Below are 56,370 nucleotides of genomic sequence, written 5' to 3' on the forward strand. Positions count from 1 at the left end.
TCATCGAGCCCGATAGCCTGCCCAACCTTGTCACCAACTTGAACGACATGCGCTGCGCGTTGGCCAATTCCACCGGCATCTACGAGGCCGGCATCAAGTACGCGATCGACAAGCTGCACGCAATTCCCAATACCTACAATTATCTGGATATCGGCCATTCCGGCTGGTTGGGTTGGGATAGCAATCGCGGCCCGACCATTGCGCTGTACACGCGCGTGGTGCAGGGCACCGCCGCGGGCCTGTCCAGCGTCGATGGCTTTGTGACCAACACCGCCAATACCACGCCGTTGAACGAGCCCAATTTGCCCAACCCCGAGTTGAGCGTGAATGGCCAGCCGATCAAATCGGCCAAGTACTACGAATGGAATCCGTATTTTGACGAGACCGATTTCACCCAGGCGCTGTATAGCGGATTCGTCGGTGCGGGCTGGCCGGGCACGATCGGCTTCATCATCGATACCGGGCGTAATGGCTGGGGCGGGCCGAATCGCCCGACTGCGGCAGTCGGCAGCGACATCACGACCTATGTGAATACCGGGCGCATCGATCGCCGGCTCCATCGTGGCAATTGGTGCAATCAGAGCAACGCAGGGATCGGCATGCCGCCCGCTGCAGCGCCCGGTGCGCATCTGGATGCCTACGCATGGGTCAAGCCACCGGGTGAGTCGGATGGTTCCAGCACGCTGATTCCGAATAATGAAGGCAAGGGCTTCGACCGGATGTGCGACCCGACCTACACCACGGCCGACGGCGTGCTCAGTGGTGCGATGCCGGGCGCGCCGATTTCCGGCGCCTGGTTCCACAACCAGTTCGTTGCGCTGGTCAACAACGCCTATCCGGACATCGCGACCGCCAGCGCCGCATCTGTTGTACTGCCACCGCGCCAAGTACCGGCTGCAACCCGTGGGCTCACCGCTACGGTGGGAGACAGCAACGTCAAGCTGAGCTGGTCGGCCGTCAGCGGCGCAGCCAGCTACACCGTGCAGCGCCGCGCCGGCACCACGGGGGCATTGACGACGGTGAGCAGCAACCTCACCTCAACCACCTATGTAGACCGCGCGGTCGACAATGGTGCCGCGTACACGTACGTGGTGACGGCCAACAATACGGCAGGTGCGAGTGCACCGTCGGAGATGGTGATTGCGCGGCCGAACAACTAGCCGTCTTGCTCTTCTCAGTGCAGTGAGATGATCGCAACGCAGTCTGCGGTGATGGCGGTCGTGAACACGACGGCCGCCATCAGCGAGCCCCGCAGCCGTACACATCGTGTCATGCAGCTGTTTTCGCGCTTTGCCTGCATGGGCGTCGTGCGTCAGTACGAAATTGCGAACTTCGCTCTGATCGTCTGAGCCGGATTGCTGTGCTTCCCATCACCGGCATAGGCCGGTGGCTGCAGTTCGCCCGGTCGCAAGCCCGGGCACCCTCCCATTTGGCCGCATCGGCGGGAAGCGATGCGGCTTTTTTTATGCAGGCGCATTGCGCCGCAGTGACATGCGCGTTGCGATCTGTGCGCGCTTGCAGGGTTTTGCGTTGGAGCAGGGAGTAGGTTCGATCTTGCGAGCTCAACCGTAACTGGCTCGCGGCGCTACCTGTGTTTCTACCTGGTTTCATCCCCCCGCAAGGGCAATCCCACCTGAAGGATTCCGCTCATGAAACTGTTGTTTGCCATCAAGCATCGCCTTGCTTCCAACAAGAGCCTGAAGTCGCACGCTTGGTACATCTGGTACTGAACGTGCACCCGCCGCAGAGATGATGCGGCCCGGTGAACCGGCCCGCGCCGGCGATCTCCAGGTTGTCGGACGCGGGCTTTCTTTCGGAGTCATACGATGTCGCACTCGCTTGCCGGCGACATGCGCCGCACCGTGTTTGCACCACGGCTGCAGGCCTTGCTCGATGCGTACATCGGGCAAGACGTCTTTCGTCTGGAGCCCGACACGGTGGGCGTGGCGGGGCCGGTGCTGACGCATCGCCTGCTCGCTGCACGCCCGGCCTCGGAGACGGAACGACCAACCTTCAAGCCATTGCATGGGCGCTCCATTGCACGCGTCGATGCCTCTCGCCTGATGCAGGCGATTGGTCGCGATGTGCGCGAAGCTTTGAAAATGCCAGCGGTACAAGTCGATCTGTCGGGCAGTTGGCCGCATGTTGGCCACGTGTATCTGCGCGACCTGTTGCTTGGTGGAGATCCGTTGCGCTTGCGCGTGCTGATGGACCGCGTGCTCGAACTCAGACCCAAGTTGACCTGGGCGGTGATTGCCGCCGGCGCCGCGTTACCGTTGACGTTGGCACCCAATGCCTCCTCGTTGGCGCGGGTGACGGCGGCCGCAGGCAGTTATGACGAACGCCGCTACGCCCTGGGCCTGTACCGGCGTACCGCAGCTCCGGTGTGCTTTACCATTTCTACTTTGGTAGCCAATGCCATGTGGTTGGGATCGCCGTTCTCAGCGAGCGACAGCAACCGCAGTATCATTTACGAAGCGCTACGATTGTTGCCGCCATCCTGGAACATCCTGCGCAATGCATCACCGGGATATCCCGCCTTGGATCACCGCATCGGTGCGGCCGATGACGTGTTGGTGTTGCCGTTGCTCAGTCACCGCGATCCCGCGCTGTGGGACGCGCCCAATGTGTTTCGTCCGGCGCGTTGGGACGCGTTGGATCCAGACAATCACCCCGGCTATTTTCCGTTTGGTCATGCCTCGGAGCGCTGTTGGGGCAGGCACATGGTGATGCCGCTTGCCGAGCGCCTGCTGGAGCTGTTGCGCAGCCAGGGCCTGACAGCGGCAACCAGCCAACGCCGCGCCGATGTGCCATTGACTGGGCTTTTAGGTGTTGCGGACGTCACCCTGGTCAGGGCCTAAAACAACGCGATCGCATCGCCGATGCGCAGGGCGTTGTGCTGTTGGGTGATGTGCTCTCATCGCCCAACAGCGTAGTTGAGCCATTACCACATCACCCCACCGGCGCCGCCGTCGAACCGCGCTTCACCAGCGTGTACTTCATCACCTGATGCACGCCCTGCACTGGTGCACCTTTGCGTCGTTCGCGAATGGCGTCGGCCAGCAGCGAGACGGCGGCGCGGCCCATTGCGGTGACCGGTTGATGCACGGTGGTGAGTTCGGGCCAGATGGTGGTGGCCACCGGGGTGTCGTCGAAGCCGGCCACTGACACATCCTCGGGCACGCGCAGGCCCAGCCCGTGCGCGACCGCTACGGTGGCTGCTGCCATGTCGTCGTTGCTGCAGAAGATCGCCGTGGGCGGTGCGGGCTGTGCGAGCAACGCGCGCGCGGCGAGCAGGCCCGAATGATAGGTGAACAATCCGTCTGCGATCAGCGCCTCATCGATCTCCAGCCCCGCCGCCTGCAGGCTGTCGGCGTAGCCACTGGCACGCAGCGCGCTGGGTGTGTGTTTGGGGTCGCCCTTGATCAAGGCGATGCGGCGATGGCCAAGCGCGATCAGGTGATCGACGAGCGCGCGCGCGGCCTGGTAATCGTCGATGCGCACCGAGCTGATCTGCGCCATCGGTGCGCCACTGGCCACCGCAACCACCGGGATGCCGCGTGCATCGAGTTCGGCAATGGTCTGGCGTGAATCGCACAACGGCGGCGGCAGGATCACGCCATCCACGCCGGCGGCGAGCAGGCGTTCGGTGGCAGCACGCTGGCTGCGGATGGCGCCGCATTTCTCCACCAGCACCTGGCTGCCATTGAGACTGCTCTGTTCGAGCAGGCCGAGCATGAATTGATTGAGGTACGCCGCACTCGGGTTGCTGTACAGCACGCCGATGCGCAGCAATCCACTGGTGCGCAGCGAGCGGCCGGCCAGATTCGGCCGGTAGCCCAAGGCCTGCACGGAGGCCTCCACCCGCACCCGCATGTCTTCGCCCACATGCGGGTGGCGGTTGATGACGCGCGAGGCTGTCATCGGCGAGACGCCTGCGTGTTTGGCGACATCCAGCAGGGTTGCTGCCGTGGTCGCAGTGCGTTGCTGCTTGGCCGCCATCGTGTGTGCTCGTCCTGGAGTTGAAGCGCACCGCTGGCAGTGCGCCTCAGCTTACTCGTTCGGCGGCTGCACAGACTTTGCGCGGCTGCCGAAATCGCCATCGGCTTCGGCGGCCAGATACGCGAACACGGTGTAGGCGGCCACATTCTGCGCGAGCGCCTTCGGGTCGATCTTGTCCAGGGTGTCGTCTGCGGTGTGGTGCAGATCGAAGTAGTCGGTGCCGTCCTGCGCCAGCCACGCCCAGGCACCGCCCTTGGCGGAGATCGGCCCCACATCCGGGCCAGGGCCGCCCTTGCTGGGCTCATACGCGATGCCCAGCGGCTTCAGCACTTCGGCAATCTGCTGGGTGGCCGCGCGCGATTGTTCCGGCGCCGCCGAACCGGTGTTGAAGGCGTAGATGCGCCCGGCACCGAAGTCGCTTTCAGCGCCAATCTGATGCAGCGCCATGTCCTTGGCATCCTTGCCATGCGCAGCCGCATACGCCTTGCCGCCGTACAGGCCCTGCTCTTCGTTGGCGAAGGCCACCACGCGAATCGTGCGCTTGGGCGCTTGCTTGAGCTGGCCGATCAGATGGCCGGCGGCCATGGTGATCGCCACGCCTGCGCCGTCGTCAATGGCGCCGGTGCCCAGGTCCCACGAATCCAGATGCCCGCCGATCACCACCACTTCCTTCGGCTTGCTACGCCCGGTGATTTCGCCGATCACGTTGTACGAAGTGGATGTGCCATCCCAGCCGCAATCCAGCGCCAGCCGCACGCGGGTGCTACCCAGGGCTGCCAGGCGTGCCAACTGGTTGGCATCGGGCACCGACAATGCCGCTGCGGGTACCGGGGTGAGGCCTTCATCGAAACGGGTGATGCCGGTGTGCGGTACGCGATGCGAGTCGGTGCCGGCCGAGCGCATCACAAAGCCGATGGCGCCTTTGCGGATTGCTTCGGAAGGGCCCTTGCTGCGCACTGCGCCGCCGTTGCCGTAGTCCTTGCCGTCGCGCGCCTTAACCATCTGGTAATCGACAAAGGCAATCTTGCCGGCCAGGGAACCCGCCGGCGCCGCCTGCAATGCAGCCAGATTCTCGAAGCGCACGATCTCGCCTTGCACGGTGCCGCCCGGGCTACCGCCCAGCGCAGTGATATGCAAGGGCTGCGCATGTGCGCCGATGACGGCGGCCTGCTCGCTGCGGCGCTCCCACTTGGGGAAAGTGACCGGCTCGGTCCAGACCTTGTCAAAGCCCAAGGCCTTGAATTTCGCCTTGGCCCAGGCCACCGCGCGTGGATCCGCTTCACCGCCGGCAATGCGCGGGCCCACTTCGGTGGTCAACGATTCCACCACTGCAAAGCCGGTGCTGTCGGCCAGCGCCTGCTCGCGCAACTGCGCGGCGGTGCGCAACGCGCTATCGGGAATGCTGGTGGGCGCGGCAAGCGCCGCGGAGGTGGCAAGCAGGGCGGAGATGGCGACAGCGAGGCGACGCATGCAGGGCGGCTCCAACGACAAGGGGGACCCCGAGCTTATCAGCGCGAGGTCCCCCGTCTGCGTGCGAAAAGTCATCCTTGTGTGCGAAGTGCGTGCAAGGATGTGGCCGCTTGCTTACGGCACGGTTGGATTCTTGAGCGTGTCGTTCTTGAGCGAGTCGCGGATCTCGCGCAGCAGCAGCACTTCTTCGCTCGGTCCCTTGGGAGCATCCGGCTTGCGCTGGCTGAGGCGGTTGATCAGCTTGACCACCAGGAAGATCGCAAAGGCAATGATCACGAACTGCACGACGGTGTTGATGAAGCCACCGTAGCCGATCACCACGGCAGGAATTTCCTTGCCGGTGGCATCCACGCCCGCCGGTTTGAGCACCCACGCCAGCCGCGAAAAATCCACGTTGCCGATGGCCCAGCCGATCGGCGGCATGATGATCTTTTCCACCAGCGCGGTGACGATCTTGCCGAACGCCGCGCCGATGACCACACCGACCGCCAGGTCGATGACATTGCCACGCATCGCGAATTGCTTGAATTCGCTGACCATTCCCATAGTGCACTCCAGATGGGGACGCGGACCCACTGCCGCTGCAGCGATCGTAGCCCGGCCGATGTCAGCCCGCGATGATGCCGTGGCGTTCGGCCACGTTTTCCAGGCGCGCACTGAATTGATCGCCCGGCAACAACGGGCCGACGCCGGCCGGCGTGCCCATGAAGATCAGATCGCCCGCGCGCAATGCATAGAGCTTGGACAGCTCGTGCAGGATCTCCGGCACATTCCAGATCATCTGGTCCAGCAACGATTGCTGGCGCACTTCGCCGTTGACTTCCAGCGACAGGTTCAATGCATCCAGTGCACCCACTTCGCCGGCATGCACCAGCTCGCTGATCGGTGCGGAATGATCGAAGCCCTTGGCGATGTCCCAGGGCAGGCCCTTGGCCTTGGCCGCGGCCTGCAGATCACGACGGGTCAGGTCCAGGCCCACGCCGTAGCCATAGATCAGGGCCTCGGCCTGGTCCACAGGCAGTTCACCGGCGGGTGCATCGCTGCCCAAGGCCACCACCAGCTCCACCTCGTGGTGCAGCTCCTTGGTGCCGGGCGGGTAGGGGATGTGGTCGCCATGACCCACCACGATGGCGTCGGCCGGTTTCATGAAGAACGTGGGCTGGCCACGTTCGGCCTTGGACGCTGGCGCGGTGGCACCCATTTCGCGGGCGTGATCGGCAAAGTTGCGGCCGACGCAATAGATGCGGTGCACCGGAAAACTACCGCCACCCACCACCGGAATGCGCGGGACATCGGCAGCGGGAATCACATCGTGGGTCATGCACGCATCCTCAAAGACAGGACGCGTGAGTCTAGCTGCTTGGCGGTGCAGGCGAAAACAACGCGCGCCTCAGGCGCGCTGCAACGTGCGGCTCAGTGCGAGAGCGGCAGTGCCGGTTTGCGGACCACGTGGTACTCGGCGTCCACTACGCGGGCGTGCTGCGGCGCGCGGCGGTTGGACTTGCTCAACAATTTCCAGGCCACGCCACCGAGGATCATCGCAGCGCCCACGAACACGCTGAAGAAGATCAGCACGGCCAGGATAGCCAGGCCGGCGAGGCCAGCGGCAACGCGCACCAACGGGTGACGCGGCTTGCGCGGCGCAAACAGGTGGTGGAGGTTGCCGAATTGGAAGATGCGTGCGGGCATGGCGGTGGGCTGCCGGAGGAAACGAGGGGGCAGTATCGTTGCGGTTTCATGTCATTGAGTGAAAAGTTCGTTAAATCGAGTGCCGTTTTGTTAAACCCATCACATGGGTTGTGTTGAACCACGCGCTTCGCGTGTCGTTGGGTCTGCGCGCGGTTGTGTCTGCTAACTGCGATCGCTTGGCTGTAATCAGCTGGTTGCAACTGGTTGCAGCTGGTTGCAGAAGCTGCGGCGTGTAGTGGGGAAGTTGCCGTGCGGCCTGGCTGATAGTCAGACGCGTTGGTTGGTAGGTCTGCGCGATGGCGAAGCCGCGCGGAGCCGCAGTGACGCGGACGCCGCCGCCTTGAAATGGCGCAAGGGGCCAAGGCGCAGTGCCCAGGGAGCGGCATGGCACAATCAGGTCTGTTCGCAGCGATCGATCCCATGTCGTCACTACCGCCCACCGCGCCGATTCCGTTGGCGCAGATTCCCGATGCCGGATTTCTAGAAGTCGAAGCGCTGTGGGATGGCGGGCCGGAATCGGTGGTGTTGTATCGGGAGGGTGCACAGGTCCGCGCCTGGTTGAACGTGTGCCCGCACGCTGGCCGCCGGCTGGATTGGGCGCCCGGCCAGTTTCTCAAGACCAAGGAAGGCCAGCTGGTGTGCGCCGCGCACGGCGCGGCGTTCGAGCTGGATGCCGGCGAGTGCGTCAGCGGGCCGTGTCGCGGCCAATCGCTGGTGGCGGTGCCGGTGCGCATCGATGGCGAGCATGTGCTGCTGGGGTGAGGCGGCGTGGGCGTAGATGCGCTTCATGCGGCGTCGCGAGGGCAGTCGTCGCTATGCTGCAGACCGCACGCTTCAAGACTGTTGTACTGCAAGACTGCTGGACTGCTGGAGGTAGTGCGCGCAGTGCACCGGCATCCGCCACGCACTGCCAGTGCCAGTGCCAGTCACGACTATCCGCGTGTTGCGATGCCGCCGCCAGTCAGATGCTCACTGCAAAGAGTGCCCATCGATCGCAGCGCCACTGCAATGGATTACATGCATCGACCGCAGCGCAGCGCACGTATTCGAAAGTCGGCACGACGGCGCGCCATCAATCAGCAAAGAAGCAGCAACGCTTCGCGCTGCCGCAACAGCGCGCTCAGCGCACCGCCCACCAGAACATCAGGTTGATCATCGTCACCATCACCACGATGTAGATCAGTGACAGCGGAGCGCCCACGCGCCACAGTTCGCGCGGCTGGTAGTTGGCCGGGCCGGTCACCATCGAGATCACCGGGTTGGAGGCGGTCATCAGGTTGTTGGATGCCGACAACGCTACGATCAAGGCGAACGCCGTGGGGTTGCCGTTGGCCGCTAGCGCCAGGTTGACCGCGATCGGCACCATCACGATGGTCGCGCCGACATGGCTGATCACCAGCGAGAAAGCGGTCGTCAACAAGGCCAGGCTGATCTCCAGCGCCCACACCGGCATGCCTTCCGGCAGGCGGTCGATGGTGTGGCCGGCCACCCACGCCGCGGTGCCGCTGCTGTCCATCGCCCAGCCGAGCGGAATCAGCCCGGCCATCATGAAGATGGTCTTCCAGTTGATCGAGGCGTAGGCCTCGTCCATGCGCAGCACGCCGGTCACCAGCATGCAGGCCACGCCGGTCATCAAGGTCAGTGCCACCGGCAGCTTGGAAGTCAGCGCAATCAGGATGGTAAAGGCGAAGATCGCCATCGCGATCTTGAACTTGTGCGGGCGCTGTTCGCCCTTCGGGAAGTCGGTGACCGGCACGAAGTCGCGGCTTTCCGCGGCCTGCGCCAGGTCCTGCCAGATGCTGTGGAACACCAGCATGTCGCCGGCGCGCAGTGCCACGTTGCGCACGTCCTCGCGAATCACCTGCTTGTCGCGGTTGATCGCCAGCAGGCTGATGCCGCTTTGCTTGCGCAGCCGCAGCTCGGCGGCGTTCTTGCCGATCAGGCGCGAGTTGGGCGGAATCACCGCCTCGGAAATACCAGCCAGGCTTGGGTTGAACAGATCGCCCAGGTTGCGCAGGCGCGAGGACATGCGCAGGAAATGGTTCTGCGCAAAGTCGGTCACGTCCTGGCGCTTGCCCATCGCACCCAGCACGCTGCCGACCCAGATGCGCATGTCGGCCGGCGGGGCCAGGCGGGTGTCGTTGCCGGTCTTCAGCGCCAACAGCAGCGGCGCATCGTGAATGGCTTCGGCCTCGCCCAGCGTCATGCCCACCAATGGGCTTTCGGCAGTGACGGTGAGTTCGAACACATCGCCATCGATGCCGTAGGTCTTGGCGAAATAGCTCTCGGTGCGCGATGGCGTGACGCCCTCGTTGATCAGGCGCTCTTCCTCGATCAGCTTGCGGTCGCCGTAGAACCGGAAATACAGCAAGGCAGCCATCAGCAGTGCCAGACCGATCGGCAGCGGTGCAAACATGGTCAACGGCTCGATGCTGGCCATGCCCGAGGGCAGGTTGTTGTTGGCCGACACCAACAAATCGTTGAGCAGGATCAGCGGCGAATTACCCACCATGGTGAGCGCGCCGCCCATCACGATCGCCGCGGCGATCGGCAACAGCATGCGTTGCAAGGTGAGCCCGGTGCGTGCGGCCAGCCGCGAGGCGACCGGCAGGTAGAGCGCCATCACCGAGGGGTTTTGCATGAAGGACGAATTCAGGCCGGAGATCCCCAGCGTCATCATCATCAGCCGCTGCTCGCTGCCGTGCGAACGCCGCAGCAACCAGGTGGCCAGGCGGTTCAAGGCGCCGGTGCGCTCCAGCCCCGCGCCTAGGATGGTGGTGGCGATGATGCTCATCACCGCGTTACCGGAGAAGCCGCCAAACAGTTCCTCCGGCGCCACCAGCCCGGTGACGCCCAACACCACCAACACGATCAACGCCACCACGTCGGCGCGGATGCGCTCGAACAGGAACATCGCCATCGTAAAGCCGACCAGCCCGAGGACGAGCTTCATGTCGTTGGTCAGCGTTAGCGCGGTGTCCATGAGGTGCCGGGATTCGTGATTCGGGAATAGGGATTCGTGGACAAGCGGAGCGTCGGGCTGCGGCGATGCCGCTGTTACGAATCCCGAATCCCGACTCCCGAATCACGGTCATACAGCAAATCCCACACGCCGTGGCCCAGCTTCTGGCCGCGGGTCTCGAAGTGGGTTTGTGGGCGCCAGGCGGGGCGTGCGACGTGGCCGCGTGGGCCGGCGCGGTTCACCAGGCCCTCGGTGGCGTCGAGCACGTCCCACATCTGTTCGGCGTAGTCGGCCCAGTCGGTGGCTGCGTGCAAGCGGCCGCCTGCGCGCAGCTTGCGCACCAGCAGCTGCGCAAACGCCGGCTGCAAAAGGCGGCGCTTGTTGTGGCGCTTCTTGTGCCATGGGTCCGGGAAGTAAATGCGTACTTCGTCCAGCGCGCCATCGGCGATCTCGCGCTCGAGCACTTCCACTGCATCGTGGTGATACAGGCGCACATGCGTGGCGCCGTCATCGTCCAGCGCATTGAGCAGCCGCCCGACACCGGGGGCATGCACCTCGATGCCGATGTAGTCGCGCGCAGGGTCGTGCTGGGCTGCGAAGCGCAAGGCCGCACCATTGCCGAAACCGATCTCCAGCACCTTGGGTGCGGGGCGGCCGAACACGGCGTCCAGGTCACGCGGGGTGCCGGTGTAGTCCAGGCCGAAGCGCGGCCACAACTCGTCGAACGCGCGCTGCTGCGCCGGCGTAAAGCGGCCCTGGCGCAACACGAAGCTGCGCACCTGGCGGCGGCCCTCTTCGATGGTGAAGGGCTTGGGCGGCATCTTGGCGCCCTCGCTGGTGAAAGGATCAGTCATGAAAATCAGCCATCGGCAAACAACGCCCCTGTCCCGCCGGGAGAGGGGTGTGAGTAAAGGAAAAATGCAAGCCAAGCAGGCGTCGCGCGCCGCGGCCCGCGCCAGGCGCAGGCCGCGCATGCAAGGCCATCTCGGCGCGCCTGCTCATCCGATCACGCCATCGACCGGGCTCGACGCCGAGGCGTAGCGCTTGCGTGGAATCCGGCCGGCCAGGAATGCCTCGCGGCCGGCTTCGATCGCCTTGCGCATCGCGCTGGCCATCAGGATCGGGTCGCGGGCACCGGCAATGGCGGTGTTCATCAGCACGCCGTCGCAGCCCAGTTCCATCGCAATGGCGGCATCGGAGGCGGTGCCAACGCCGGCGTCGACGATGATCGGCACCTTGGCGTTTTCGATGATTTCCAGCAGGTTGTACTTGTTCTGGATGCCCAGGCCCGAGCCGATCGGCGCGGCCAGCGGCATCACCGCCACGCAGCCGATCTCTTCCAGCCGCTTGGCCAGGATCGGGTCATCGGAGGTGTACACCATGACCTCGAAGCCGTCGGCGACCAGTTGTTCGGCGGCCTTGAGCGTCTGCACCACGTCCGGATAGAGCGTGCGCTCGTCGCCCAGCACTTCCAGCTTGGTGAGGTTGTGGCCATCCAGCAGCTCGCGGGCCAGCCGGCAGGTGCGCACCGCGTCTTCGGCGGTGTAGCAGCCGGCGGTGTTGGGCAGCAGGGTGTAGCGGTCCGGCGGCAGCACGTCGAGCAGGCTGGGCGCGTTGGGGTCCTGGCCAATGTTCACCCGGCGAATGGCCACGGTGACGATCTGCGCGGCAGCGGCCTCGGTGGCCAGGCGGGTTTCGTCCAGGTCCTTGAACTTGCCGGTGCCGGTCAGCAGGCGCGAACGGTAGGGCTTGCCGGCGATCACCAGCGCATCGGAGGGGGCGGAAAGTGTCATGCGGCGATTATCACCGATCGGGCGTGGATGCGCCGGCCATCACCGCGATCAACCGCCGCCTAGTGCATGCACGATTTCCACCACGTCGCCCTCGCGCAGCGCATGGGTGGCGTGCAAACCGCGCGAAACGATTTCGCCATTGACCTCTACCGCAACGCGGCGCTGCGACAGACCTTCAAGTTCCAGCAGCGCGGACAACAACACGTTGTCGGGAAGCGTGCGTGGAGTGCCGTTGAGTTGAATGTTCATGTCATCATTGTTGCATCGCGTGCCGCCAGGGCGCGCGTTTTGCGTTATGCGGCAATGCAGCGTGAGCGTGGACGGCGAGGGTGAAACGATGTGCCATTCGCCGGCGTACGTATGCAGGCCGGTCCGGTTCCACTCTACCTTGAGCAGGCATTCCCATGGCTTCAACCCTTCGCCCGATCCGTTCCCTGATGGCCGTGGCCATCGCGCTGGCGGCCAGCCCGGCCATGGCCGACTCGGCCTTCGATCAGACCGTGTTCTTCGGTGACAGCCTCACCGACAGCGGCTACTACAACCCGCTGCTGCCAGCCGCCTCGCGCGCGGTCACCGGCAAGTTCACCACCAACCCGGGCTGGGTGTGGGCCGAGTACGTGGGCGACCACTTCGGCACCAATGCAGCGCCCAACGGCAATGGCCAGACCGGCGACAACTACGCTGCCGGCGGTGCGCGCATCCAGGCCAGTTCGGTCAGCGCGCTCGGCGCAGCGCCGTCGGTAACCAGCCAGATCAACACATATTTAGCGGCCAACGGCGGCCAGGCCAACCCGAATGCGCTGTACACCGTGTGGGGCGGCGCCAATGACCTGCTCGCTGCGGCCACCGCGCCTGCCCAGGCGCAGGCCATCATCGGCAGCGCCGTGACCGCCCAGGTGGGCGCGGTGGGCGCGCTGCAGGCCGCTGGCGCACGTTATGTAATGGTGCCGACAATTCCGGATGTGGGCATCACCCCGCGCTTCCGCGCTGGCGGTGCCGCCGCCATGGCGCAGGGCACGGCCGCTGCCACCGCCTACAACACCGCATTGTTCAACGGTCTGCAGGCGGCCGGCCTGCGGGTGATCCCGGTCGATACCTTCCACATCCTGCAGGAAGTGGTTGCCGACCCGGGCACTTACGGTTTCAGCAACGTCACCGGTACCGCCTGCAACCCGGCGCTCGCGCTGCCGGCCTGCAACCCCACCAGCCTGGTCGCCGCGAACGCGCCCAACACCTATGTGTTCGCCGACGGCATCCACCCCACCACGGCCACCCACCAGATCCTGGGCCAGTACGCCATCTCGCTGTTGGAAGCGCCGCGCCTGCAGCAGGTGCTGACGCGCTCCGCCCAGGCCGGCGGCCGCGCACGTGCCGACCAGGTGGCTTGGCACCTCGACGGCAAGCCCGAGGCCGATGGCCTGCGTTGGTGGGGGAGCGTGCGTGGCGACATTCAGCGCTACGACGATGCGGACCTGTACGACGGCATGGCGCCGGCCGGCCTGTTCGGCGTGGATTGGACCGCCGGTGACCTGGTGTTCGGCGGCTTTGCCGGCTTCGGCCGCATGGACGCCGACTTCGGCAACCGCAACGGCAGCTTCAAGCAGGACGACACCACCCTGGGCGGTTTCGTCGGCTGGTACACCGGCCCGGTCTGGGTCAACGCCCAGGTCAGCTACAGCTGGCTGAGCTACGACGTGGACCGCGAAGTGCAACTGGGGCCAGCCACCCGCGTGCACAGCGGCTCGCCGGACGGCAGTAACCTCACTGCTGCGGTCAATGCCGGCTATTCGCTGGGCGAAGGCAACGTCAAGTACGGCCCGGTGGTCGGCCTGACCTGGCAGAAGCTCAAGCTCGATGGTTACACCGAAAGCAACGCAAGCTCCACCGCGCTGGGCTATGCCGACCAGGACATCGACTCGCTGGTGGGCCGCATCGGCTTCCAGGTGCGCCTGGATGGCGCGCCGGTCAAGCCGTACCTGCAGGCCACCTACGACCACGAGTTCAAGGACGGCACCGAAGCCAGCGCCTGGCTGCAGTCGATGCCGGAAGTGGGCATGTACACCGTCCCGGGCCAGAACTTCGACCGCAACTACGCGACCGTTGTGCTGGGCGCCCGCACCGGCATCTGGGGCCTGCAGAGCAACATCGGCCTGAGCACCACCACCGCCCAGCGCAGCGCCCGCGACGCCACCGTGTTCGTGAACTTTAGCGGCAACTTCTGACCGTACCCGCTGCACCCCCAGCGTCAAGGCTGTCTACGACAAGGGCCGGGTAACCGGCCCTTGTCATGTGCGACACGCATTGCGCCCAAGGCCTGCCGGCGCATAAACTCTGCCCACGCCACGCGGGCGTAGCTCAATGGTAGAGCTGTAGCTTCCCAAGCTACTGACGTGGGTTCGATTCCCATCGCCCGCTCCATGCACCGCAACTGTTTTTCGGTGGCGAGTTGCTCCATAAGAGCACCCACGCTCAGCGATCCAGCAATCACTCCTCGACCGGCGAACAGGCTTGCTTATCAAGCCAGGTCTGCATGCGCCATGCGTCGTAAGGGAATGAAACGATGACGCACCACACCGCAACCGGCCCCAGCGTAGCGTCGTAGGAGCTTGGACCTCGCGTGCATGGCATCCAATCTGCCTCGATTCCCTGTTGGCCAAACCCACTAGCGATGATGGCTCGCTGGCTGGAGGCCACCCAAAGTGCCTGTCCGACAAAACACAGCGGTTGATTCGATAAATCGCATTGCATAGAGCATTCTCCAACGATGATCGCGGATCATTGCGCATCTAAAATTCGTAGGGGTGACATGCGGTTTATCACCGCAGCACCTTTCGATTAAGGAGTTTTTCTCTTGTTCATCGTTGTCACGCATGTGCCGGCCATGGAGCGCAGAGCCGCGAAGCTGGAATCCGCCGCTTTTTTATCCTTAATTACTGCGCGCTGGGACCGATTAATGACGTCGCGCGCCTAATTGCGGCCTAGCTTCGTTCGCCCTCAGTTGACCCTACGCACGAATTGAAGGGCGGTCAGACCATTGATATCCCTTGGGCGGCTAGCGCTGCCCTTGCGGCGTCTGTCGCATGCATTCCAAGCGCAGCACTATCGCGGTCGAGTCGCCGATCGCCATGTAGTGCTCGGCATGGTGATGGTGATATGTGCACGCTTTCCGCTGCGCTTGTCGGTTAATTGATTTAAGAGGGTGTCTGCGAAAAACGCGACGTATCAGATAGCTTGATGCTCGGCTTGAGGGTGTGCTCCATCCGCTCAACTGCGTGACATCTGCGATTCGAACGAAAAGCTCAAACACGCAATGCATGCCACCGCCTAACGTCGAGGCCGTCATGGCACAGTCGATCGCACTCGCGCGCAGCGGATCAATCACACGTCAGGCTCACGCACCCTGAGCGACGGTGGGCAGGTGGCACTGTTGCCCTGGGAGAAACGCATGAGCACCGACAACGACACCAATCGAGGCCCCTCCGATCCAAACCCGCCGGATGGCGTCAAGGCGCCGGGCAAGCCGCACGCCCCTGTGCAGGAAGGTCCGGCACAAGACAGCGAGATCGATGATGACGACAGCATCGAGGGCGACGACGTTTGAGCACGCCGTCCTATCAGACCGATGCCGGGCAGGTGTGTAGGACGCTACTGGCGCCATCGTTGGCGAAGCGGCCGCGCAGATCGCTTCGCAATTTCCTTCCCCGCCGTCAGGAAGCTCCTGATTGAGCGGGGTCGAGCGTACGCCCATAGTGGCAACATCCTTCGACACAAGCGCCATGGCCACCACGCACACCCAATTGGTTGGAGCACTCCTCAAAGGCATGCGGCGCGCCGAATATGCGCGTGCCGCGTCGGTCGCCTATGCCGCCGGTATGGCGGATCAGATGAACAGTGGCTTCGGCACCCTGGACGATGCCGGCAAGGTGCTGGAAATGTTTGGGCTGGATGCCGAGCAAATTCAAGAGCTTGGCTTGATCGGTGTGGAGGAGCTCGGGGAGACGGTGTTCCATGCCTGGTCGATCAATGCCGGCGAAGTGGAGCGCGTCAGGCAGTGGTTTTGCGCGCCACGGGTCGAATTCGTCGGCAAGCACTGCAGCGAGCTGATCCGTAACGGGCGCATCGGCCCGGTTTTGACCATGGCGCGCGAGCAGGCGCTGCTGCGGCCACGCTGAGCGGGCCTGCAACTGCCGTGCTGCAGCCGCTTTACGCTGGGCGGGCCTGCAACTGCCGTGCTGCAGCCGCTTTACGCTGGGCGGTGCAACGGCAATACTCGCTGACCTGTCCAAGAATTTTGCTTCGCCCATGCGCCAAGGTTCGCCCGCGTCACCCTCCGCCGCCGCCAAAGCCCAACTGCTGGAAGAGCTGCGCAAGCTCGAGCAGGAAGAGGCGCAATTGAAATACGCCCAGACCCTGGAAGCGTTCGACCAGGTGATCGAGACGCTGACCCAGTTCGGTGGCCGCTTCAACACCAAGCAAAAAGCCCAGATCGCTTCGCTGGCCACGACCGGCAAGGTCAAGGGCCCGTTGACGTCTAGCGGCGAGGTGGCCGCCAAGTACTGGCTGCCGCATTCGGGCGAGACCTGGTCCGGTCGTGGTCGCACGCCGCGCGCGTTCAAGGCGTGGGAGGGCACCAGCTCCTATAAGGAATGGAAGGCCAAGCACCCGGACAAGCGCTTTCCGTTGTATCCGGGCTGAGCTGCGGTCGATCGCTGCTACTTGTGGCACACACACAGAGATGGAAATCAAACGGCCGCGCGGGCGAGATCGACAGCCTCACGCTTGGTAGCGCGGCTGCGCGCTGGGGGAAAGGTCAACACAGTCTGGCGGCCTCCGGCGTGACCCTTTGTCGGAAGTGATTGCTGGGCTCGGCTACGCGATACCCGATGCCGTTTGCAAGCGCATCGCGATCACGGTCGAACATCATCCGCGTGCGCGTAGACAAGAGGCTTAGGTAAGCACGAGGCTGCAGACGGCATTGCACCCTGCATGGCAATCGCTGATAGGGTTCATCGCCTGCCTACACCAGCCGGACAGCGGCGCGTGCTGCGGCGTGTGGCGCAAGCTGGCCATGATCGGCGCTGGGCCGGCTTGGCTACGCAGCCAAATCGATAAGCCCCAATTGTGTCGGCTGCGCCCGCGCTGCAGGCTGCCAGATATCCGCATACAAACAAGTAGCCAAAAAAAAGCCCGCCTTCCATCCAATGAAAGGCGGGCTTGCTAACGCACGCTCAAGGCATCAGCCTACCTTGCACTCGAATACCGTGATGCTACGCGGCGGTGCCAGGAACTCGCTGGCACCGGCCGGCATGCTGTCCACTTCCAGCGCTTCGTCGGTGGAGAGCGCAAGCTTCCAGTGCACCGGTTCGTCGGAAGAGGGCAGGGTGAAGGTCACGCCCTCGTGGTAGGCATTGATCACGATCAGCAAGGTAGCGTCGTTGCCGCGTTCCTTGACGCCGGAGGTCTGCGCCTTGCCTTCCAGCAGCAGTCCCACCGAGCGCGCGCCGGCATCGGTCCAGTGCGCGTCGTCCATCTCGGTGCCGCCCGGATTGAGCCAGGTCAGATCACGCAGGCCAGCTTCTTCGTTGTACTGCCCGTTGAGGAAGCGGCCACGCGACAGGATCGGGTAACGTTTACGTAGCGCGGTCAGTGATTTGACGAAGTCGGTCAGGCGGCCGTCGGTGGGGTCGTTTTCCCAGTCGAGCCAGGTGATTTCATTGTCCTGGCAATAGGTGTTGTTGTTGCCGCCCTGCGACTGCGCCCGCTCGTCGCCGGCCAGCATCATCGGCGTGCCTTGCGAGAGCAGCAGCGTGGCGAGCAGGTTCTTCATCTGCCGCTCGCGAAGTTGCAGGATGTCGGCGTTGTCGGTCTCGCCTTCTTCGCCGTAGTTGCATGAGCCATCGTTGGAGGACCCGTCGCGGTTGTCCTCGCCGTTGTCGATGTTGTGCTTTTCGTTGTAGCTCACCAGATCGCGCAGGGTGAAACCGTCGTGCGCAGTGATGAAGTTCACCGATGCCCAGGGGCGGCGGCCGCGGCGGTCGAACAGGTCCGCAGAGCCGGTGAAGCGTGTTGCAAACTCTGCCAGCTTGCCGTCCTCGCCCTTCCAGAACTCGCGCGCGTTGTCGCGGAATTTGTCATTCCACTCCGACCAACCCGGCGGGAAATGCCCCACCTGATAGCCGCCCGGGCCGCAATCCCATGGTTCGGCAATGAGCTTGACTTCCGACAACAGCGGATCCTGGTTGCAGGCATCCAGGAAGCCACCGCGTTGATCGAAGCCGCTCGGCTCGCGGCCCAGGATCGTGGCCAGGTCGAAACGGAACCCGTCCACATGCATTTCGCCAGCCCAGTAGCGCAGCGAATCGTTGACGAACTGGATCACCCGCGAATTGCTCAGGTTGAGCGTATTGCCGGTGCCGGTGTCGTTGATGTAGTAGCGCTTGTCTTCGGCAAGACGGTAATAGCTGGCGTTGTCGATGCCCTTGAACGAGAGCGTCGGCCCAAGTTCGCTGCCTTCGGCGGTGTGGTTGTAGACCACGTCCAGAATCACTTCCAGGCCTTGCTTGTGCATCGCCTTGACCATGTCGCGGAACTCGTCGCGATGGCCGCTGGAAAGGTAGCGCGACTTCAACGCGAAGAAGCTGATGGTGTTGTAGCCCCAGTAGTTACGCAGGCCCTTGTCCAGCAAATGCTGATCGTCCAGATACGCATGCACGGGCAGCAATTCCACTGCCGTAATGCCCAGGTCCTTGATGTACTGCAGCACCGATGGCTGCGCCAGGCCGGCAAAGGTGCCGCGCACGGCTTCCGGCACCTGCGCGTTGCGCATGGTGTAGCCACGTACGTGGGTTTCGTAGATCACCGTCTCGTTCCACGGCTTGAGCAGGCGCGCATCGTCTTCCCAGTCGTAGGTGTCTTCAACCACCACGCACTTGGGCATGAACGGCGCGCTGTCGCGCTCGTCGAAGCTCAGGTCGCCATCAGGATGCCCGACCGTGTAGCCATACAACTCATCGGCCCACACCAGATCGCCATCGAGTTCACGCGCATATGGATCCAGCAACAGCTTGTTGTGGTTGAACCGGTGTCCCTCGGTGGGCGCATAGGGGCCGTGCACACGGTAGCCATAACGCTGGCCGGGCTTTACGTCGGGTAGATAGCCATGCCAGATCTCGTTGGTGTACTCGGGCAGGTCGACCCGGCTTTCGTTACCTTGTTCGTCGAACAGGCACAGCTCCACACGCGTGGCATGCGCGGAAAACAGCGCAAAGTTGGTGCCCTTGCCATCGAAGATGGCGCCGCGTGGGAACGGGCGGCCTTGGCGGATACGGGATGGGGTGGCATAAGCCGCGCTGGCGGGATGTCGCATTGGGCAGGATCTCGTGAACCGGCACGCCGGCATTTAGGGGGCTCAAGCATTGCTGGTGAGACTGTGCAAGACACGTCACGGCCGCAGTGGGGCCGCGTGAGGGTGGCTGCGTATATGTCGTTGGGTGATCAATCAACCACGCACGGTCAGCAACCGGCATCGTGATGCGTTGGTGGTTCGGCTCGATATCGCGCGTCATGTCGCGTCCGCTTGGTGCCACAACACGCGGCGTTGCCATCACCCTTTGCTTGAGCAGCGCGCCGGCGCCCTGCTAGCATCGATCCCGGTTGAGGCCGCGCGGTTTGCGTTGCCACTTCCTCGCTGAGTCGCTTTCGCTTCCCACTCCTTGGGGCCGTCGCATACCAGTCGGATCGACGCGTGCAGGGCGCATGGCAGCCTGGCAACGATCGGCTCATTGGCAGCGGAACGGGCTTGGGGCTTTCGTCGCCATCAGATCCCGACCATGACCAGGCCGCGCCGCGCGAATGCCGCGATGAAAATCGCCATCCTCTCCCGCAACAGCAAGCTGTATTCGACCCGCCGCCTGATCGAGGCCGGCCGCACACGCGGGCACACCGTGCGCATCCTCGACCCGCTGCGCTGCTACATGCGCATTGCCGCGGACGGCTTCAGCCTGCACTACAAGGGCAAGCCGATCACCGGGTTTGACGCGGTGATTCCGCGCGTTGGCGCATCGGTCACCCGGTACGGCACCGCGGTGCTGCGCCAGCTCGAATTCATGGGCACCTATACGCCCAACCCCTCCGACGCCATCCTGCGTTCGCGCGACAAATTGCGTGCGCACCAGCTGCTGGCGTCGCAAGGTATCGATATGCCGGTGACTGTCTTCGGCGACAACCCCGACGACACCCAGGACTTGCTGTCCATGCTCGGGCCCCCGCCGCATGTGGTGAAGTTGAATGAAGGCGCCCAGGGCGCCGGCGTCATCCTGACCGAGAAGGCCAGCGCGTCGCGCGGCGTGGTCGAGGCGCTGCGTGGGCTATACGCCAATTTCATCGTGCAGGAATTCATCGGTGAGGCTGAAGGCGCTGACCTGCGTTGCTTCGTGGTGGGCGACCGCGTAGTGGCGGCGATGCGGCGCCAGGCCGCCGACGGTGACTTCCGATCCAATCTGCATCTGGGTGGCACCGCCGCCATGGCCGAGGCCTCCCCGCAGGAGCAGGATGTCGCGGTGCGCTCGGCACGTGCGCTGGGCCTGGCGGTGGCCGGGGTCGACCTGATCCGCTCGCAGCGCGGGCCCTTGGTGCTGGAGGTCAACTCCACCCCAGGCCTAGAGGGGGTGGAGGGCGTCTGCGGCGTGGATGTGGCCGGCACCATCATCCAGCATCTGGAGCAGGCCGTCCGTTGATCGGGACGCCAGCTGTTTTAGCAGAAAGTTAACGAAACTCTAATCCTTGCCCCGCTAACGTCTGCCGACCGTAGCTCCGCTCTCGGCAGTGACGGTGATCGGGATGAACGTTTGGCCCAGGTGCCTAGCCGCACCTGGGCCTTTTTGTGACGGCTTGCCGGCCCTCAGGTTCAGGTCTACATTCAGCAACAACTGCAATGGATCAGCGGACAACACGCATGACGCAACAGGGGGCGAGACCAACATGGAGAGAGGCGTCTGCACTCGGCGGCACGATCTCCATTGCCCGCCAAGTTGCGCTTGGCCAGCGTGGGCATCTGCAACGCGTACTGCCAGCAGCCATCGTTGATCCCGCTGGCGTAGGTGTCCGGCAGTGGAGTCCGCGCTGCAACTTTCCAGCCCCATTGCCTGTCATAACAGACGCTGTGCGTGCTTCAGCACATGCAGGCTGTTCAATGCGGTATGACCGGCCAGCGGGCCTGATGCATGTGGGCCACCTGAACGCGTTAGGCTACCGGCCCAGGCGCATGACGAACGACGGCGGCCGAATGGCGCCGGATGCAGAATGCCAACCAGAAAACGATAAGGCGCGGCGGCAACGGCAGATCGCCAACCGCCGCGTCAGTGACTCAAAACAATCGAGGTTCCAGTGCGAATTCTAGTAATCGAAGACAACAGCGACATCGCCGCCAATCTGGGTGACTACCTGGAAGACCGTGGCCACACGGTGGACTTTGCCGCTGACGGCGTTACCGGCCTGCATCTAGCGGTGGTGCACGAGTTCGACGCCATCGTGCTCGACCTCAACCTGCCGGGCATGGACGGCATCGAGGTCTGCCGCAAGCTGCGCAACGAAGCGCGCAAGCAGACGCCGGTGCTGATGCTCACCGCACGCGACTCGCTGGACAACAAGCTGGCCGGTTTCGATTCCGGCGCCGACGACTACCTGATCAAGCCGTTCGCGTTGCAGGAAGTGGAAGTGCGGCTCAACGCACTGTCGCGTCGCGGCAAGGGCGTGCACACCCGCGTGCTGGAAACCGGCGACCTGGAATACAACCTGGACACGCTGGAAGTGCGCCGCCGCGGCAAGCTACTGCAACTCAACCCCACCGCGCTGAAGATCCTGCAGGCGTTGATGGAAGCGTCACCGGCCGTGGTTACGCGCCAGGAACTGGAAACCCGCGTCTGGGGCGAAGAACTGCCCGACTCGGATTCGTTGCGCGTGCACATCCATGGCCTGCGTGCCGTGGTGGACAAGCCGTTCGACGTGCCGATGATCCAGACCCGTCACGGCATCGGCTACCGCATCGCCTCGCCCGATGCCTGAGAGCTCCAGCGGAACGCGGCCCGCGCGCAGGCGTGGCCGCTACCGGCGGCGCCTGCGCAGCCGCATCATTCTCTCGTTCGTGTTGCTGGGCTTCTGCCTGACGACGCTGTTCGCCTTCGCCACCAACTGGGCACGCTCGCGCGTGGAAAACCAGCTGGTGGAGGACGTGATGAACCGCAATATCGACGCGTTCGCACAGCGGTTCTATTCCGACCCCCTGCGTAACCCCGACCTGCCAGTGCAGCAGATGCGCGGCCGCGTGGTGAAGAGCGACAAATTCGAAGCGCTGCGTCGCGAGCAGCCCGAGTGGTACCAGCTACGCGATGGCATTCACACCATCTCCGGCGTGGACGAAGGCGGCAACGCATATTCGTACAAGCTTGCGGTGCGCAAGACGCCCAGCGAGTGGTTTTTCCTCGCGTACGACATGACCCAGACGCTCAAGGGCGAGATCCAGCTCAAGCGCACCTTGACGTTGTCGGTGCTGGTTTTCAGCGGGCTGTCGTTGCTGATCGGCTGGTGGTCCGCGTCCAAGGTCATGCGCCCGGTGTCTGACCTGGCCGCGCGCCTACGCGCCTACCGCGGCGGCACCAGCGAACCGAAGCCGCTGGCCGCACATTTCCCCGATGACGAAGTGGGCCAGCTCGCCGAAGCGTTGGACGACTACTCCGCGCGCCTCACCGAGGTGGTCCAGCGCGACCGCGAATTCAACGCCGACGTCAGCCACGAACTGCGTACCCCGCTGGCGGTGATCCGTGGCGCTACCGAGCTGCTGCTGACCAAACCCAACCTGGATGAAAAGGTGCTGCAGCGGCTGCAACGCATCCAGCGTGCCGAACAGCAATGCAGCGATCTGATCGGCTCGCTGCTGCTGCTGTCGCGCAACGAGCGCGGGCAGGGCAGCAGCAACGTGGCCAAGGTGGCCGAGCAACTGATCGACTCACACCGCGCCCAGCTCGGCGGAAAACCGCTGGAACTGCTGCTGGAAGGCGTGCGCGACCTGGTCATCGACGCACCCGAATCCGCGCTCTCCGTCGCGCTCGGCAACCTGATCGGTAACGCCGTCAAATACACCCAGGATGGCCAAGTACGGGTACGCGTGCTGGCAGACGCGGTAGAAGTCATCGACTCCGGCCCCGGCTTGAGCGAAGAAGACGCCGCCAAGCTGTTCCAGCGCGGCTATCGGGGCACCCACGCCGGCCACTCGCAAGGCGGCGGCATCGGCCTGTCGATCGTCAGCCGCCTCTGCGACCTCTACGGCTGGCGTGTGAGCGTGCGGCCAGGGCAGGAGCGGGGCGTCATCGCAACACTGGCTTTCCATCGCTAACCAAGCCGCTTGGTAGAAGCGCACTCGTGCGCGAGGGCCTTACCCATCAATCCGCCGCGCGGCAGGGCTCCTGGCGATCACTGTGGCCAAGCAACTCTCAGCACTCCGCCCTCGTCACTACTAGCTCTTCCAGGCGAACAGTGACTTGTAGCTTGCAGCCAGCCACAAACTCCACCTACTCCAGCCACCGCCCGCGTAACCGCACGCTGGGAATCCGTTGGCTATGCGCCCGGCCGAGCTACGCTTCGTAGAACGCAGAGGTGACCGCAGCGCGCTAGCGTGCGTGCCCCGCAAGGCGAACGCTTCGAAAGATCATCGATGCCGAGCCTCGCGGACGGGGTCGAAGTCGACATTTACAGATCGATAATGGCGACAACATCAGCTGCACTAGGCTGCGTACCGATCACGGATGCAGCCTGCCCGTCAGGCGGGGCAGGCTGCTCGGCGTCTAGTTTGGTCCGCTTCAGCGTTTGAGATGAGTCACGCTCACGGCCTCAATCCCCGGATTCATAATCAGGCGATGACGCATATGAGCCGCGATGCCACTCAGTTCCGACTTTGAGAGGCGTGAAGCAAGGCCCGGTACGTCGCATCCAGCTCTTGCGCGTGCCGCGCTAAATCGGCCGTATCGCCCTCATTACTGACAACATCATCGGCCATTGCTAGTCGCTGTTCGCGAGAAGCTTGCGCGGCAATCATCTGATCAGCCAAGACTGATGAAGTGCCGTCCCGCTGTATTAGGCGAGCGTGTTGAAGTGACACTGGAGCATCGATGACGAGGATGCGATCCAGCCAGGGATACGTGGCTCGGCCGCCCGCTTCGGCCAGCAGGGGGATCGCGACGATGGCGTAAGCGCCTTCGGCCGCCTGCGCGGCGCGCTGCAGCTCTGCACGAATGGCAGGGTGCGTGATGGCTTCCAGCGCTTTGCGTTGACTTGGATCGTCAAAAACAACGTTGCGTAAGGCTCGCCGGTCCAGCCTGCCATCCGGCAGCAAGATGTCTGGACCAAATCGGTCCACGATTGCATCCAAAATGGGCCCAGGCGCCACCACTTGCCGCGCAACGACATCGGCGTCGATCACCGGTACACCCAGCTTCTCGAACTCAGCGGCGAGCGCGCTCTTGCCGGAGGCGATGCCGCCGGTAAGGCCGACGATGAAGTTGCTCATCGTCGTGGCTTGCTCAACGCAGGCCTGCGAAACGCAGGTAGCCGTCTACCAGGTCGTTACCCCAGAAAAACACCACCCAGCCGGCGATGGCCAGATAAGGCCCGAACGGGATCGGCGTGGCGCGGTCGCGTCCCTTGGCGAACAGCCAGATCGAACCGAGCACGGCGCCGACCAGCGAGGAGATCAGGATGATCGGCAGAATGCCCTTCAACCCGCACCACGCCCCCAGCGCAGCCAGCAGCTTGAAGTCGCCGTGGCCCATCCCTTCCTTGCCGGTGAGCTGCTTGAACAGCCACCACACCGTCCACAGCGAGACATAGCCGACCGCCGCACCCAGCAGGGCGGGCTTGGCTGGCATGTAGAGGTTGTCCATCGAACCGACCAGGCCCAGCCACATCAACGGCAGGGTCAGCTGGTCCGGCAGCAGCTTGTGGCGCAGGTCGATGCCCGACATCGCCACCAGAAAACAGCTCAGCACGATCGCGCCGAAGCCCTGCCAGCCGAAGCCGAAGCGCCAGACGCTGGCCACGCACAGGATCGAGGTTAGCAGCTCCACCAGCGGATACTGGATGGAGATCGGCTTGCCGCTGTAGCGCGATTTGCCGCGCAGCATCAGCCAGCTGAAGAGCGGAATGTTCTCCCACCACTTGAGCTTGTCGCCAGTGACCGGGTCGTGCGACGGCTCCACCACAATGCCCGGCGGCGGCGGCTCGTAGATGTCCGGCAGTTCCAGGATTTCGCGCGCATCGCGCCGCCACTGCCACTCCATACGCTTGGGCAAGCGCAGGATCACTACATTCAGGAAGCTGCCGATCAGCAGTCCCAGTCCGGCCGCGGCGGGAAAGCCGAGACCGGGATGCTGGTCGAGAAATGCCATTACGTCTTATCCAACCACCGAAGCGAGCTTGAAGATGGGCAGGTACATGCCGATGACCATGCCGCCGACGATGGTACCAATGAACACCATGATCAGGGGTTCGATCAGACTGCTAAGCGCGTCGACGGCGTTGTTGACCTCCTGCTCGAAGTATTCGGCCACCTTGAACAGCATCGCATCCAGCGCGCCGGCCTCTTCGCCGATGGCAGTCATCTGTACCACCATGTGTGGGAACAGGTTGACCTGCTTCATTGCCACGTTGACCGGGTAGCCCACGGACACGTCGTCGCGCATCCGCAATACTGCTGCTTCATAAACAGAATTGCCTGTAGCGCCAGCAACGATACTTAGGGCTTCCACCAACGGCACGCCTGCCTTGAACGTCACTGCGGTGGTACGGGCGAAGCGGGCGATGGAGCTATTGTGCATTACCTGCCCGATGATCGGCACCTTGAGGATCAAGCGATCCATACCGTGCTGCATTGAAGGTGAACGTTTGTAGGCAAAGATGAAGCCCACGACGGCTCCGATGGCGACAAATAGGATCAACCACCACCACGACACCATGAAACGCGACATGTTGACGATCATCTGCGTAAATGCCGGAAGTTCCGCGCCGAAGCCCCTGAAGACATCTTCGAATTGTGGCACGACAAAGATCAACAAGATCGCGCTGACCAGTAGCGCTACAGCGACGACCATCGCCGGGTAGAACAGCGCCTTCTTGATTTTGCCTTTCAACGCTTCGATGTTTTCTTTGTAGCTTGCAATGGTGTCGAGCACTGTCTCAAGGACACCGGCGCCTTCGCCTGCCTTGACCAAGTTTCTGTACAACTCGTCGAACTGGACGGGATGCTTGCTTACCGCCTCGTGTAGCGACGAGCCTCCCTCGATGTCAGTTCGGATCTGGCCGACCATTGTGCGCATGCGCGGATTCTTTTGGCCGCTACCAATGATCTCCAGTGCGCCGACGATAGGCACGCCCGATTTCATCATGGTTGCCATTTGCCTGCTGAAGAATGAAATATCCTTCGCTGTAATCTTCTTTCCAGCAGCGCCAAACAAGGGCTTGGGTTTCGCCTTCACTACTGTCGGCGTAATACCCTGGCGTCGTAGCTCCGCACGTAGCAAGTTAGGGTTCTTGGAAGTCTGTTCGCCCTTCATCTTCACGCCACGCTTGTCGGTCCCCTCCCAGACAAACGCGCTCATCTGTTCGACCTGCGAGGTCGGCTTGCTCTTGACTGCTCCACGCACTGCTGCCATATCAAATCCCCATCCGGCCATCCCCAGGCGGATACCGGTATGATAGTAGCCGTTTCTGTGTTGCTTGACACCCATCCCACATGATGGATCGTGCCATGCAAAGCCTCGCAGTCGACTGACCCTCTGCGTCACCTAGTGACCTGGCGAGGCCTAGTTGGCAATTGGTCGCAATTCCTTACCCTCGTCCGCTCTTGCAAGGGAAGATCCTTCATCATCTGGCCCCAGCGGACACTTTCGGCGGGGCGGGAAACTTGGCATGCATCCTGCTTGAGTGTTCCTGCACGCCGAGGTTGCCGTGCGGAGCCCAAAGGGAGTGGCCCGCGGGCAAACACTACTTTCAACAACTCTAGGGAATACCCATGAAGAAGCAGAACGGTTTTACGCTGATCGAACTGATGATTGTTATTGCGATCATTGCAATCCTGGCCGCCATCGCGCTCCCGATGTACCAGGACTACGTCGCCAAGTCGCAGGTGACTGCGGGCCTGGCTGAAATCAATCCTGGCAAGACGCAGTACGAAGTTGCACTGAACGAAGGCAAGACCACGGTCACCGGCATCGGCGATCTCGGCCTGAAGTCGCCGACCGAGCGCTGCACCATCAGCCCCATCACTGCACTGAGCGCCACCGGCACCATCGTCTGCACGCTCAAGGGCAACACCCAGGTTGTCGGTAAGACCGTCACCCTGACCCGTGCTACTGATGGCACGTGGACCTGCGCGACCAATGCTGCTGCCAAGCATGCGCCAGCAGGCTGCCCGGGCGTCTAACGGTTACTCGTGCCGCCAGAAAGGCCCCGCTACAGGCGGGGCCTTTCTATTTCTGAGCAATTAGAGGGGGCTATATGTCTGGGCAAAAAGGCTTTTCTCTAATAGAACTGATGATTGTTATAGCGATTATTGCCATATTGGCTGCTATAGCATTCCCCGCTTATCAAAGTTCAGTTGCAAAAGCGCAGCTTACCGCTGCATTAGCCGAGATAAGGCCAGGGAAAACCACGCTCGAAACAGTGGTCCAGGATGGTAGGGATCCGTCACTCGTTGATAAAAGTTACGTGGGTTTGACTGTATCCGCGAGGTGTTCCAGCGTCAGTGCGATTTTGGATTCCTCAGGGGTTGGTGAGATTAGTTGTACCCTCCAAGGATCATCCCTGGTTTCAGGGCGTGATTTAAAGTTGAAGCGTTCTGCCGCTGGTCTCTGGACCTGTGATGCTTCTGCTTTTGACCAAAAATATCGCCCTGCTGGTTGTTGAGCATGGCTGTATCGCCGCACCCATCGACTGGCCGAGGAAACTTTAATGGACTATTGGTTGCAGAAGATTTGACCAACTAGCGTAAACTAGAGCTGATATCAAAAAATATGTGAGAAGCCTATGAGCGCAGTCACTTCCGCTAACTTGGTCGGTATAACCGGCATAGCCAGACGGCTAGTTCAGGACGGTGCGTTGGAAGAGGCGACAGCGCGTGCTGCAATGGACCAGGCTACGGCAGCAAAGATTCCCCTGCCGCAATGGTTCTCTGAGAAGAAGTTGGTCACCGCATCCCAGCTCGCTGCCGCCAACGCAGTCGAGTTCGGCATGCCGCTGATGGATGTGTCGGTATTCGATGCCAGTCAGAATGCAGTCAAGCTGGTTAGTGAAGAGTTGCTCCAAAAGCATCAGGTGCTGCCGCTGTTCAAGCGCGGCAACCGGTTGTTCGTGGGGGTGAGCAACCCAACCCAGACCAGGGCGCTGGACGATATCAAGTTCCACACCAATCTGGTGGTGGAGCCGATCCTGGTCGATGAGGATCAGATCCGGCGCACCTTGGAGCAGTGGCAGGCCAGCAATGCGGCGCTCGGTTCGTCGATGGGTGACGACGACGAGGGGATGGGAGACCTAGACGTGTCCGCCGGGGACGAGGACATGGGCGCCGGCGGGGATTCTGGGGTCGATGCCAAGGGCGATGACACGCCGGTGGTGAAGTTCGTCAACAAGGTGCTGGTGGATGCGATCCGGCGGGGAGCCTCGGACATCCATTTCGAGCCGTATGAAGACGACTACCGGGTGCGGTTGCGGATCGATGGGCTGTTGAAGAACGTGGCCAAGGCGCCGGTGAAGCTCAACCAGCGTATCGCGGCGCGCCTGAAGGTGATGTCGCAGCTGGATATCGCCGAGAAGCGGGTGCCGCAGGACGGGCGCATCAAGCTCAACCTGTCCAAGACCAAGCAGATCGACTTCCGCGTGAGCACCTTGCCGACCCTGTTCGGCGAGAAGGTGGTGCTGCGTATCCTGGACGCCAGCGCGGCCAAGCTCGGTATCGAGAAGCTGGGTTACGAGGCGGACCAGCAGAAGCTGTTCCTGGACGCGATCCACAAGCCCTACGGCATGGTGCTGGTGACCGGGCCGACCGGTTCGGGCAAGACGGTGTCGCTGTATACCGCGCTCGGGATTCTCAATGACGAGACGCGCAATATTTCCACGGCCGAGGATCCGGTCGAAATCCGCCTGCCTGGCGTCAATCAGGTGCAGCAGAACGTCAAGCGGGGCATGACGTTTGCGGCGGCGTTGCGCTCGTTCCTGCGTCAGGACCCGGACATCATCATGGTCGGCGAAATCCGCGACCTGGAGACGGCCGAGATTGCGATCAAGGCAGCGCAGACGGGCCACATGGTGCTGTCGACACTGCACACCAACGATGCGCCGCAAACCATTGCGCGTCTGATGAACATGGGTATCGCGCCGTACAACATCACCTCCTCGGTGACCCTGGTCATCGCGCAGCGCTTGGCGCGGCGCTTGTGCAACAACTGCAAGCGCAAGTCGACGCTGCCGGAACATGCGCTGCTGGCGGAAGGCTTTACGCCGGAGCAGGTTGCGAACATCGAGCTCTATGAAGCGGTCGGTTGCGATGAGTGCACGGAAGGCTACAAGGGCCGTACCGGCATCTATCAGGTGATGCCGATGACGGACGAAATCGGCGCGATCGTGCTGGAAGGCGGCAATGCGATGCAGATCGCCGAGGCCGCACAGAAGATCGGTATCCGCGACCTGCGCCAGTCGGCGTTGATGAAGGCTTCGCACGGGGTGACCAGCCTGGCCGAAATCAATCGTGTGACCAAGGACTGACAGGCCGGGAATTGGGAATCGGGAGTGGGGAATCGGAAAGGCCCACTCCGGATATAGCGATTTAGCTCTTGATCTATAGGCTTGCGAGCGGGGCAGTCGCAAGGCCTTGCCGAAACGGCGCTTCCTCCTGGCGGGTAGCGCCGTTTTCTTTTAGGGCAGCTATCGAAACGCGTGCGTCGCCATAGGCGGGCGCGACCAGTGCTCGTTAGTCCTCAGGCACCCCGTGCACTCCGGTTCCTCCGTGCCGTCCGCCCCGCCTGACGGGTGCTAGCGACGTTTCGCAGCCGCTCTGAGTTGAGCACAGCAGCGCGCAAAAGATGCCGTATCCAGTAGCGATGGACGGCGGGGCCAAAACAAGCGAAACCAACCAACCCGCTTTTACGATTCCCGATTCCCGATTCCCGATTCCCGATTCCCGGCCCCTCTACTCCATCCCCAACTTCTTCAGTTTGTAGCGCAACGCACGAAACGTGATGCCGAGCTGGGCGGCGGTTTTGGTCTTGTTCCAGCGGTTTTCTTCCAACGCCTTCTGGATCGCGGCCCGTTCCAGTTGTTCGATGTAGGAGGGCAGGGCGGAGGAGGCAGGGTCGATGTCGACGACCGCTTCGCGCGGTTCAACCGCAGCGGTGCCCGGGCTGGCGGCAAGGCGGTGGCCGCCATGGGCGGGCAGGCGCAGGTCGGTGGCACTGATCTGGTCGTCTTCGGCCAGGGCAAGCGCACGTTCGAGGATGTTTTCCAGCTCGCGCACGTTGCCCGGGAATCCGTATTGGTTCAGGGCATCGAGCGCGGACTGGGTGAGCAAGGGAATCGGACGGCCATGGCTGCGGGCCAGGCGCGCAATGATCGCGGCGGCCAGTTGCGGCAGGTCGCCACTGCGCTCGCGCAGTGGTGGCACACGCAGCTCGATCACGTTGATGCGGTAATACAGGTCGTGACGAAAGCGGCCGTCGGAGACCAGGTCGCCCAGGTCCTTGTGCGTGGCCGACAGAATGCGCACGTCCACCAGCGTCTCGCCCGAGGCGCCGACCGGGCGCACCGATTTTTCCTGGATCGCGCGCAGCAGCTTGACCTGCATCTGCAGCGGCAGCTCGGCCACTTCGTCCAGAAACAGCGTGCCGCCGTGCGCGGCCTGGAACAGGCCCGGCTTGTCGGCATGCGCGCCGGTAAAGCTGCCCTTCTTATGGCCGAAGAACTCGCTCTCCATCAGCTCGGCCGGGATCGCGCCGCAGTTGACCGGAATGAACGGCCCGGCCGCGCGTGCGCCTTGCTCGTGGATGGTGCGGGCCACCAGTTCCTTGCCCACGCCGGATTCGCCGACGATGTAGACCGGCGCCTGGCTGCGCGCGACCTTGCCGATGGTGGAGCGCAGGCTCTCCATGGCGGTCGAATCGCCGAGCAGGCGGCTGGCCTGTTCCGGCGGAGGCGGTGGCGGCGCCGGCCGGTCGCGGTTGTTCAATTCCAGTGCGTGCTTGACCAGGCCGCGCAGCACGCTGATGTCCACCGGCTTGCTGACGAAGTCGAACGCGCCGGCTTTCAGCGCTTCCACCGCCAGGTCCATGCTGCCGAACGCGGTGATCATGGCCACCGGCGTCTGCGGGTATTGGCGCGCGATCTCGGTCACCAGCTCGATGCCGTTGCCGTCGGGCAACCGCATGTCGGTCAGGCACAGGTCGTACGGGTTGCTGGCCAGCAATTCGCGTGCTTCGGCCAGGTTGGCGGCGGTGCTGATGCGCAGCCCCATGCGGCCCAGGGTGAGAACAAGCAATTCGCGGATGTCACGCTCGTCATCGACGACCAGGGCACTTTTCGTTTCGTTCATGTTGCGCACGATAGCCCAGCGTGATGACAGTCGACAATTACCGGCGCTGTTGGACCTGAAGCGTCACGTGTTGCGCGTGCAAGGCCGCCATCGATGTTCGTCCCACGTTCGGCACCACAAGGCCTCGCGCGCGCGGAGATCGATGCTGATTACAAGCCGGTTGCTGCCCGGGCAGGACAGTCGGACCGCGGAGAGTCGCTCCGTTCGCCTACTTGCCGAATAGCCCATTCGGGCCCTGTAGCAGGATGCGGAAACACGCGCCGCCGCCGGGGACGGAGACGTAATCCAGTTGCGCCTGGTTGGCGCGGCACAGCTCCTGGGCGATGTACAGGCCGAGCCCGGTGCCGTGTTCGGAGGTGGTGTAGAACGGCCGGAACAGCTGCGCTGCCACGGTTTCAGGAATGCCGGGGCCACGGTCGATGACGTCGATGGCTACCATGCGCTCGCGCCGCTCCACCCGCAGCTTCACCCGTGCCGGCTCGTCCAGGACGCGGCCGTACTTGAGTGCGTTGTGCACCAGCGCGGTCAGGACCTGATGCAGGTGCTTGGGGTCGATCAAGGCATGCACCGAGGCGCCCTCGATGCTGGCTTCCAGGATGTCGGTCTCCATCGACAAGGTCTGCCGGTATTCCACGACGAATCGGCGCACGAACGCGGCCAGGTCCAGGTTTTCCGGGTTGGCGCGCTCGCGCCGGGCCAGGCCGAGCACGCTTTCGACGATGCCGTTGGTGCGCTGGCATTGCTGGTGGATGATCTGCAGCAGGCGGCGGTCGGCATCGCCGATGTCCGGCGATTCCTCCAGCAGCTGCGAGGCGTAGTTGATGGCCGCCAGCGGGTTGCGGATCTCGTGGGCCAGGCTGGCCGAGAACCGGCCCATGGCCGAGAGGGTCAGCGATTCGGCGCGCCGCGAGACCACGCTGGCATCGTCCAGGAAGATCAGCACCAGGTCGCTGTCGGCGAGCAGGCGCACGAAGCGCGGCTGCACTTCGGGGCGGTCCGCGCCCAGCTGCAGCGGGGATTCTTCCTGGCGCCAGCCGCTGCGCCAGCGCTGCAGCCGGCGCGCCAGTTCCGGGGTGAGCGCGGCCAATGCCAGGTCGGCCGGGGCGTTGCGCTGGTCGCCATCGCCGAGCAGCGCCAGCGCGGCTTCGTTAGCCAGGGTGATGCGGTTGTGGGTATCGACCACCAGCACGCCGGTGCGCATGCGGCGGATGATCAACTCGTTGATTTCGTAAAGGTTGGCGACCTGCGCGCCGCGCTGTTCGGCCAGCGCCTGGTTGCTGCGCGCGCGTGAGGCGATCTGCTGGCAGATGTAGGCCACCGCCACGTAGCTGGTGGCGAACATGGCCAGCTCGGCCACCGGGCGGGTGGTGCCGCCTTCCAGCAGCGTCCACAGGTACTCCAGCACGATCGCGATGCTGGCGACCACCGCGACACTCATGCCGTAGCGCAGCCGCAGCAGGATCGAGCCGGCCGCGACGTTGAACAGCAGCATCATCGCGATGCCGGCGCTGGCGCCGGGCAGGGCGTGCGTGGCCAGGGTCGCGGCCAGGATGTCGGCCAGCACCGCGCACAGCACGGTGGCGGTGAGGCGGCGCTCACTGCGGCCCCAGAACAGCAGCGGGATGGCCATCGACAGATAGCCGATCGCCACGCCGGCGGCCAGGCGTGGGTAGCGCGGCTCGGGGATGGCGTCGGACAACGGGCTGAACACCAGCGCGGCGATCAGGCCGGCCACCAGCACGCGGTACAGCGAGAAGAAATACAGCTCGCGCTGCGGTGCCGACTGGATCCGGTCGATGAGCGATACGCTGGATGCCACGCCTGAACCCCCTGCTGAAACGAGCCGCGAGTATAGGCAGCTGCGCCGCCCACGGCCGCTTGCGCATGCATTCACGCATTGCGCAAGCGCACAGATCTGGCTGCCAATGCCGGCGAATTTTGCGCCGCAGGGCGTGGTCGGCCACAATAGGCGGCCCGCTCGCGTCTCCCGACGTGACCGCCCCGTCGGTCTGCGTTGCGCGCAGCGGTCGTTTCCTTTTCCCACGGTGACGCATGAATTTCCACGAATACCAGTCAAAACAGCTGCTTGCCGAGTACGGCATCCCCGTCCCGGCCGGTAAGGTCGCGTCCACGCCGGACGAAGCGGTTGAAGTCGCCAATTCCTTGGGCAAGGGCCCCTGGATGGTCAAGGCGCAGATCCACGCGGGCGGCCGCGGCAAGGCTGGCGGCGTCAAGTTCTGCAAGACCACCGACGACGTGAAGGCCGCAGCAGACAAGATGCTCGGCACCAAGATGTCCACCTACCAGACCGCAGGCGTCGAGCTGCCGGTCAACCTGGTGCTGGTGACCACCGCCGGCGAGATCGTCAAGGAGCTGTACCTGTCGATCCTGGTCGACCGCGGCACCAAGACCATCACCTATATCGCCTCGTCCGAAGGCGGCGTGGAGATCGAACAGGTCGCCGCCGAGACGCCGGAGCTGATCCACTCGCTCAACGTTGATTTCGTCGAAGGCGTGCAGGGCTACCACGGCCGCGATTTCGGCTTCAAGCTCGGCCTCAACGCCAAGCAGGCCGGCCAGTTCGCCAGCATCATGGTGAACCTGTATCGCCTGTTCAACGACAAGGACCTGGCGCTGGTTGAAATCAACCCGCTGGCGATCCTGGACGACGGCAACCTGTACGCGCTGGACGGCAAGTTCGACAGCGACGACAACGCCGCATTCCGTCAGAAGGCGCTGGTCGCCATGCGCGACAAGACCCAGGAAGACGAGACCGAAGTGACTGCTTCGGAGCTGGACATCAACTACGTCACCATGGACGGCAACATCGGTTGCATGGTCAACGGCGCCGGCTTGGCCATGGCCACCATGGACGTCATCAAGCTCAACGGCGGCGAGCCGGCGAACTTCCTAGACGTGGGCGGCGGTGCCAACAAGCAGCGCGTCATCGAAGCGTTCAAGCTGATCCTGTCCTCGGACAAGGTCGAAGGCATCTTTGTCAACATCTTCGGCGGCATCGTCCGCTGCGACATGATCGCCGAAGGCATCATTGCCGCGGTCAAGGAAGTGGGCGTCAAGGTGCCGGTCGTGGTGCGCCTGGAAGGCACCAACGTGGAAGAAGGCAAGCAGCTGCTGCGTGACAGCGGCATGGCCATCATCCCGGCCGACAACATCAACGACGGCGCCAAGAAGGTCGTTGAAGCTGTCAAGAACGCTGCCTGATCCACGACACCGAAGGAACTATCCATGTCCGTTTTGATTAACAAGAACACCAAGGTGATCGTGCAGGGCTTCACCGGCCAGCAGGGCACCTTCCACGCCACTCAGATGATCGAGTACGGCACCCAGGTCGTTGGCGGCGTGACGCCGGGCAAGGGCGGCACCACGCACATCGATCTGCCGGTGTTCAACACCGTGGCCGACGCCGTGCAGAGCACCGGCGCCGACGCGTCGGTCATCTACGTGCCGCCGCCGTATGCGGCCGATGCGATCCTGGAAGCGGCTGCGGCCGGCATCAAGGTCATCGTGTGCATCACCGAAGGCATCCCGGTGCTGGACATGCTGCGTGTCAAGAACGTGCTGACCCGTTCGCATCCGGACACCGTGCTGATCGGGCCGAACTGCCCCGGCGTGATCACCCCGGGCGAGTGCAAGATCGGCATCATGCCGGGCCACATCCACAAGCCGGGCAAGATCGGCATCGTGTCGCGTTCGGGCACCCTGACCTATGAAGCGGTCAAGCAGACCACCGAAGTGGGCCTGGGCCAGAGCACCTGCATCGGGATCGGTGGCGACCCGATCAACGGCCTGAACTTCGTCGACTGCCTCAAGCTGTTCAACGAAGACCCGCAGACCGAAGGCATCATCATGGTTGGCGAGATCGGCGGCGACGCCGAGGAAGCCGGTGCCGAGTACATCAAGCAGTTCGTGAAGAAGCCGGTCGTCGGCTTCATCGCCGGTGCCTCGGCGCCGGCCGGCAAGCGCATGGGCCACGCCGGTGCGATCGCATCGGGCGGCAAGGGCACGGCCGAAGGCAAGTTCGCGGCGATGGAAGCGGCCGGCGTCAAGACCGTCCGTTCGCCGGGCGATCTGGGCGCGGCCATTGCCGCGCTGGTGAAGTAAGCACCACCTCGCGCGCGCAAGCGTGTGACTAAGAGGCCGCCTTCGGGCGGCCTTTTTTATGCGCGGATGCAGCGTTGATGTGACGCGGACTGTGGCTTGGTTAGCGCAACTACGCAACGTGATGGCGAGGCACACTGCGATCGACCAAGCGCGCTGCTGCGCGTGATTCACTGTTGCTGCAAGGTGTTCTGCTCCAGCAACAGCTCGACGAAAGCGCGCACCTTCGCCGGCCGAAAGCGTGCTGCCGGAAACACGGCGTGGATGCCGCCGGAGGGCAGCTGCCACTGCGGCAGCACGTGCAGCAGGCGACCGGCCGCCAGGTCGTCGGCCACCACATACTCGGGCAGCACCGACAGCCCGACGCCATGGCAGACCGCTTCGCGCACCGCGAGCGTGGCATCGAGCAAGACGCTCGCGTGCAGGTCCACCATCTGGTGTTCGCCGTCGGCATGGGTGAAGTGCCACTGCTGATACGTGCGCAAAGCGGTGTTGGCGACGAAGGGCAGCTGGCCAATCTCTTGTGGCGAGGCAATCACCGATAGCTGCCGCGCCATGGCGGCCGGGGCCACCAGCAGTTGCCGAAACGCGCCGATCTTGCGGGCCTGCAGCCCGCTCTCCGCCAGCCATCCAACCCGGATCGCCAGTTCGATGTGGGAACTCATCAGATCCAGGGTCTGGTCGCTCAGGACCGCGTCCACCTTGCAGGCGGGATGGCGCCGGGTGAATTCGGCGATTGCCGGCACCACGACGCGCACGCCGTAATCCAGCGGCGCGGTGAGGCGCAGCACGCCAGACAGCTCGGTTGCGGTATCGGTGAGGCTGTCGAAGGCAGCGTCCGTGGCACGCAGGATCGCCGCGCACCGCAGGTAGAACGCCTGGCCCAGTTCAGTGGTGCGGACCTTGCGCGTGGTACGCAGCAGCAGCGAGGTATGACATTCGCGCTCCAGCCGCGCCACCTGCTGGCTGACCACGGCCTTGGTGATGCCCAGCCGCTCGGCCGCAGCGGTGAATGAGCCGGTTTCCACCACCGCCACGAAGTAGGCGAGGCGGCGCAGGTTGCCCAGGCCACCGGGGCCGACCTCGACATGATTGTGTGTGCCTGACATACAGTCTGTGTAGGACGGATGGATTCAAGAGTCAACCGCCGGCCTCTAGCATGGCGTTCTCTCCTCCGGGGCGCGCACATGACCACCACCGTCTATTCCCTCTACGATCCGTTGTGCGGCTGGTGCTACGGCGCCATGCCGGCACTGGCCGCGCTGCGGGCTGCCGGCGTGAGCCTGGAATTGCTGCCATCTGGACTGTTCCTGGGCAACGGAGCGCGTGCCATGGACGACACCTTTGCCGCCTATGCGTGGACCAACGACCAGCGCATCGCGCAGCTTACCGGGCAACGCTTCACCGAGCAGTATCGGCAGCACGTGCTCGCCGATCGCCAGCAGCGCTTCGACAGCGGCCTGGCAACGCTCGCGCTCACCGCCGTGGCGCAGACCGAGCCTGCGCGCGAATTGGAGGTGCTGGATGCCATCCAGCAAGCGCGCTATGTCGATGGTAAGGACGTCACCGCAATGTCGACGCTGGCCGGCATTCTGCAGGCACTGGGCCTGCAGCGCGCCGCCGCGCAGATCGCCCAGCCCGATGCGGCACTGATCGCTGCCGCCCAGGCGCGCATCGCCACTGCGCAGTCGTTGCTGCAGGCGTTCAATGCGCGCGGTGTGCCGACATTGATCGCACAGCGGGCAGACACGCGCTGGTTGTTCGATACCCGCGAGGCGTACGGCAACCCGCAGGCATTGCTCGGTCAGCTGCGCGCTGCCTGAGGCCACACGCACGCGGTACCCGTTCCACTCTCTCACCCAAAGGACTGCGCAATGGCAACCCGACGCGATGTCATCAAAACCCTGGCCGCCGCGACTGCCGCGACGGCCTTTCTCAAAGGAACCAGCGCCATGGCTGCAACCAGCACACTGAGCTACCAGCACTTCCCGGCCGGCGAGCACGGCTTCTTCCGCGCGCCGGTGTTGATCTCCGGCGCCCGCGAGGCGGTGTTGATCGATGGCGGCTTCACCTTGCCGGACGGCAAGGCGCTGGCCGCGGCGATCCGCGCCAGTGGCAAGACCCTGACCACCATCTACATCAGCCAGAGCGACCCGGATTATTACTTCAGCCTGGCGCCCATCGCCGCGGCATTCCCGAATGCCAAGGTGCTGGCGGCGTCGGCCACGATTGCCGCGATCAAGGGCAACGTGGAGAAGAAACTGGCGACCTGGGGTCCGCAGCTCAAGGACAACGGCCCGCAGTCACTGGCCGACATCGTGATGCCGCAGGCCTTCGACGGCGCCGCGCTGACGTTGGAAGGGCATGCGCTGGAAATCGTCGACGCCGCTGGCCTGGCCAATCGCCGCTACGTGTGGGTGCCGTCACTCAAGGCGATCTTCGGCGGCGTGCTGGTGTTCTCCGGCACGCATGTGTGGACCGCCGATACCAAGGGCGCGGACGGCCGCGCGGCGTGGCGCAAGACGTTGGAGGCGATGGCGGCGCGCACGCCGGCGGTGGTCGTACCGGGCCACATGACCGTGGGTGCTCCCACCGATGCCACGGCCATTGCCTACACGCGCGATTACCTGCTGGCATTCGAGGACGAGCTTGCCAAACACACCACCAGCGCCGCGTTGATCGACGCGATGACCAAGCGCTACCCCACCGCGGGCATGGACGTGGCTTTGCAGATTGGCGCGAAGGTCGCCACCGGCGAGATGCCGTGGGGTTGATGCGATGACCACACGCCTCGACATCATTCGCGCCACCTACGAAGGCAGCACGGACGACAACGCCCGGCACTTGCGCGCCGCCTTGGCGCCCGACGCGCAGTGGACCGAAGCGGCCGGCTTCCCGTATGCCGGCACCTACGTCGGTGCCGATGCCATCTTCGCCAATGTGTTTGCGCGCCTGGCCAGCGAATGGGAGGGCTACCAGGCCAAGGTGCATACCTATCTGGCCGATGGCGATCACGTGGCGGCCTTCGGTGTGTATTCCGGCCGCTACAAAGGCACCGGCAAGCACATGCAGGCGACGTTCGCGCATCTGTATGCATTCGTCGACGGCAAGATCGTGCGCATGCAGCAGGTCGTCGACAGCGCGATCGTGCAGCAGGCCGTGCAGGCGGGCTGAGCCAGCGGCTGCGGCAGATCGACCGGCGCACAGTGCAAGGCGGTGCGCCGGTCGATCGCAGGCACCGCACGCGCAGCGCAGGCAGATGCCTGCAGGCTGTCGTGCTTCTGGAATAATGGGCGCTGGCAGCCAGCTCGCGCCGCGGATTGTGCGGTACCGGGTCAGTGGCGCTTTCCAGTCGCATCTGCATAGGCCCCCACATGTCCCAGACCCTTCGCATCGCCATGGCCCAGTTCGACTTCCCGGTCGGCGCGGTGGCACAGAACACCGATCGGATCATCGAGTTCATCGCTGCGGCACGCGACGAGTTCGAAGCCGATATCGTGCTGTTTCCGGAATTGGCGATCAGCGGCTATCCGCCGGAAGATCTGCTGTTGCGCCCCGGGTTTCTCGCCCACTGCGAGCAGGCGCTGGCGCGGATTGCCGCAGCCACGCGTGGCATCGTCGCGGTGGTCGGCTGGCCGCAGAGCGCCGGCAGCGTGGTCTACAACGCCGCCAGCGTCTTGCGCGAGGGGCGCATCGAAGCGACCTACCGCAAGCGCGAATTGCCCAATTACGCGGTGTTCGATGAGCGCCGCTACTTCGACGTGGACCCGGACGGCGACAACTGCGTGGTGACCGTCAAGGGCGTGCAGGTGGGCGTGGTGATCTGCGAAGACCTGTGGTTTGCCGAGCCGCTGGCCAAGACCGTGCAGGCCGGCGCCGAACTGGTGCTGGTGCCCAACGCATCGCCATACGAGCGCGGCAAGCATGCGCAGCGCGATGCCTTGCTGGCCGAGCGCACCCGCGAGAGCGGGGCGGCAATTGCCTATCTCAATGTGGTCGGTGGCCAGGATGCGCTGGTGTTCGACGGCGCCTCGGTCGTGGCCGACGGTGATGGCACCGTGCATCCGGCCGCAGCAGCGTTCGTGGACCAGTGGCTGGTGGTTGACTATGCCGCCGGCGAGCGCAGCTTTACCCCGGTGGTGTGGGTGGACGATGGCGACGAAAGCATGGACGCGCTGGCCTGGCGCGCGGTGGTGCGCGGGCTCAAGGATTACTGCGGCAAGAATGGTTTTCGCAAGGTGTGGCTGGGGCTGTCCGGCGGCATCGACTCGGCGTTGGTGCTGGCGATGGCGGTGGATGCGCTGGGGGGCGAGAACGTCACCGCAGTGCGCCTGCCGTCGCGCTACACCGCTGGGCTGTCGAACGATCTGGCCGAAGAACAGTGCCGCGCGCTGGGCGTGAAACTGGAAACGATCGCGATCGAGCCGGCGTTCGAAGGCCTGCTCGCGGCACTGGGGCCGCTGTTCGCAGACACCCAGCCCGACATCACCGAAGAAAACCTGCAGTCGCGCAGCCGCGGCGTGATCCTGATGGCGTTGTCCAACAAGTTCGGCGGGCTTGTGCTCACCACCGGCAACAAGAGCGAATACGCAGTGGGCTACGCCACCATCTACGGCGATATGTGCGGTGGCTACGCACCGCTCAAGGACCTGTACAAGACGGAGGTCTTCGGCCTGGCCAAGTGGCGCAACACCGTGGGCGGCGCGCCGGTGATTCCGCCGGCAGTGATTTCGCGCCCGCCCTCGGCGGAACTGCGCGACAACCAGACCGACCAGGACTCGCTGCCGCCCTACGACGTGCTCGACGGCATCCTGTACCGCTACGTCGACCAGGAGCAGTCGCGCGATGACATCGTCGCGGCCGGCTACGCGGCCGACACCGTGGAGCATGTGCTGCGTCTGGTGCGCCTGAACGAGTGGAAGCGCCATCAGGCAGCGCCCGGCCCGAAGGTGTCGCGGCGCGCGTTCGGGCGCGAGCGGCGTTACCCGATCACCAATGGCTATTCGGGTCAGTAACCGGGAGCACTGGGCGTCGCGCGCGCTGGCGCCGACGCTGGAGGCTGTGCGAAACCGGTGAGCAGCTCCAGTGTCGGCTTGGGGCGCATCAGGTCGTACATCAGGCCGAAATGGCCTTCGACGCCCGGGATGGTGGTCTGGTCCAGCAGCTCGTAGACGTTCACCTCGGCCACCACGTCGGCATAGTGGTCGCGCACGGTGCGTAACAGCTGGGCCAGGCTGTCGTAACAGCCGCCATCGCCCTGGGCGCCGCCGTTGACATTGCCGGTATACACCTCGGCGCAGTTGAGTTCGTTGAAGAACACCGGCGTGTTGTAGGTCTGCGCGGCGGTGCGCAACTGCCCCAGATACAGGTCGGTCCAATAGCCGGCATCGTGGTGAAACGCGTAGTAGTGGAAGCTGATGTGGTCGAACGCAAAGCCGGCCGCCCTGGCCTTGGCCAGAAACCAGAGCGAGCCATTGCGATCGCCGGGGCAGCGCGCGGTGGCACTGTGGTCGTCGCTATTGCAGGCGGTGATGTTGATGGTGAAGCGCAGCCCTGCGCCCAGCTCGTTGGACGCCTGCCGCATGCCCTGGTACATCGTGGTCATCGCCGCGATCCTCGCGTCGGCTTCGGCACGCACCAGATCCTGCTCGTTACCGATCTCCCACACCTTGATGTCGGCGGCATAACGGCGCGCCAGCTGGTAGCCGATCTCGCGGGTCATCGGGTAGACCATCGGGCGCAAGGTGATGCCGTATTTGCGCGCGAGCGGAACCAGCGTGTCGAGCGTGGCGTAATCGCGCGGGTCCACGTCGAAGCGATAGCTGCGCAGGTTGCGCGCAGCCAAGAGTTTGAAGCGGGCCTCGGCCTGCGTCATGGCGTAAGCGGGGCGGTTGTCGTGGGCGTTGACGCCGTAGACGATGGGGGCGGCGTGGGCGGTGGCCGCGAGCAGTAGCAGCCCGAGCGCGAACAGGATCCGTTGACCGGACATCGACATACAGCCTCCTTGGCATGCGCCGGCAGGATGTCGTACCTGCCTTATGCCTGGAGTATAGGAAGCCTCGCCAGGTCATTCGGTGACCTGGTGCCGGGTCTCGGGCGCTCGCGCTGGCGATGTGACCCGGATCTGTTCGGGATGCATGAGCTCGCCCCGGCAGAGCGCGTTGCTGCCCAGGCCTCGTGCGCATGCAACTGCCGCACACGGACACACAGTGGCCCAGGGTGAGCACGGCAGCGAAGTCGATGGCGATATCTGCCTCGCGTAACACTCAGGAAGACCACGCCACGGACTGCAGCTGGAGCTGGCCCGTACCAACGTGTCGCCTCGCGAGCACGTCCTGCCAAGTGAGCGCCTTGTCGCGCTGCCAGTTGGCGCTGCGGCAATAAAGCGTTGTGGCAAAAATAAAGGGGCCTTGCGGCCCCTTTCATCTCATCGCCGATCGATCTCTCAATCGCGACTCATCTGTGCATTGCGCTGGCCGGTGGCGGCGGACTTCTCGCCGGCGAACGGATTGAGCTTGCGCACGGCCCACGGATACTTCGGCCAGTCGCCGGTCAGCCACGGGTGCTGCGGGCTGTTGAGCTCCAGCACGCGGCGCGCGTCGGCGGCCAGGGTCTTGTTACCCAGGTGGGTGTAGGCCTCGGCCAGCACGGCGACTGCGTCGTACTGGAACGCGCTCTGCGGGTAGGTTTCCAGCAGGTAGTTGGCACGCCCGGCAGCCGACACCCAGGCATCGCGGCGCAGGTAATACAGCGCGTTGTCCAATTCGTGCTGGGCGAAGATGTCGCGCAGCTCGATCATCCGCTTGCGCGCGTCCGGCGCGTAGCGGCTGTTGGGATAACGGTCGGTGACGGTGTTGAAGTCGTTGTAGGCCTGCTGCGGCGAGGACAGGTCGCGGCGGCTCGGGTCCAGCGACCACACGCGGCGCAGGAACACCGTGTCGCGGTTGCTGTTGGCCAGCCCGCGCAGGTAATACAGATACGAGATGTTGCGGTGCGTCGGATAGGTGCGGATGAAGCGGTCGACGCTGGACACCGTGTCGTCGTGCTTGCCGGCCTTGTACTGGGCGTAGGCGGTTTCGATCATCGCCTGCTCGGTGTACGGGCCATACGGGTACTGGGCGATCAGGCGCTTGTAGCTGGCTTCGGCGCCGGCCCAGTTGCCTTTCTCCATCAGGCCGTGGCCCTTGCCGTAGAGCTGCTCGACCGGCATGCCCTCGTCGGGATTCTTGTCCTTGGCGCCGCGGTGGCAGCCGGTGACGACAAACGCCATGACCAGCATGAGGGCAATCAGGCGCGCAGGCGCGGAAAACGTGGACCGTCGGATCATGGGGTCTGGGCAGGACGCGTCAGGAAAACGAAAGGGCGATGATAGCCTAGTGGCCTGTCCGGCGACTGACTCCCGCCGCCCGGACCCCAAATTCCTTGGTTTTTGCCTGAGTACCCGCGTCCATGTCCGACCAATCCTCCGAACCCCTCGATTCCTCCCTGCGCCAGGCTGTCGTGCCGGACAGCGCCGCCGGGCGTCGCTTCGATGCGGTGCTGGCCGAGCTGTTTCCCGAATTCTCGCGCTCGCGGCTGTCGGAGTGGATCAAGTCCGGCGACGCGCTGCTGGACGGCGAGACCGCCCGCCCGCGCGACACCTTGCGCGGCGGTGAAACCGTCCAGGTGCAGGTGGTGCTTGAAACCCAGACCCACGCCGCGCCGCAGGACATCCCGCTGAACGTGTTGTACGAAGACGACCAGGTGCTGGTCATCGACAAGCCGGCGGGCCTGGTGGTGCATCCGGGCGCCGGTAACCCGGACGGCACCCTGGTCAATGCGCTGCTGTTCCGCGACCCGAACCTGGCTGCGGTGCCGCGTGCCGGGGTGGTGCATCGCCTGGACAAGGACACCAGCGGCGTGATGGTGGTGGCGCGCACGCTGCAGGCGCAGACCGCGCTGGTGGAGCAGCTCTCCGCGCGCGATGTGCATCGCCAGTACTTGGCGGTGGTCGTGGGTGCGCTGGTCTCCGGCGGCACCGCCGATGCGCCGATCGACCGCCACCCGCGTGACCGGCTCAAGATGGCGGTGCGCGACGACGGCCGCGACGCCGTCACTCATTACCGTCTGCGCGAGCGCTTCCGCGCGCACACCGCGCTGGAATGCCGCCTGGAAACCGGGCGTACCCATCAGATCCGCGTGCACATGGCGCATCTGAAATCGCCGATCGTCGGCGACCCGCTGTACGGCGGCGCGCTCAAGCTACCCAAGGGCGCCACCGACACACTGGTGGCCGAGCTGCGCGGCTTCAAGCGCCAGGCCCTGCATGCCGAAACGCTGGAATTCCTGCACCCGGTCAGTGGCGAGCCGGTCCGCGCCAGCGCGCCGGTGCCGGAAGATCTGCAGCGGCTGATGAACGCCCTGCGCGAAGACAGCGCTCGCGCCGCCGAGTTGGCGCGGCGCTGAGGTGAGCGCCGTGCCGTCGTTTGTGTTGCCGGCGCAGTGGCCGGCGCCGCCGCGTATCCACGCGTTGACCACGCTGCGGCACGGCCTGGGCGTGTCGCCGGCACCGTTCCACAGCCTGAATCTCGGCAACCGCAGCAGCCCGCAAGGGGACCTGCCAGCGAATGTGGAACGTAACCGGGCGCTGCTGACACAGGCGCTGGGCTTGCCAGGCGCGCCGCATTGGCTGCGGCAGGTGCACGGGGTGGAGGTGGTGCGTGTGGACGCGCCGCGTTCTGCGGATGCGGTGCACACGCAGCCGCGGGAGCTGGACGAGCCGGTGGCCGATGCCGCCGTCACCAGCGTGCCCGGCGTGGTGCTGGCCATCCTCACCGCCGACTGCCTGCCGGTGGTGCTCGCCGCCGCCGATGGCAGTGAAGTGGCGGCCGCGCATGCAGGCTGGCGCGGGCTGGCCGACGGCATGCTGGAGCGCAGCGTGGCCGCAATGCGGACCCCGCCGCCGCAGCTGGTCGCCTGGCTGGGACCCGCCGCAGGGCCGCAGGCATACGAGATTGGCGCGGACGTCTTCGAGGCGTTTGTGACGCGTGATCCGCAGGCCGCCAGTGCGTTCGTCGCCACGCGCCCGGGTCACTGGCGAATGGATCTGTACGCGTTAGCGCGGCTGCGCTTGTGCAGTGCGGGCGTGCCGGCCCAAGCTATCCATGGCGGCGAGCTGTGTACCATTTCCGACCCGACGCGGTTTTTCTCGCACCGGCGTGATCGTCGCAGTGGGCGCATGGCCACGCTGGCCTGGATCGCGCCCTGAGCCCGCCGCTGTTTGCGCAGGTGCTGGGCGCGGCAGCCTTCGCCCAATTGCCGGCGCCGGTGCGCGCGCTGCACGCGGTGCAGCAACGGCAGCGCTTCGTTGGCCGTGCGCTGGTGCGCCGCGGCGCGCATCCGCTGGTCCCGCTGCTGGCATGGCTGAGCCGCCTGCCGCACAGCGGACAGGTGGCGGTGGAGGTGGAATTCCTGGTCGATGCAAACGGCGAGCGCTGGCATCGGCGCTTTGCTGGCCTGCCCATGCACTCACGCATGTGGCGTCACGGCGCATGGTTGCGCGAACACCTGGGCGCAGTGCGTTTCGAGTTCGCACTGCGCGCCGATGCCACCGCGCTGTACTGGCAGGCGCGGCGGGTGTGGGCATTCGGCTGGCTGCCCTTGCCGGCGCGCTGGTTCGAGCAGGTGCGTTGCCGTGAGCATGCCGACGACGGCCGCTATGGCTTCCTGGTCGACGTGCATCTACCGTGGGTGGGACCATTCATTCGCTACGAGGGTTGGCTTGAACCGCACTAAGCACGCCGCACCGCCTGCCACCATCGTGTTCGATGGCGTGTGCCTGCTGTGCAATGGCTGGGTCAGGTTCCTATTGCGCCACGACCACCGCAGGCGCTATCGCTATGCCGCCATGCAGGGCACGGCCGGGCGCGCATTGCTGGTCCAGCACGTGCTGGACCAGGACGACCCGCTGTCGTTCCTGCTGGTGGACGCGGCAGGCGCCTGGACCGATACCGATGCAATCGTGCGGGTACTGAGCGGGCTTGGTGGCCCGTGGCGCGTGGCGGCAGTGCTGCGGCTGGTGCCGCATTCGTTGCGTGACATCGGCTATCGCGTGGTGGCGCGCAATCGCTACCGCTGGTTTGGCCGCAGCACGCACTGCATGTTGCCCACGCCTGAGCAACGCGCGCTGTTTCTGGATTGATGCCGCCGCATGTGGGATGGGGTGCTGGGTAGGAGCGCGCTTGCGCGCGATGGGGCGTTACCGGTGAGGCCACGCCGCGCGCAAGCGCGCTCCTACGCAGGCTTGGTTTCTTGCGCAGTTTGGGATGCGGTCGCGTCGTTGATACGTGTGCAAACCTGTTTCGCAATGTCTGCAGTTATTGGATGGAACACGCGCGCACGTACCGCGGCCGGTCACGCAGAGGCTGCTTTCGATTGCAGTGCACAGAAGGGTTTGGGGCGTTGTTTTCGAACGACACACATGACGTAGGAGCGCGCTTGCGCGCGATGAGGCGTTACGGTGAGGCCCCATCGCGCGCAAGCGCGCTCCTACGCGGGTTGCGATTTCTAGCGCTTTGGTGATGCCGCCGCGTTGCCGATACGTGCGTAAAACCTAGTCCGCAATGTCTGCCGATATCGGCTGGAACACGCGTGCACGCACCGCAGCTGGTCACGCAGTAGCTGCTTTCGATGCAGTGCACAGATGGGGATTCGCGCCGCCGTTTTTAACGACACACATGACGTAGGAGCGCGCTTGCGCGCGATGGGGCGTTACCGGCGAGGCCCCATCGCGCGCAAGCGCGCTCCTACGAATGCGGGTGGTGTGCGGGGTTACGCCGCCGCACTTCCAAAGCTGCCGCGCACCACGTTCGAGCTACCGCGGGTGTCCGATTGCAGGCGGAAGATGGACACCGCATCGGCCAGTTCCACGGCCTGTTCTTCCAGGCTGCGTGCGGCGGCGGTGGCTTCTTCCACCAGTGCGGCGTTGCGCTGAGTCACTTCGTCCAGCTGCGCCACAGTGCGGTTGACCTGCTCGATGCCGCTGGACTGTTCGGCGCTGGCCGAGGTGATCTCGCTCATGATGTCGGTGACGTGCTTCACCGAGCCGACGATCTCGCGCATGGTCGCGCCGGCGCGGTGCACCAGACCCGAGCCCAGTTCCACCTTGTCGGTGGAGTCGGCGATCAACGATTTGATCTCCTTGGCCGCATCGGCTGAACGTCGCGCCAGGGCGCGCACTTCCGAGGCCACCACCGCGAAGCCGCGGCCCTGTTCGCCGGCGCGTGCCGCTTCCACCGCGGCGTTGAGTGCCAGGATGTTGGTCTGGAACGCGATGCCGTCGATGACGCCGATGATCTCGCCGATCTTGCGCGAGGCAGTGCTGATCTGGCTCATGGTGGACACCACATCGTCCATCACCTGGCCGCCGTTCTGCGCCACTTCGCCGGTGCCCAGCACCAGCTTGTTGGCCTGCTGCGCGCTGTCGGCGTTCTGCTTCACGGTGGAGGTGAGCTCTTCCATGGAGCTTGCGGTTTCTTCCAGGCTCGCGGCCTGTTGCTCGGTGCGTTCGGACAGATCGGTGTTGCCGGCGGCGATTTCCACCGCGGCGCGGCGAATGGTGTCCGACGCAGTCTGGATGCCGCCAATGATTTCGGTCAGGCGGATCACGGTCTGGTTGGTGTCGTCACGCAGACGCGCGAAGATGCCATGCGCATCGCCATCCACGCGCTGGGTGAGGTCGCCCTCGGCCAGCGCGCTGATCACGCGCGCCAATGCGGCCAGATGCGTTTCCACCGAGTCGTAAATGCGGTTGATGCCTTGCGCCAGCGACAGCAGCACGCCGTCCATGCCGTCCATCTGCATGCGGCGGCTGAAATCGCCAGCGGCCGCGGCATCGATGATCTCGATCAGCGCCTGCTCGGCGTTGACCTGCGCGGTGACATCCATCCACTGCGCGATGGTGCCGAGCTTGGTGCCGTCGGCGGCAATGATCGGGCTGTAGACGAAGTCGATCTGGCGGCCGAAGAACGGCGCACGCACGGCCTTGGAGGCGGTGAGCGCACGCATGCGGTCGATGGCGGCCTGGCTGTCCGGATAGATGTCGCCGATGCTGCCGCCGACGAAGCCTTCGGCATGGAAGCTGGGGCGGAAGCTCTGCACGTCCGGCTCGATCAGCTTGAGCATCTTGAGCAGTTTGCGGTTGGCGAACAGCACCTGGCCGTCGTCATCGGCGATGCGGATCATGGTGTCCAGATCGTCCAGCGCCTTGATCACGAACTGGCCGTGGCGCAGGCCTTGCTCCATCACGTCGAGGCGGATGGCGAGCTTGTCCTGAGTGGCTTGCAGGGTGCGCAGCAACGGCGCGAGTTCGCCGCTGGCGCTGCGCGCGTCCAGGCGCTGGAAGCGGCCTTCGCCGATGGCGGCGATGGCGGTGACTGCCTGGTCGAGCTGGGCGGCAGTGCGCCGGCGCGACCACCACCACAGCCCAGCACTGGCGGCGCCGAGCACCAGCAATGCCGGTAGCAGCGCGCCCAGGCTATGCCAGAAGCCACCGGGCATGGCCGTGGCGGCGTAGACGGCAAGCAGGATCAGCAACGCGGCCTGCGCGGCGGCCGGCAACCAGGCTGTCCAGGTGGCACGCGCAACGTTCCGGCCGGTGGGCGGAGGAGAGGCGGGTGCGGCATCGAGGGTAGGCAACATAGGCTGGTGTCCGACTGGTGTTCTGGGTGGGGAGCGTGTCCGGCAGTGTGTGGCTGCAATGGGGTATCGGCGGCCGGGCCCGGATCATGACGGTGTGAAGGTGCCGTTCGTCGGAATCAGCACGTCGGTACCACGAAGATGCCGATGTACTTGATTTGGAAGCGGTTTCAGTCCTGAGGCAGGGTTGGGCGCTCCTGGCGATTTCCCGACTAAGCGCACATTTATTTGTTATTGAAATGTGAAATTTCGGCCTGCCCGACAGTGCATGGGGTTCAAGACGAAGGGTGCAGCCTGCGCTCCGTACCCCAGGCAGGAACCCCCGCGATGGCGAGGCTGGGCCGATCGCCGCCGCTGCATCGCAGGTCGCCTCGCGGGCAATGGCGTACTGCGATCGCGCTAACGCGCTGTGATTCGCTTGCAACATCACGCGACTCGACGGGAAGTGTCGCTCGGAGCGCGGCGCTCTTCAGGCACGCATAAAAAAACCGGCCGTCTCGCGACGGCCGGTTCAACGTCACTGCACAACCTCAGACGTTATTTGGCGCTGGCGGCCGCGTCGTCGGGCAGTGCCCAGGCAATCACGCTGTCGCCGGACTTGGTTTCCATGCGGTCATGGCCACCCACCGCGGCAACGATGTACTGCTTGCCATCGATGGTGTAGCTCAGCGGCGCGGCCTGCGGGCCGGCCGGCACGCGGGTCTCCCAGACTTGCTTGCCGGTGCGGGTGTCAAAGCCGCGGATGAAGTTGTCCAGGCTGGCACCGATGAAGGTGACGCCGCCGGCAGTGGCCAGCGAGCCGCTGTTGTTCGGCGTGCCGATCTCGAACTTGGTCTTGGACGGGATGCCCATCGGGCCCTGGTCGTAACCGGTGCCCAGCGGACGGCGCCAGATCACCTGCTGCGTGCGCAGGTCAACGCCGGAGATATAGCCCCACGGCGGTGCCACGCACGGCGTGTTGAGCGGCGACATCCACGGCTCCTTGCGCGCGCCATAGGCCAGGCCTTCCTGCGCCATGTAGCCCTTGGTCTTGCTGCTGCCGTTGAACACCGACACCACGCCCAGCTCGTTCATCACCGTGCGCGGGTAGACGTGCTCGGTGTAGGGCAGGCGATTGCTGTTCATCACCATGATGCCGCGCTGCAGGTCGACCGACACGCCGCCCCAGTTGATGCCGCCATGGTTGCCGGTGAACGACAGCGAGCCCTGCAGGCTTGGCGGGGTGAACATGCCTTCGTACCGCAGCTTCTTGAACTCGATGCGGCAGGCGAGCTGGTCGAACGGGGTCATGCCCCAGGCATCGGATTCAACGATGGTCTCGTAGTCACGGCTGGGCGCACCCACGGTGTTGGGCATGCCCGGCGACACCGGCTGGGTGGACGCGGTCCAGTCGCCATGGTCGGTGCCCTGCGGCACGGCGATCTGCTTGACCGGCATGATCGGCTGGCCGGTGGCGCGGTCGAGCACGAACACCTGGCCGGACTTGGTGGCCTGGATCACGGCGGGGCGGGTGCCACCGCCGGCAACCGGCCAATCAACCAGGTTCGGCTGCGGACCGATGTCGTAGTCCCACAGGTCGTGGTTGACGGTACGGAAGTGCCAGCGCTCCTTGCCGGTTGCCGCATCCACGGCCACCAGCGAGGCGGTGTATTCCTCTTCCTGCGGGGTACGGCCCTTGCCGAAGAAGTCGCCGGCGGCGTTGCCGGTGGGCAGGTACACCAGCCCCAGCTCGTCATCGGCGGCCATCAGCGACCACACGTTCGGGGTGGAGCGGGTATAGGTCTGGCCAGCCGGCGGTTCGGCGGTGATGGCCGGATTGCCCAGATCCCAGGCCCAGCGCAGCTGGCCGGTGAGCGCGTCGAAGCCACGCACCACGCCGGACGGCGCATCGCGTTCCTGACCATCGCGCACCTGCCCGGTGGGCTGGATCACCACACCGCGCATGACCACCGGCGGCGAGGTCGGGCCGACGAAGCCCGGCTTGGTGTTGCCGGTGCCGGCATTGAGGTCCACATAGCCGTTGTTACCGAAGCTGGCGCAGAGCTTGCCGGTCTGCGCATCCAGCGCACCCAGGCGGCCATCGACCATCGGCCAGAAGATCCGCGTCGGGCACTCGGCAGTGCCTTCCGGCGCCTGGTAGTACGACACACCACGGCAGGTGGTGGCGGCCACGCCGGCCATCGCCTTCGGATTGGTCTGCGGGTCGAAGCGCCAGCGCTCCTTGCCGTTGGCCGCCTCCACCGCGATCACCTTCTGGGTCGGGGTGCAGATGTAGAGCAGGTCGCCGACCTTGAGCGGGGTGTTCTGGAACGCATAGCCCAGCTTGGAATCCTTCGGCTTGAGATCGCCGGTATGGAATTCCCAGGCCACCTTGAGGCCCTTGACGTTCTCCGGCGTGATCTGCGCGCCGGGGGTGTAATGGTTGGACAGGTTGGAACCGGCGTAGGCGGTCCAGTTACTGGCATCGTGGTTGGCCGCCACGTTCCCGTCCGGGCTGGGCACGCTGCCACGGCTGAACGGCGTTGCCGCATCGGCCGGCTGCTTGGATGCATCGGCCAGTTCCACATTGCGCGGCACCAGCAGCGGCCACAGGATCAGCGCTGCGCCCAGCACCGGCAGCACGCCGGTGACCACGACATGGCCGAGCCCGGACAACGGCTGCATGCGCCGCCGCGCCACGCCCCAGAACGGCAACAACACCAGGCCGAGCACCGAGATCCAGGCCAGACGCGGGATCAGGCCCCAGCCATCCAGGCCCACTTCCCACAGCGCCCACACGATGGTGGCCGCCAACGTAGCGCCAAACAGCCAAAGGCCAGCGCGTTTGCCCAGTGCCAGCAGCACACCGGCCACTAGCACGGCGATACCGGCCAGCACGTAATACCAGGAGCCGCCAACGGCCACCAGGCGCCCGCCTTCATAGGCGAGCGCCGCACCAAGCACGGCGAGCACCACGGCATAGGCCACCAACAGCCAAGTGCCGAGCCCGCGTTTAGAGGATTGATCAGTCATTTTGAGTTATCAGGAAGGACCCGGGCACCAAACAAACGTTGCAGGTCGTGGAGGGAGAGAGGCAGCGGACTGGCGAAAGCGGCCGCACCTGGATATGAACGCGCCGCCCCTCCCAGGGTCCTCGGCGCTAATCATGTGAATATTTTAGACCCATCCTTATCCCGTGTCCGTGACGGAATAGGAACCATCGTTCCAACCTGCACACCTGAAGTACACGAAATAGGCAAAAACTAAACGCAATTGCTGATTCGTTGACTGCTAGTCGTTAGTTACCGGTCGCCTGTGTTGATTGCCGATGCTAGTGACGGTGCCGATTCTTGAATTTCTCTAATCAGCTTCGGTGACGCACACGTACCTGATATCCGTCAGCCTCGCTGTCGCTGTCGCTGTCGCTGTCGCTGTCGCTGTCGCTGTCGCTGTCGCTGTAGTTCTCTGTGTGCGCTCGACACGTCGCCCCCCGCCTGCCGAGCCTGAGACCCTGCCGCAGCACCGCCGTTCCGCTCTTGCTCCCGCTCCACCCAGTCGCCTTAAAGCAAGCCGAGCACCGCAGTCACGCGTGGCCGAAGAGGCGCCCTTGTTTGAGCGTAGCGAGTTTGGGCGCCGTGCCACGCGTGGCGAGGAGCGCAGGGCACCGGTGCGGCTTCACCGCACCGGATTGCGTCGGCGACCGCGGTTTTGGTTCCTTTTGCCAAGACAAAAGGAACTCGCGCCGCAGGCGCGAAAGCTCTGCACTTGCATTGTTTTGCCGTGAAGTGCCTTGCATCGAAAGACGCTATCAACAACTCAGCAGCTGAACCCCTGCGCGCAGTCATCTAGGCAACGCTTTCTCACGCTGACGGCGAGAAAATTGCATCAACGCAGTGACGCGAAACGCGACACCGCGCATGGCACAGCCAGACTCAGATATCGGCCAACGCCTGCAAATACCGCTGCCGCCAATGATTGATGTTGTTCTTGCGCAAGTGATCCATCATCGCGTGCCAACGCTCCACCCGCGTTGCCAACGGCATGCTCGCCGCCGTCGCAATCGCATCGGCCACACCATCCAGATCATGCGGATTGACCAACAGCGCCTCTTTCATCTCATCGGCCGCACCGGCCAGCAGCGACAACACCAGCACACCCGGATTCTCCGGATCCTGCGCTGCCACAAATTCCTTGGCGACCAGATTCATGCCATCGCGCAACGGCGTTACCAGGCCCACGGCCGCAGCGCGATAAAACCCGGTCAATGTGGCGTGGCTGAAGTTCTGGTTGACGTAACGCAGCGGCGTCCAGTCCGGCTCCGCATGACCACCGTTGATATGTCCGGCGATCTGCTCAAGCTGCCCGCGCAGCTGGCGATATTCGTTGACGTCGCCGCGCGAGACCGGTGCAATCTGCAGATAGGTGAGGCTGCCGGATTGATCCGGATAGCGCTCCAGATAACGCTCAAAGCCCTGGAAGCGCTCGGGCAGACCTTTGGAATAATCCAGGCGATCCACGCCGATGGCGAGCTGGCGCCCGCGCAGGCTTTCGCGCAGATCGCGCACCGCCTGCTTGGAGACCGATGCCTTGGCCTGATTGGCAATCAGGTCGGTATCGATGCCGATCGGGAACGCCGCGGCACTGAAGCGGCGCCCACCCGGACCTTCCACCAGATCGCCCTCCAGCACGCGCCCACCACCGAACAGGCGCACATACGCCTTGAAGCGCTCGGCATCGCGCTGGGTCTGGAAGCCGACCAGGTCGTACGCGTAGAACGTGCTGAACAAGCGCGCGTGATCCGGCATTGCCTGCATCAAGTCGGCCGACGGCATCGGCACATGCAGGAAGAAGCCCATCTTGCAGCCCACACCGAGCTCGCGCAGCATCGCGCCGAGCGGAATCATGTGGTAATCGTGGATCCACAGCGTGTCGCTGTCCTTGAGCAAGGGCGCCAGCTTCTCGGCGAACAGTCGATTGACGCGCATGTAGCCCTCGCGGGTGGCGCGGTCGTAATCGACCAGGTCCAGGCGGAAGTGCAGCAGCGGCCACAGCGTGCGGTTGGCGAAGCCGTTGTAGTAGGAATCGATGTCGCGCTTGTTGAGGTCCATGGTGACGAACTTGATGTCACCGTCGGTCTGCTCGTGCATGCCGCCACTGTCGCCGCGCACGGTCTTGCCGCTCCAGCCGAACCACACCCCGCCGCGCTCCTTCAGCGCCGCCAACAAGCCCACTGCCAGGCCACCGGCCCGGCTTTCGCCGGGCACGGCCACACGATTGGATACCACCACCAGACGACTCATGACGCCTCCTGCCAACTCCGCGACAAGCGCATTGCTGCAATGATCAAGCCCACATGCGAATAGGTCTGGGGGAAATTGCCCCAGGCTTCGCCGTTTTCAAACGATAGGTCTTCAGAGAGCAAGCCGAGGTGATTACGGCGCGAAAGGATGCGCTCGAACAATTCACGTGCCTCGTCCTTGCGCCCGATCGCGGCCAGCGCGTCGATGTACCAGAACGTGCAGATGGTGAAGCTGGTTTCCGGCTCACCGAAGTCATCCGGTGCGATGTAGCGGTAGAGCGCGTCGCCATGCTTAAGCACGCGGCCGACTGCCTCGACCGTGTGCACGAAGCGCGGATCGTCGTTGGCCACGATGCCGATGTCGGCCAGCAGCAATAGTGAGGCGTCCAGGCGATGGCCACCCAGGGTGTCGGTGAAATGGCCGTGCTCGTCGCTCCACGCCTCGGCCAGCACGCGTTCGCGGATGGTGTCGGCGCGCTCGCGCCAGTACACGCTGCGATCGTCCAGCGCGAGCCGTTCGGCGATCTTCGACAACCGGTCGCAGGCCGCCCAGCACATCGCCGCGGTATAGGTATGCACCTCGGCGCGGCCGCGGAATTCCCACAGGCCCGCATCGGGAACGTTGTGCAGGGCGAAGGCACGCTCGCCCAAGGGTTCGAGCTTGCGGAACGTGGACGCGTCGCCTTGATCTTTCAGGCGCAGGTCGAAGAACAACTGTGTGGAGGCCAGCACCACGCTGCCGTAGACATCGTGCTGCTGCTGGATCCAGGCCAGGTTGCCACGACGCACCGGGCCCATGCCGCGGTAGCCGTCCATGGTGTCGACTTCGTGCTCTTCCAGCTGCGATTCGAAGCCGATGCCGTACAGCGGCTGCATGGTGCCGTCGGTGGTAGCAATGTTGAAGATGTAGCCGATGAACTGCTCCATCGTGCGCGTGGCGCCCAGGCGATTGAGTGCCCGCACCACGAAGGCGGCATCGCGCAGCCAGCAATAGCGGTAGTCCCAGTTGCGCGGTGTGTTGGGCGCTTCCGGGATGGAGGTGGTCATCGCCGCAATGATTGCGCCGCTGTCTTCGTACTGGCAGAGCTTGAGCGTGATCGCACTGCGGATCACCGCTTCCTGCCAGTCCAGCGGAATCGACAGATAGCGCACCCATTCGCGCCAGTACTCTTCGGTGCGTTCCTGCGCTTCCTGTACATAGCCGGTGAGCGAGCGGGTGAGCGATTCGTCCACGCCCAGCACCAGGCTGACCGGATGGCTGAGCACGAACGGCAGGCCGTCGCGGACAAAGCGCACCGGCACATCGGTGGTCAGGCGCAGGGTGAAATCCGGCAGCACCCAGCGGATGTGGTTGCTGCCCCAGGTGGTATCCGGCGTGCGTCCGCCCCAATCGGCCAGCGGACGTGCGCGCACCACGATGCGCGGGTTGCCGGCCAGCGGGCGGATCTGCCGGATGATGCTCACCGGCCGATAGAAGCGGCCGTTGTTGCGCCAGCGCGGCGCGAAGTCGATCACTTCGACTTCGCCGCCCTTGCTGTCGCGCAGCACCGTGCGCAGGACCGCGGTATTGGGTAGATAGTGTTGTTCGCTGCTCTCGAAATCCTCGAGCTCCACCGCGAAGTCGCCACCTTCGCCCTTGGGCGAGAGCAGCGAGCAAAACGCAGGGTCACCGTCGAACGCCGGCAGGCAGCTCCACACCACGCGTGCCTGGCGGTCCACCAGTGCACCAAAACTGCAATTGCCGATGACGCCCAGATCCAGAGAAGACTCGGTCATGAAATGCGTAACGTCCTGGGGGAAAAGCGATGGGGAGCGCGTAACGCGCTCACGCAGTGTGCGCGTTGCGCTGCAACCAGGCATGCACGGCGGCGGTGCCCGACACGCGGAAGCGTGCGTCGGTCTGGGCGCGGTCGCCGACCAGCACGCTCCAGCCGCCGAGGCGATTGGCCGCCTGGAAACCGAATTCGTCGGTGAGATCGTCGCCGACAAACACCGGCGTGCGGCCCGCAAATGCCGGCTGCTGCATCAGCTGCTCGACCGCCAGGCCCTTGTTGCTGCCTTCGGGAACAAATTCAACGACGTGATCGCCCGGCTGCAGGCGGTAACCGGAAAGTTGCGCGATTTCCTGTTGTGCGAAGGCGAGTACGTCGGGGCCGGCAAGTGGTTGCGCGCGCCAATGCAGCGCGACGCTGACGCCTTTGTCTTCGACCAGCACGCCAGGATGCTGATGCGTGAGTGCAGCGGCGCGTTTATGCAGGCCATGCAGCCATTCGGAGGTGTCTTGCGGCATTGCCGCGCGTGCGGCTGCGTCGCTGCGCAACTCGTGCCCGTGCAGGCCAGCGGCCGGCAGCAGCAAGGGTGCGAACAAGGCGTCCAGCTGGCACAGCGGCCGCCCGCTGACCAGGGCGACGGCGCCGCCGAGGCGCTCGCTGAGGCGCGCGATTGCGTCGCGTACCTCCGGCAGCAGCTGCACTGCTTCGGGGGTGTGCGCAAAGTCGATCAGGGTGCCGTCCACGTCCAGGAACAATGCGCAGGCATCGTCCAGCAATGGCGGCGACGGAAGGGGGGAATGCACGTCTGCCATGCGCCTAGTGTGCGCACTCAGGTGTGAGATTCAGGTTATGGAACGGCGGATGCTGTCCCTTCTCCCCTCGGGAGAAGGTGCCCCGCAGGGGCGGATGAGGGTACGGGCAAAGCCTCGTGCAGTTGGAACGTCATGAGGGCTTCGCTCCGTACCCTCACCCCAACCCCTCTCCCG

At 64.4% G+C, this 56,370-nt stretch carries 47 protein-coding genes, 1 tRNA gene, 1 other RNA gene and 1 pseudogene (1 of these 50 cut by a window edge); 26 read left to right on the top strand and 24 right to left on the bottom strand.

The annotated features are described in order from the left end of the window. From QRM60_RS10545 to QRM60_RS10555, 3 genes are all read left to right on the top strand, one after another. Positions 1 to 1,160: the 3' portion of a glycoside hydrolase family 6 protein gene (locus QRM60_RS10545; protein ID WP_285446184.1), read on the top strand. The gene continues 526 nt to the left of window position 1, outside the view; only the last 1,160 of its 1,686 coding nucleotides appear in the window; the start codon falls outside the window, past its left edge; its stop codon occupies positions 1,158 to 1,160. A gap of 27 nt (positions 1,161 to 1,187) precedes the next feature. Beyond that, positions 1,188 to 1,349: a hypothetical protein gene (locus tag QRM60_RS10550; RefSeq protein WP_285446165.1), complete on the top strand. Its 162-nt coding sequence runs from the start codon at positions 1,188 to 1,190 to the stop codon at positions 1,347 to 1,349. A gap of 477 nt (positions 1,350 to 1,826) precedes the next feature. Continuing rightward, the gene (locus tag QRM60_RS10555; RefSeq protein WP_285446166.1) at positions 1,827 to 2,861 is read left to right on the top strand and encodes a cytochrome P450; all 1,035 of its coding nucleotides are present in this window, start codon (positions 1,827 to 1,829) and stop codon (positions 2,859 to 2,861) included. 91 nt (positions 2,862 to 2,952) lie between these two features. Here the strand turns inward: QRM60_RS10555 and QRM60_RS10560 are convergent, their stop codons facing one another. The 5 genes from QRM60_RS10560 to QRM60_RS10580 all read right to left on the bottom strand — a co-directional run bounded on the left by QRM60_RS10560 (position 2,953) and on the right by QRM60_RS10580 (position 7,161). Beyond that, positions 2,953 to 4,002: a LacI family DNA-binding transcriptional regulator gene (locus QRM60_RS10560; RefSeq protein WP_285446167.1), complete on the bottom strand. Its 1,050-nt coding sequence runs from the start codon at positions 4,000 to 4,002 to the stop codon at positions 2,953 to 2,955. A 51-nt stretch (positions 4,003 to 4,053) separates the two neighbouring features. Next, positions 4,054 to 5,472 (bottom strand): M20/M25/M40 family metallo-hydrolase, encoded by a 1,419-nt coding sequence (locus QRM60_RS10565; RefSeq protein ID WP_285446168.1) that lies wholly within the window; start codon positions 5,470 to 5,472, stop codon positions 4,054 to 4,056. A 114-nt stretch (positions 5,473 to 5,586) separates the two neighbouring features. Then, complete coding sequence (gene mscL / locus QRM60_RS10570) at positions 5,587 to 6,018, bottom strand: large-conductance mechanosensitive channel protein MscL (RefSeq protein WP_285446169.1); 432 nt, start codon at positions 6,016 to 6,018, stop codon at positions 5,587 to 5,589. 61 nt (positions 6,019 to 6,079) lie between these two features. Then, entirely contained in the window at positions 6,080 to 6,793 is a 714-nt protein-coding gene (locus QRM60_RS10575; RefSeq protein WP_014508750.1) for a fumarylacetoacetate hydrolase family protein, read from the bottom strand. Positions 6,794 to 6,885: 92 nt separating this feature from the next. Next, the gene (locus tag QRM60_RS10580) at positions 6,886 to 7,161 is read right to left on the bottom strand and encodes a hypothetical protein (RefSeq protein WP_115571766.1); all 276 of its coding nucleotides are present in this window, start codon (positions 7,159 to 7,161) and stop codon (positions 6,886 to 6,888) included. A gap of 420 nt (positions 7,162 to 7,581) precedes the next feature. Here QRM60_RS10580 and QRM60_RS10585 point away from each other — a divergent pair, with 420 nt between their 5' ends. Then, the gene (locus QRM60_RS10585) at positions 7,582 to 7,923 is read left to right on the top strand and encodes a Rieske (2Fe-2S) protein (RefSeq protein ID WP_057671632.1); all 342 of its coding nucleotides are present in this window, start codon (positions 7,582 to 7,584) and stop codon (positions 7,921 to 7,923) included. Between the two features lie 358 nt (positions 7,924 to 8,281). On the opposite strand, the gene QRM60_RS10590 is transcribed toward QRM60_RS10585, so the two are convergent. From QRM60_RS10590 to thiS, 4 genes are all read right to left on the bottom strand, one after another. After that, positions 8,282 to 10,144 (bottom strand): SLC13 family permease, encoded by a 1,863-nt coding sequence (locus QRM60_RS10590; protein ID WP_285446170.1) that lies wholly within the window; start codon positions 10,142 to 10,144, stop codon positions 8,282 to 8,284. A 74-nt stretch (positions 10,145 to 10,218) separates the two neighbouring features. Beyond that, positions 10,219 to 10,977 carry a tRNA (guanosine(46)-N7)-methyltransferase TrmB gene (trmB, locus tag QRM60_RS10595; RefSeq protein ID WP_285446171.1) on the bottom strand — a complete coding sequence of 253 codons (759 nt, stop codon included), beginning with the start codon at positions 10,975 to 10,977 and terminating at the stop codon, positions 10,219 to 10,221. A 144-nt stretch (positions 10,978 to 11,121) separates the two neighbouring features. Further along, positions 11,122 to 11,916, bottom strand: a complete 795-nt coding sequence (locus QRM60_RS10600; protein ID WP_011038257.1) for a thiazole synthase — start codon at positions 11,914 to 11,916, stop codon at positions 11,122 to 11,124. Positions 11,917 to 11,964: 48 nt separating this feature from the next. Continuing rightward, positions 11,965 to 12,165: a sulfur carrier protein ThiS gene (gene thiS / locus QRM60_RS10605; protein WP_012437546.1), complete on the bottom strand. Its 201-nt coding sequence runs from the start codon at positions 12,163 to 12,165 to the stop codon at positions 11,965 to 11,967. 188 nt (positions 12,166 to 12,353) lie between these two features. Between thiS and QRM60_RS10610 the strand changes: the two genes are divergently transcribed. The 5 genes from QRM60_RS10610 (at position 12,354) to QRM60_RS10630 (ending at position 16,611) form a co-directional block, all read left to right on the top strand. Further along, entirely contained in the window at positions 12,354 to 14,138 is a 1,785-nt protein-coding gene (locus QRM60_RS10610; protein ID WP_285446185.1) for an autotransporter domain-containing protein, read from the top strand. A gap of 122 nt (positions 14,139 to 14,260) precedes the next feature. Further along, positions 14,261 to 14,334 (top strand) — tRNA-Gly (locus tag QRM60_RS10615). A gap of 1,027 nt (positions 14,335 to 15,361) precedes the next feature. After that, the gene (locus QRM60_RS10620) at positions 15,362 to 15,517 is read left to right on the top strand and encodes a hypothetical protein (RefSeq protein ID WP_042594934.1); all 156 of its coding nucleotides are present in this window, start codon (positions 15,362 to 15,364) and stop codon (positions 15,515 to 15,517) included. 175 nt (positions 15,518 to 15,692) lie between these two features. Then, positions 15,693 to 16,088: a hypothetical protein gene (locus tag QRM60_RS10625; RefSeq protein ID WP_285446172.1), complete on the top strand. Its 396-nt coding sequence runs from the start codon at positions 15,693 to 15,695 to the stop codon at positions 16,086 to 16,088. A gap of 130 nt (positions 16,089 to 16,218) precedes the next feature. Next, positions 16,219 to 16,611 carry an H-NS family nucleoid-associated regulatory protein gene (locus QRM60_RS10630; protein ID WP_011038224.1) on the top strand — a complete coding sequence of 131 codons (393 nt, stop codon included), beginning with the start codon at positions 16,219 to 16,221 and terminating at the stop codon, positions 16,609 to 16,611. Between the two features lie 541 nt (positions 16,612 to 17,152). On the opposite strand, the gene glgX is transcribed toward QRM60_RS10630, so the two are convergent. Beyond that, the gene (gene glgX / locus QRM60_RS10635; RefSeq protein ID WP_016945001.1) at positions 17,153 to 19,282 is read right to left on the bottom strand and encodes a glycogen debranching protein GlgX; all 2,130 of its coding nucleotides are present in this window, start codon (positions 19,280 to 19,282) and stop codon (positions 17,153 to 17,155) included. Positions 19,283 to 19,775: 493 nt separating this feature from the next. On the opposite strand from glgX, the gene rimK reads away from it, so the two are divergent. The 3 genes from rimK to QRM60_RS10650 all read left to right on the top strand — a co-directional run bounded on the left by rimK (position 19,776) and on the right by QRM60_RS10650 (position 23,305). After that, the gene (gene rimK / locus QRM60_RS10640) at positions 19,776 to 20,651 is read left to right on the top strand and encodes a 30S ribosomal protein S6--L-glutamate ligase (RefSeq protein WP_285446173.1); all 876 of its coding nucleotides are present in this window, start codon (positions 19,776 to 19,778) and stop codon (positions 20,649 to 20,651) included. A gap of 649 nt (positions 20,652 to 21,300) precedes the next feature. Then, positions 21,301 to 21,978, top strand: a complete 678-nt coding sequence (locus QRM60_RS10645; RefSeq protein ID WP_003490678.1) for a response regulator transcription factor — start codon at positions 21,301 to 21,303, stop codon at positions 21,976 to 21,978. Then, positions 21,971 to 23,305, top strand: coding sequence for a HAMP domain-containing sensor histidine kinase (locus QRM60_RS10650; RefSeq protein ID WP_012437598.1), 1,335 nt, complete (start codon positions 21,971 to 21,973; stop codon positions 23,303 to 23,305). Before QRM60_RS10645 ends, QRM60_RS10650 begins: the two co-directional genes overlap by 8 nt. A gap of 97 nt (positions 23,306 to 23,402) precedes the next feature. Here QRM60_RS10650 and QRM60_RS10655 read toward each other — a convergent pair. The 4 genes and pseudogenes from QRM60_RS10655 to QRM60_RS10670 all read right to left on the bottom strand — a co-directional run bounded on the left by QRM60_RS10655 (position 23,403) and on the right by QRM60_RS10670 (position 26,615). Continuing rightward, a pseudogene (locus tag QRM60_RS10655) lies at positions 23,403 to 23,684 on the bottom strand (SymE family type I addiction module toxin). 167 nt (positions 23,685 to 23,851) lie between these two features. Continuing rightward, complete coding sequence (coaE, locus tag QRM60_RS10660) at positions 23,852 to 24,475, bottom strand: dephospho-CoA kinase (RefSeq protein WP_285446174.1); 624 nt, start codon at positions 24,473 to 24,475, stop codon at positions 23,852 to 23,854. 13 nt (positions 24,476 to 24,488) lie between these two features. Then, positions 24,489 to 25,352 (bottom strand): A24 family peptidase, encoded by an 864-nt coding sequence (locus tag QRM60_RS10665; protein WP_011038216.1) that lies wholly within the window; start codon positions 25,350 to 25,352, stop codon positions 24,489 to 24,491. 6 nt (positions 25,353 to 25,358) lie between these two features. Continuing rightward, positions 25,359 to 26,615, bottom strand: a complete 1,257-nt coding sequence (locus tag QRM60_RS10670; protein WP_129589289.1) for a type II secretion system F family protein — start codon at positions 26,613 to 26,615, stop codon at positions 25,359 to 25,361. A gap of 359 nt (positions 26,616 to 26,974) precedes the next feature. Between QRM60_RS10670 and QRM60_RS10675 the strand changes: the two genes are divergently transcribed. The 4 genes from QRM60_RS10675 to QRM60_RS10690 all read left to right on the top strand — a co-directional run bounded on the left by QRM60_RS10675 (position 26,975) and on the right by QRM60_RS10690 (position 30,007). Next, positions 26,975 to 27,385 carry a pilin gene (locus QRM60_RS10675; RefSeq protein WP_274497102.1) on the top strand — a complete coding sequence of 137 codons (411 nt, stop codon included), beginning with the start codon at positions 26,975 to 26,977 and terminating at the stop codon, positions 27,383 to 27,385. A 74-nt stretch (positions 27,386 to 27,459) separates the two neighbouring features. After that, positions 27,460 to 27,867: a pilin gene (locus QRM60_RS10680; protein WP_129588891.1), complete on the top strand. Its 408-nt coding sequence runs from the start codon at positions 27,460 to 27,462 to the stop codon at positions 27,865 to 27,867. A gap of 120 nt (positions 27,868 to 27,987) precedes the next feature. Then, the gene (gene pilB, locus QRM60_RS10685; protein ID WP_285446175.1) at positions 27,988 to 29,721 is read left to right on the top strand and encodes a type IV-A pilus assembly ATPase PilB; all 1,734 of its coding nucleotides are present in this window, start codon (positions 27,988 to 27,990) and stop codon (positions 29,719 to 29,721) included. 214 nt (positions 29,722 to 29,935) lie between these two features. Further along, positions 29,936 to 30,007: non-coding RNA, sX9 sRNA (locus QRM60_RS10690), on the top strand. 138 nt (positions 30,008 to 30,145) lie between these two features. On the opposite strand, the gene QRM60_RS10695 is transcribed toward QRM60_RS10690, so the two are convergent. Both QRM60_RS10695 and QRM60_RS10700 read right to left on the bottom strand, forming a co-directional pair. Then, positions 30,146 to 31,540: a sigma-54 dependent transcriptional regulator gene (locus QRM60_RS10695; RefSeq protein ID WP_042594919.1), complete on the bottom strand. Its 1,395-nt coding sequence runs from the start codon at positions 31,538 to 31,540 to the stop codon at positions 30,146 to 30,148. A gap of 208 nt (positions 31,541 to 31,748) precedes the next feature. Further along, a complete protein-coding gene (locus QRM60_RS10700; RefSeq protein ID WP_115006667.1) occupies positions 31,749 to 33,359 on the bottom strand; it encodes a HAMP domain-containing sensor histidine kinase in 1,611 nt (536 codons plus the stop codon). Positions 33,360 to 33,592: 233 nt separating this feature from the next. On the opposite strand from QRM60_RS10700, the gene sucC reads away from it, so the two are divergent. Both sucC and sucD read left to right on the top strand, forming a co-directional pair. Continuing rightward, on the top strand, positions 33,593 to 34,762 hold the full coding sequence (sucC, locus tag QRM60_RS10705; protein WP_011038209.1) for an ADP-forming succinate--CoA ligase subunit beta: 1,170 nt from the start codon (positions 33,593 to 33,595) through the stop codon (positions 34,760 to 34,762). Between the two features lie 24 nt (positions 34,763 to 34,786). Further along, positions 34,787 to 35,662 (top strand): succinate--CoA ligase subunit alpha, encoded by an 876-nt coding sequence (sucD, locus tag QRM60_RS10710; protein WP_011038208.1) that lies wholly within the window; start codon positions 34,787 to 34,789, stop codon positions 35,660 to 35,662. Between the two features lie 167 nt (positions 35,663 to 35,829). Here the strand turns inward: sucD and QRM60_RS10715 are convergent, their stop codons facing one another. Continuing rightward, entirely contained in the window at positions 35,830 to 36,768 is a 939-nt protein-coding gene (locus QRM60_RS10715; RefSeq protein ID WP_274347444.1) for a LysR family transcriptional regulator, read from the bottom strand. A gap of 78 nt (positions 36,769 to 36,846) precedes the next feature. Between QRM60_RS10715 and QRM60_RS10720 the strand changes: the two genes are divergently transcribed. From QRM60_RS10720 to QRM60_RS10735, 4 genes are all read left to right on the top strand, one after another. After that, the gene (locus QRM60_RS10720) at positions 36,847 to 37,482 is read left to right on the top strand and encodes a DsbA family protein (protein ID WP_285446176.1); all 636 of its coding nucleotides are present in this window, start codon (positions 36,847 to 36,849) and stop codon (positions 37,480 to 37,482) included. A gap of 129 nt (positions 37,483 to 37,611) precedes the next feature. Further along, on the top strand, positions 37,612 to 38,433 hold the full coding sequence (locus tag QRM60_RS10725; RefSeq protein ID WP_285446177.1) for an MBL fold metallo-hydrolase: 822 nt from the start codon (positions 37,612 to 37,614) through the stop codon (positions 38,431 to 38,433). Positions 38,434 to 38,437: 4 nt separating this feature from the next. After that, complete coding sequence (locus QRM60_RS10730) at positions 38,438 to 38,833, top strand: nuclear transport factor 2 family protein (RefSeq protein WP_285446178.1); 396 nt, start codon at positions 38,438 to 38,440, stop codon at positions 38,831 to 38,833. Positions 38,834 to 39,033: 200 nt separating this feature from the next. Continuing rightward, a complete protein-coding gene (locus QRM60_RS10735; RefSeq protein ID WP_115540879.1) occupies positions 39,034 to 40,674 on the top strand; it encodes an NAD+ synthase in 1,641 nt (546 codons plus the stop codon). Here the strand turns inward: QRM60_RS10735 and QRM60_RS10740 are convergent. Together QRM60_RS10740 and QRM60_RS10745 are read right to left on the bottom strand one after the other, a co-directional pair. After that, the gene (locus QRM60_RS10740) at positions 40,668 to 41,654 is read right to left on the bottom strand and encodes a hypothetical protein (protein ID WP_115556609.1); all 987 of its coding nucleotides are present in this window, start codon (positions 41,652 to 41,654) and stop codon (positions 40,668 to 40,670) included. The two genes, QRM60_RS10735 and QRM60_RS10740, sit on opposite strands and share 7 nt — an antisense overlap. Before the next feature lie 450 nt (positions 41,655 to 42,104). Continuing rightward, a complete protein-coding gene (locus QRM60_RS10745) occupies positions 42,105 to 42,986 on the bottom strand; it encodes an outer membrane protein assembly factor BamD (RefSeq protein WP_011038204.1) in 882 nt (293 codons plus the stop codon). 122 nt (positions 42,987 to 43,108) lie between these two features. On the opposite strand from QRM60_RS10745, the gene rluD reads away from it, so the two are divergent. From rluD to QRM60_RS10765, 4 genes are read left to right on the top strand one after another with little or no spacing between them, the layout of a single operon-like run. Further along, positions 43,109 to 44,104: a 23S rRNA pseudouridine(1911/1915/1917) synthase RluD gene (gene rluD, locus QRM60_RS10750; protein ID WP_285446179.1), complete on the top strand. Its 996-nt coding sequence runs from the start codon at positions 43,109 to 43,111 to the stop codon at positions 44,102 to 44,104. A gap of 1 nt (position 44,105) precedes the next feature. Beyond that, complete coding sequence (gene pgeF / locus QRM60_RS10755) at positions 44,106 to 44,906, top strand: peptidoglycan editing factor PgeF (RefSeq protein WP_285446180.1); 801 nt, start codon at positions 44,106 to 44,108, stop codon at positions 44,904 to 44,906. A gap of 20 nt (positions 44,907 to 44,926) precedes the next feature. Beyond that, complete coding sequence (locus QRM60_RS10760) at positions 44,927 to 45,433, top strand: DUF4166 domain-containing protein (RefSeq protein ID WP_115579896.1); 507 nt, start codon at positions 44,927 to 44,929, stop codon at positions 45,431 to 45,433. Further along, positions 45,420 to 45,839, top strand: a complete 420-nt coding sequence (locus QRM60_RS10765) for a thiol-disulfide oxidoreductase DCC family protein (protein ID WP_285446181.1) — start codon at positions 45,420 to 45,422, stop codon at positions 45,837 to 45,839. Before QRM60_RS10760 ends, QRM60_RS10765 begins: the two co-directional genes overlap by 14 nt. Before the next feature lie 629 nt (positions 45,840 to 46,468). Here QRM60_RS10765 and QRM60_RS10770 read toward each other — a convergent pair. The 5 genes from QRM60_RS10770 to otsB form a co-directional block, all read right to left on the bottom strand. Further along, entirely contained in the window at positions 46,469 to 48,337 is a 1,869-nt protein-coding gene (locus tag QRM60_RS10770) for a methyl-accepting chemotaxis protein (protein ID WP_285446182.1), read from the bottom strand. Between the two features lie 534 nt (positions 48,338 to 48,871). After that, complete coding sequence (locus QRM60_RS10775; RefSeq protein ID WP_285446186.1) at positions 48,872 to 51,307, bottom strand: glucose/quinate/shikimate family membrane-bound PQQ-dependent dehydrogenase; 2,436 nt, start codon at positions 51,305 to 51,307, stop codon at positions 48,872 to 48,874. Positions 51,308 to 52,245: 938 nt separating this feature from the next. Beyond that, positions 52,246 to 53,613 carry an alpha,alpha-trehalose-phosphate synthase (UDP-forming) gene (gene otsA / locus QRM60_RS10780; RefSeq protein WP_014508687.1) on the bottom strand — a complete coding sequence of 456 codons (1,368 nt, stop codon included), beginning with the start codon at positions 53,611 to 53,613 and terminating at the stop codon, positions 52,246 to 52,248. Then, positions 53,610 to 55,388 carry a glycoside hydrolase family 15 protein gene (locus tag QRM60_RS10785; RefSeq protein ID WP_011038196.1) on the bottom strand — a complete coding sequence of 593 codons (1,779 nt, stop codon included), beginning with the start codon at positions 55,386 to 55,388 and terminating at the stop codon, positions 53,610 to 53,612. The genes otsA and QRM60_RS10785 overlap by 4 nt, the downstream gene beginning before the upstream one ends. A 49-nt stretch (positions 55,389 to 55,437) precedes the next feature. Beyond that, complete coding sequence (gene otsB / locus QRM60_RS10790) at positions 55,438 to 56,196, bottom strand: trehalose-phosphatase (RefSeq protein WP_285446183.1); 759 nt, start codon at positions 56,194 to 56,196, stop codon at positions 55,438 to 55,440. Positions 56,197 to 56,370 lie beyond the last annotated feature (174 nt).

The organism is Xanthomonas sp. fls2-241-TYG-148 (assembly GCF_030208815.1).
Lineage (GTDB): Bacteria > Pseudomonadota > Gammaproteobacteria > Xanthomonadales > Xanthomonadaceae > Xanthomonas > Xanthomonas campestris.

What these genes read in the sequence shown, in the direction of transcription:
- QRM60_RS10550 (WP_285446165.1), top strand. Translation starts at nt 1,188, where the DNA reads ATGATCGCAACGCAGTCTGCGGTGATGGCGGTCGTGAACACGACGGCC.
- QRM60_RS10555 (WP_285446166.1), top strand. Translation starts at nt 1,827, where the DNA reads ATGTCGCACTCGCTTGCCGGCGACATGCGCCGCACCGTGTTTGCACCA.
- QRM60_RS10560 (WP_285446167.1), bottom strand. Translation starts at nt 4,002, where the DNA reads ATGGCGGCCAAGCAGCAACGCACTGCGACCACGGCAGCAACCCTGCTG.
- QRM60_RS10565 (WP_285446168.1), bottom strand. Translation starts at nt 5,472, where the DNA reads ATGCGTCGCCTCGCTGTCGCCATCTCCGCCCTGCTTGCCACCTCCGCG.
- mscL (WP_285446169.1), bottom strand. Translation starts at nt 6,018, where the DNA reads ATGGGAATGGTCAGCGAATTCAAGCAATTCGCGATGCGTGGCAATGTC.
- QRM60_RS10575 (WP_014508750.1), bottom strand. Translation starts at nt 6,793, where the DNA reads ATGACCCACGATGTGATTCCCGCTGCCGATGTCCCGCGCATTCCGGTG.
- QRM60_RS10580 (WP_115571766.1), bottom strand. Translation starts at nt 7,161, where the DNA reads ATGCCCGCACGCATCTTCCAATTCGGCAACCTCCACCACCTGTTTGCG.
- QRM60_RS10585 (WP_057671632.1), top strand. Translation starts at nt 7,582, where the DNA reads ATGTCGTCACTACCGCCCACCGCGCCGATTCCGTTGGCGCAGATTCCC.
- QRM60_RS10590 (WP_285446170.1), bottom strand. Translation starts at nt 10,144, where the DNA reads ATGGACACCGCGCTAACGCTGACCAACGACATGAAGCTCGTCCTCGGG.
- trmB (WP_285446171.1), bottom strand. Translation starts at nt 10,977, where the DNA reads ATGACTGATCCTTTCACCAGCGAGGGCGCCAAGATGCCGCCCAAGCCC.
- QRM60_RS10600 (WP_011038257.1), bottom strand. Translation starts at nt 11,916, where the DNA reads ATGACACTTTCCGCCCCCTCCGATGCGCTGGTGATCGCCGGCAAGCCC.
- thiS (WP_012437546.1), bottom strand. Translation starts at nt 12,165, where the DNA reads ATGAACATTCAACTCAACGGCACTCCACGCACGCTTCCCGACAACGTG.
- QRM60_RS10610 (WP_285446185.1), top strand. Translation starts at nt 12,354, where the DNA reads ATGGCCGTGGCCATCGCGCTGGCGGCCAGCCCGGCCATGGCCGACTCG.
- QRM60_RS10620 (WP_042594934.1), top strand. Translation starts at nt 15,362, where the DNA reads ATGAGCACCGACAACGACACCAATCGAGGCCCCTCCGATCCAAACCCG.
- QRM60_RS10625 (WP_285446172.1), top strand. Translation starts at nt 15,693, where the DNA reads ATGGCCACCACGCACACCCAATTGGTTGGAGCACTCCTCAAAGGCATG.
- QRM60_RS10630 (WP_011038224.1), top strand. Translation starts at nt 16,219, where the DNA reads ATGCGCCAAGGTTCGCCCGCGTCACCCTCCGCCGCCGCCAAAGCCCAA.
- glgX (WP_016945001.1), bottom strand. Translation starts at nt 19,282, where the DNA reads ATGCGACATCCCGCCAGCGCGGCTTATGCCACCCCATCCCGTATCCGC.
- rimK (WP_285446173.1), top strand. Translation starts at nt 19,776, where the DNA reads ATGAAAATCGCCATCCTCTCCCGCAACAGCAAGCTGTATTCGACCCGC.
- QRM60_RS10650 (WP_012437598.1), top strand. Translation starts at nt 21,971, where the DNA reads ATGCCTGAGAGCTCCAGCGGAACGCGGCCCGCGCGCAGGCGTGGCCGC.
- coaE (WP_285446174.1), bottom strand. Translation starts at nt 24,475, where the DNA reads ATGAGCAACTTCATCGTCGGCCTTACCGGCGGCATCGCCTCCGGCAAG.
- QRM60_RS10665 (WP_011038216.1), bottom strand. Translation starts at nt 25,352, where the DNA reads ATGGCATTTCTCGACCAGCATCCCGGTCTCGGCTTTCCCGCCGCGGCC.
- QRM60_RS10670 (WP_129589289.1), bottom strand. Translation starts at nt 26,615, where the DNA reads ATGGCAGCAGTGCGTGGAGCAGTCAAGAGCAAGCCGACCTCGCAGGTC.
- QRM60_RS10675 (WP_274497102.1), top strand. Translation starts at nt 26,975, where the DNA reads ATGAAGAAGCAGAACGGTTTTACGCTGATCGAACTGATGATTGTTATT.
- QRM60_RS10680 (WP_129588891.1), top strand. Translation starts at nt 27,460, where the DNA reads ATGTCTGGGCAAAAAGGCTTTTCTCTAATAGAACTGATGATTGTTATA.
- pilB (WP_285446175.1), top strand. Translation starts at nt 27,988, where the DNA reads ATGAGCGCAGTCACTTCCGCTAACTTGGTCGGTATAACCGGCATAGCC.
- QRM60_RS10695 (WP_042594919.1), bottom strand. Translation starts at nt 31,540, where the DNA reads ATGAACGAAACGAAAAGTGCCCTGGTCGTCGATGACGAGCGTGACATC.
- sucC (WP_011038209.1), top strand. Translation starts at nt 33,593, where the DNA reads ATGAATTTCCACGAATACCAGTCAAAACAGCTGCTTGCCGAGTACGGC.
- sucD (WP_011038208.1), top strand. Translation starts at nt 34,787, where the DNA reads ATGTCCGTTTTGATTAACAAGAACACCAAGGTGATCGTGCAGGGCTTC.
- QRM60_RS10715 (WP_274347444.1), bottom strand. Translation starts at nt 36,768, where the DNA reads ATGTCAGGCACACACAATCATGTCGAGGTCGGCCCCGGTGGCCTGGGC.
- QRM60_RS10720 (WP_285446176.1), top strand. Translation starts at nt 36,847, where the DNA reads ATGACCACCACCGTCTATTCCCTCTACGATCCGTTGTGCGGCTGGTGC.
- QRM60_RS10725 (WP_285446177.1), top strand. Translation starts at nt 37,612, where the DNA reads ATGGCTGCAACCAGCACACTGAGCTACCAGCACTTCCCGGCCGGCGAG.
- QRM60_RS10730 (WP_285446178.1), top strand. Translation starts at nt 38,438, where the DNA reads ATGACCACACGCCTCGACATCATTCGCGCCACCTACGAAGGCAGCACG.
- QRM60_RS10735 (WP_115540879.1), top strand. Translation starts at nt 39,034, where the DNA reads ATGTCCCAGACCCTTCGCATCGCCATGGCCCAGTTCGACTTCCCGGTC.
- QRM60_RS10740 (WP_115556609.1), bottom strand. Translation starts at nt 41,654, where the DNA reads ATGTCGATGTCCGGTCAACGGATCCTGTTCGCGCTCGGGCTGCTACTG.
- QRM60_RS10745 (WP_011038204.1), bottom strand. Translation starts at nt 42,986, where the DNA reads ATGATCCGACGGTCCACGTTTTCCGCGCCTGCGCGCCTGATTGCCCTC.
- rluD (WP_285446179.1), top strand. Translation starts at nt 43,109, where the DNA reads ATGTCCGACCAATCCTCCGAACCCCTCGATTCCTCCCTGCGCCAGGCT.
- QRM60_RS10770 (WP_285446182.1), bottom strand. Translation starts at nt 48,337, where the DNA reads ATGTTGCCTACCCTCGATGCCGCACCCGCCTCTCCTCCGCCCACCGGC.
- otsA (WP_014508687.1), bottom strand. Translation starts at nt 53,613, where the DNA reads ATGAGTCGTCTGGTGGTGGTATCCAATCGTGTGGCCGTGCCCGGCGAA.
- QRM60_RS10785 (WP_011038196.1), bottom strand. Translation starts at nt 55,388, where the DNA reads ATGACCGAGTCTTCTCTGGATCTGGGCGTCATCGGCAATTGCAGTTTT.
- otsB (WP_285446183.1), bottom strand. Translation starts at nt 56,196, where the DNA reads ATGGCAGACGTGCATTCCCCCCTTCCGTCGCCGCCATTGCTGGACGAT.